Here is a 57,671-nt window from a genome sequence, read left to right as displayed (position 1 = left end):
CATTAGAACATGTCTAAAACTGCTGAATTGATCATTGACGGAAAGTCATATGTGCTGCCCCTTGTAGAGGGAACGGAGAACGAGGTTGGTATTGATATTAGCGACCTGCTAGAGAAAACGGGGACTATCACCCTGGACCTGGGCTACAAAAATACGGGTGCCACCAAGAGCGCCATCACCTTTCTGGACGGCGACAAGGGTATACTGCGCTACCGCGGGTACTCCATTGAAGAGCTGGCCGAGAAGTCCAACTTCCTGGAAGTCGCCCACCTGCTCATCTTTGGTGAGCTGCCCACGCAACAGCAGTACAACAAATTCAGCCACGACATTAAAACACACACCCTGGTGCACGAGGATATCAAGAAGATCCTCGACGGCTTCCCTTCCACCGCCCATCCCATGGGCGTGCTGGCCTCCCTGTTTTGCTCACAAACCGCATTCTATCCCGAGTCGCTGGACCCCAACCGTTCCGCTGAGGGCGTTTACCTGAGCATCGTACGGTCTCTGGCCAAAATGCCGACCTTTGCCGCCTGGGCCTATAAAAACGCCGTCGGTCACCCGGTGAATTACCCCGACAACAAGCTGGACTATTGCGCACGCTTCCTCAAGATGGTGTTCGCCCTTCCCGCCGAGGACTATGAAGTAGACCCCGTAGTAGCAGACGCCCTGGATAAGTTGCTGATCCTCCACGCAGACCATGAGCAGAATTGCTCCACTTCTACCGTGCGTATCGTCGGCTCATCCAAAGCCAGCATTTATTCGTCTATCTCCGCCGGCATCAACGCCCTGTGGGGGCCCCTCCACGGCGGCGCCAACCAGGAAGTGATCGTGATGCTCGAAAACATCAAGAAAGACGGCGGCGACACCGAAAAATGGATCAACAAAGCCAAAGACAAAAACAGCGGCTTCCGCCTGATGGGCTTCGGACACCGCGTCTATAAGAATTTCGATCCGCGCGCCAAGATCATCAAGAAGGCCGCCGACGACGTGTTGAAAAAACTGGGCGTGAACGACCCCGTGTTAGAGATTGCCCAGAAGCTTGAAGAAGCCGCTCTGAAAGATCCTTACTTCGTAGAAAGAAAACTCTATCCCAACGTCGACTTCTACTCGGGCATCATCTATCGTGCCCTGGGCATCCCCGTGGATATGTTCACCGTCATGTTTGCCATGGGACGCCTCCCCGGATGGATCGCCCAATGGAAAGAAATGCGCGAGAACAAAGAGCCTATCGGCAGACCCCGTCAGATCTATACCGGTGCAACGCTGCGCCCGTATACCGAGATCACAAAACGATAGACATCCCATACCAACCGCTACGGCCAGCGAATACCTTGGCCGTAGCGGTTTTTATTTTTAGCTCAATTCACTTTAAAGAAAAATCATCCATGGACCAACAACAATTCGACGCTGCTGTAGAGCGCTCTAAAACGTTCACCAAAAGACCCACCAACGAAGAGTTGCTCAGGCTCTATGGACTGTTCAAACAAGCCACGGAAGGCGATGCCACCGGCGACCGTCCCGGCGGGTTTGACTTCAAGGCCATCGCCAAGTTTGATGCTTGGGAAGAGTTGAAGGGCAAGACCAAAGAACAAGCCATGACCGAATACGTGACCCTGGTGAACGACCTGCACAAACTCTACGCGTGACCGCTTGAATCTCTTTTACCAACCGCGCCTCCCCGAAGGAATCCACTACCTCGACCCCGACGAGTCGAGACACTGCACAAAAGTGCTGCGAAAAAAACAAGGTGATACGCTACACCTGACCGACGGCAAAGGCTTCTTCTACACCGCCATCATTACCCAACCCGATCCACAGCGATGCACCTTCGAAGTCACCGGGACACAAGCCGCACCTACGAGGAACTTCTTCATTCACATCGCCATCTCCCCTACTAAAAATGCAGACCGGCTGGAGTGGTTCGTAGAAAAATCCGTCGAGATCGGCATCGACGCCATCACGATCATCGAATGCGACCACACCGAACGCATGCACATAAAACTTGAACGGCTCGAAAAACTTTGCGTGAGCGCCATGAAGCAGTCCGTGAAAGCCACACTCCCCCAGCTCTCTGGCGTCGTGGCCTTACCCGAGTTCATCGCTCATGGCAAAGCAACCGAGAAGTTCATTGCCTATGTAGACCCCGACAACCCGATGCACCTGCATCAAATGGCCACCCCGCATCAAGACTACGTGGTACTGATTGGCCCGGAGGGCGATTTTTCGAAGGAGGAGTTGGCCCTTTGCCTGCAGCACGGCTTCCGCAAAGCGAGCCTCGGCCCCAGCCGGCTGCGGACGGAAACCGCGGGCCTGGTAGCCTGCCACACCCTGCATTTGCTTAACACCGTGTGATCGTCGTACCTTGTTGAATTGAAAATACGCCGCCATGATCTTAAACTACATTTGGGTTTCATTTTTTCTCTTAGCGTTTGTCGTGGCGGTTTTCAAACTGATCGTCTTCCAGGACGTCGAGGTCTTTCCCGCGCTTCTGCAATCCACCTTCACGATGGCGAAAACCGGATTTGAGATTTCTATTTCGCTTACTGGTGTGATGTCCCTTTGGTTAGGGTTGATGAAGATCGGAGAACGCGGGGGCATAGTGCCCATCCTATCCCGAGTGGTAGGCCCTTTCTTTTCACGGCTTTTTCCTGAAATACCCAAAAATCATCCGGCCACAGGTTCCATCATCATGAACTTCAGCGCCAACATCCTGGGGCTCGACAACGCTGCCACGCCCCTGGGACTAAAGGCCATGAAGGAATTGCAAGAGATCAACCCAAGCTCAGACACCGCGTCTAATGCGCAGATCATGTTCCTGGTGCTCAACACCTCGGGACTCACCGTAATACCCCTGGCCATCATTGCCGATCGCACCACGCTGGGCTCCGTCAATCCTACAAGCATCTTCATCCCCACCCTGATTGCCACGTTCTGTTCCACGCTGGTGGGGCTGGTCTATCTTTGCGCCCGTCAAAAAATAAATCTCCTGGATAAGGTGCTGCTGGGCTACATCGTCGGCCTTAGCAGTGTCGTATTACTTTCCGTGTGGTACTTCACAACGCTCTCGCAGGACGAGTTGCAAAGCCAATCCACGCTCATCACCAGTGTGATCATCATCACGGTAATCATCTCCTTTCTGGCACTTGGCATCCGGAGGAAAATACCGCTTTTCGAAACCTTTGTAGAAGGTGCGAAGGAAGGCTTTGAAACCTCCGTGAAGATCATTCCCTTTCTCATTGCTATGCTCGTCGCCATCGGCATCTTCCGGACATCGGGTGCGCTGGAGTACATTATTAAAGGCATTGCCTGGGCGGTCGGTTCTGTTGGATTGAATACCGACTTTGTGGAAGCATTGCCCGTGGCATTCCTTAAGCCCATGAGTGGCCAAAGTGCACGAGGCATGATGATCGAAATATCCAAAACCTTCGGACCCGACTCCTTTGTCGGCAACCTGAGCAGCATTTTCCGGGGATGTGCCGAAACCACATTCTATATCCTGGCTGTCTATTTTGGCTCCGTAAATGTGCGAAAAACACGGTATGCCTTGACCGCCGGTCTAATCGCTGACCTGGGAGGGATAGTAGCTGCTATTTTTGTGGGTTACTTGTTCTTTCATTGAGATATAAAATGATACTTTTATTTGTTTAACTGCACCCGGAGGTTTAACATTGTTATATGGAAAGAAAAGCGGATATCCAAAAGACCATCTACGATAACGCGAAGAGTCACTTTCTTGGAAACTTCCCCGATTCACTACCCATCGAGCAAGCCTATGTTCACATCGGCATGTATTTAGGATGGATCATTGACACGGGACTTTATTCAGAGTATTTTGAAGATGAAGCCTCCAACCAGATCTTCCGTTTCAAACGCCGGGAAATTTCATGCACCATCCTCAGCGAGATCTGGGACGGCTATCTGGGCTTTGAACTTTTCAATCGCCAGGGCAACATGTTCACCTACTACTACTATGGTGGCGGTCTGTATCGCAGCGACTATGATGAGATTCTGGTGAAAACCCTGCCTTCCATCTACCACGTGACCGACAGCTGGGAGAACTATGAAAAGATGAAGACCCGCATCGACATGCGCTTCACCGACTGGAGAAAACTAGTAGGCTAGTCGCACCTTACTTCACCAATTTCCCATTCTTATCGATTGTGTTTTGCTGCGTATCACCTTTGATGGTGACTTCGCCCCCGTCGGATTTAAATTGGATCTCCCTGGGAACATAACCCAGTTGATAGTTCGTACTCCACGCCAACCCATCCGATCGATAGATTTTGGCCAACGTTGCCGCATGTTTACCGTCCTTGGCCGGGCGCTCGGCATAGACCAATACAAAATATATTTGCCCACCCGCATCCGAGTACGTCAACACTTTCGATGAGCTCAATCGCGCAAGTTTAAAACTTGGCTTGTCCACGGGGAACGTCACTTTCACGTCCGGTACACGCGACGGGCGGATCGTATAAAAATATCCTGTAGGATTAAGCGAGTCGGCATACTGCAATCCCGAAGTGAATTTCTCTTCTTGAATGATCAGCGGCTTGAACCGTGCATTCATCACCGCAGACACTACGGGGATAGAATCGGCGCCGATAACGATCCATTGAAGGGCATTTTTGGTTTGAGAAAATTGTGTTTGCTTTTTCAATTTCTCACGCTCCGAATATTCTTTTAAAGCCTTCACAAAGCTCTTCAACACCACGGTGCTATTATACGTGTTCTTTATAAATTGGTCATAGTCTTCGGCTTTCTTATCTACATCCTCCGCCGAAAGCTTGGCCGCCATGCTGTCCAGGCGGCTAACATATTTCAATTCCTTTGTCAGCAACGCGAGGCGAAACTGGAGATCACTGGAGTCGCGAACCGCTTTGTTCTCCAACAATGCCGAACGGTATTCGAGATCGGCGATCTTCAACGAGAACACCTCCATGGGCAAAGGCTCCGAATCATATTTTTTAAGTTGCTCCATCAAAAGCTTGTCAATCAAAGACGTGAGGTCGCTTCGCACAGAAATGGAATCCTTATTGAGTTTCTCACGAAGTTTGTTGATCTCGATGTCATAGGCAACCAAGTGTTCACGCATGGGAATGATTTCTTTCTCGATAGACACCTTCGCCTTATCGGCAAACTTTCGATAGTCCCACAACGGTAAATCGTCCTGGTAAAAATTAGCGGGAGATGCGCCGTCTTTTTTCATGTCTACGATCTCTCGCTCGGATAGCGTCTGGTTGTATCCGGTGCGGCCAATGGTGACCGCACTCGACTTATAGTTATTAAAGGCCTTCAGACACGAATCGTAGCGCCCCCCCAGGGCGACAAGACTCGCCACGGTGTTCTCGTTTGCCCGCAAGTAAAATGATTTTTCTTCGGGCGCACTGGCTTGTATGTTCTTGTACAACGCGTTGGATTTCTTATAAAGACTGTCCGCCAGGTTGAAATAGTACTTCACCATCTTCACGCGATCTATGCGTTCGCGCAGTCCCTCCATTTTCTTTTCCAGGTCGAACTGGATGTCGGAAAGCTTCACTCCAAACTCACCGGTTCGCAGGTCGCGCCGGTTGTAGGCCTGGTAGTATTCGTCGTTTCGCTTTACTTCTTTCTCGGTGATGGTTTTGTAGGCTTTATCGTAGTACAAGATGGCCGAATCCATGTCTGAAATCGCCCGCCGCGTTTGCTTCAGCACGTCATCTTTGCCTGATTTCTCCTGGAAAATAATCCCCATATACAGCAAGGCATTGGGATTGTCGCTGTTCTCTTTCAGATAATTTTTCAGGAATGGCTCCGCTGCCTCATACTGTTTGGTACTCAAAAGACCCCAGATATCCTTGTATTTCACTTTTTGTCCATAGGCCGACGAAGCAAAAAGAAACAGGATGAGGAACTTGACCAAAGCGGTTTTTGTCATGATCTTAAACGAGATTATCTTTCGAAATTAATTAAAATATGGAGATTTGGTAACCCTTTTCCGGATGCACAAAATGAAAAACCCCTTTAACATTGCCATAATCCATGTCCTTTGGAGGCATTTGCGCCCTTGGGCCATATTTGCGATCGTATTTGTCGTATTGCGCGTAACTGGGGCACTTTCCGGTGTGTCTTATTTTACAAGCTCTGCACTCATGAAAACGGGTATCCTGGACGCCGCCACAGCCCCACCGGCGGTCATGAAAACCTTCGACTATAACTTCAACATAAAGGATCTGCAAGGCCAGGTAATCGACTTCAACCGGTTCAAAGGCAAAACGATCTTCCTGAACGTTTGGGCCACCTGGTGCGGCCCCTGCCGTGTGGAGATGCCGGCGATCGACGAACTATACAAAAAGGTAAAGGACAACGACAAGATCGTCTTTGTCATGCTGTCGATCGACAAAAGCGAGAACTTTACAAAGGTGGTTGACTTTACCCGGGAAAAAGGCTTTGCATTCCCAGTGTATGTACCGTCGGGCTATCTGCCCAAACAGCTACAGGTTTCTATGATCCCAACGACGCTGGTAATCAACAGCGACGGAAAAATTGTAAGCAAAGAAACGGGCACGACGAACTACGACACTCCAAAATTCAAGGAGTTCCTGGAGAGTTTATAACGATCTCAATCTTTCTCGGCCCACTCGGCCACTTGATTTTCATAACGTATCCTGGAAAGACCCTGGCGGGTCAATTTGATCGTGAAGGCATGGCGCTTACGCGTTGCCACCGCCACTTCAAGGAGATGGCGGGCTTCGAGATCCATTTTTACCTGGAGGATCTTCCAGGCCAGGTCTCCGTTCCATTTTCCCTCCAGCGTGGCATGGGCCTTCTCAAGCAAATCGTTCAATGTCATGCTATCCGATTTTTCAACGCTCGATAGGATGAAGGAACAGAATAGATCATACTCCCGCTTCAACAAGATCACACCCGGACGCCCATCGGGCCGGTGCGTGCGCACCACTTCCTCTGAGCGCTTCGTATTCTGTTCCATAAAGTAAGGGCTCCAATTAATTTATGTACTCTAACGGCACAAGTTACCAGAGGATTGCCTTTTTTAGGACGAGATTCTAAAAATAACGATACCGGAACCCTTCCGGCAGGACAAAAAGCAGTATTCTGTCGACATAAATCGATTCCTGCTAAGCTCAACGCAGAACATTGGTCATGGCTTGGCTTCCCGCGTTAACACCCGTACCTGCTGACAATCAAGAACGGTAACGTCCGATCGCGTTGAAAGCATCACGGCGTCAGGCAAGGTTCTTTCAAGCCTGCGCTTTGTCCTGTGAACACCTCGCTTCTACAACGGCCTCTGGCAATCCTATTCATCACATCTTCCCTCAAACCGATAGCAACAAAAAAACCTGACTGCGGGTCCGGTTACTTTTTAGAAGTGAAAAGAATGCGTTCGCCTTGCCAACGAAAAAACGACGAACCAACGAAATATCGTCGGCTACTTGAAAAAAATATTCGTTTGGAGTGAAAATTCAAAGGTTTTCTTTGGCGCTCGGTTTGAGAAGGGTTGATAAAAATTATTCAATGATTACGCGTGCTATTCTATCCTTGTTGAAGCATAACAACAGGGTAAACCTGCCAACGTTGGGAGCGATCATCAAACAACAGGATTTTTCCCAATCCCTGTTCTTCAATCAATTCATAAAATATGATGACGGGATGCTTTCTGCTTATCTCACAAAAATTGAAATGCTCACAGAGGAAGAATCCCAAGTGGCCATTCATGATTTTGTCGAATCCATACGACAGGGCGTTTACGAGAACGGGAGGTATGGAATAAAAGAATTAGGCACGTTCTGCTTCGTGGACAACAGACTGGAACTCCTCAACGAAAAGGACTATGCTCGTGCGTTGGCAAAATCCAACGTCCAGGCCGTCGGAGAAACGCAGGAACAAGTTTATCATGGACATGAGAATTGGGAAACGCCTTCATTACGTGACCAGGAAAAAAAAGATGAAAATCCGGCCATGAACGCCAGAGAGGCGGGCCATGGGTATGATGAAGCGCAATCCCCGTCGTTCGCGCGGCACGCTTGGTCCAATCATGACGGATCTGATTCATTGGAAGAAGTGCCTCAGGCGGCATCCGCATTGACTGAGCCCGCAAAAAAATTACGGCACTCTTCCCGCGCGTTGAAATTTATTCGGGTAACCATCCCTCCCATTGCCTTGGGATTAGTTCTCATTCGACTGAGCTTACCCCTTCCCGGGAGTCATCAAAATGCGGTCTTCCCGACTGACAGCGCTGGGCGAAGACCCTCCGATTCCATCTTCAGTCAAAGACCACGTCCCGTAGTGGGTGCGCAAATCACGCCCGCGCCATTCGCTGGTTCAATTGAAACTGGGAAAGGCCGCAAAGACGCTGAAAGCAGCCTGGTCTATCACGTCATCATCGGCGCTTTTCGATTCGAAAGCAATGCAGACAAGCTCGTCGCCGAGCAGCAGATTCGGGGACATGCCGCGTCGAAACTTGGAAAACGAAACGGCTACTACCTGGTGAGTTATGAAAGCACAACCGATGTATGGACGGCAAAAAAACTCTGCCAAGATCTCAAAGCCTTGTACCCGGAGGTTTGGCTGGATAAGCAAGAATAAGCTTTGTACAACTTATAGAACAAGACTAACCACCAACCCATGAAAAATCTACTGATCGTAAAAGAAATCCTGAACAGCAATGGTATTCCTATCACACCGTTGCGTCTCCTTTGCTTACGGAGCATCATTCAATTCAAGGCGCCTTTCACCGTCCAGCAACTCATCTCAGACCTGCGATGGGAAACAAAGATCAACACCTCTGTCGCGCGACGCACGCTAAGTTTATATAGCAAGGTGGGACTGGTCAGCAAGACAGAATCTGAGATCAAGTCCGAAACAGTTCTGAGCGGAAGAAAGAAAAAGCAACGCGATGTGAACTACCAATGGATTGGCCAGATCAATTCTTTGATCGACCGCGACGAAACCCTGCGGGCAGAATCGGTGAATCCGGACTCCAGTCAACCCTGCCTATGAGAGCAAAAATTGATCTCGCCCCCACTGACAAAATACGGCCGTCTGTTTTTCTATTTCACCTCCGCATTTAGAAACCACGGCATTTCAATTCATCCTATAACAAGTTTTAACAATTATTTCTATTATGGCAAAGTTAAAGTATTCCTTCCAAGACAAGTCCCTCGTTAGCATCAAAGGTGAACGCTGGAAAGACATTCCCGGGTTCGAAGGCTTCTATAAAGCTTCCAACATGGGCAGAATCAAATCACTCGACAGGGTAATTCCGCATCCCCGGTTGAACCAACAATTTGTAGCCGGAAGAATCCTCAGTCAGTCGATCGCCAAGAACCGAAACATCAAGACAGGCGAACCCATGATCGATCTCCGCGTGTCTTTATCCAAGGAAGGGTCTCAATTTTATTTCAACACCCGACGGGTGATTTACAGCACCTTTGTACGTGAAATAAATTACGAGGACGATGGTATGTATGTCATCAACAAAGATGGCGACGGCTATAACAACTGTGTCAAAAACCTGAAGCTGGTTACTAAAAGTGAAAAGAGTCAGCGCGTATTTATCCGCGAACGTGCCGACTCCTATCTAAAAACGGCAGATCGTTCGAAATGGAAAAATTACGGTGGTTATACGCGCCGCCTGCCGGTGAAGCAGTACTCGATAAAAGGCAAGCTGATGGGGCATTACGAAAGTATCCGTGAGGCTTCTCAGAAGACCGGCTGCGGCCAGAAGGAGATCATCCTGGTGGCACGCGGCATTCATCACCAGACCAAAGGTTATATTTGGCGGTACGCCTGATCTTTCCAGGGACTCCGGCTGGATAACGGCCAGTCGGAGTTCTATTTTTAAGTATAAATAAAACAGCGGATGACACAAAAGTGCGGTTTCAATCTTATTTTTAGGTAACCTGTACATCCGCTATGATCCATCCCTTCTACATTCAGCTCGCGCTTCTGCTGAGTGGCATTGCCCTTATCGTATATCTCACCACCAGACTCAAGGTCCACCCATTTTTCGCGCTTTCACTGGTCTCTGTTCTTTTGGGGGTTGGGGCACAACTTCCGGCAACGGAAGTGCTCCTTATCATGAAAGATGGTTTTGGACAGGTCATGAAATCGCTGGGTTTTATTATTGTGCTGGGGACGGCGCTGGGAATCATGTTGGAGCGCACGGGAAGGACTACCGCCATCGCAGGCTTCATTTTACAGACCGTCGGTGCGCGTCATGCCGCATTCGCGATGAGCATCACGGGGTTCGTCGTGGGCATGCCCATCTTTTGCGACTCCGGTTTCATCGTATTGAGCGGTCTCAGCAACTCTTTGGCGCGCAAAGCAGGGCTCGCTGCAGCATCCGTCTCGGCCTGCCTGGCCACGGGACTGTACGCTGTGCATTGTCTTATCCCGCCTCATCCAGGCGCAGCGGCGGCAGCAGGAATCATCGGCGTCGATTTTGGGAGAGTATTACTTTTTGGGATTCCGGTGGCTTTGCCAGCGATGCTTGTCGGATATGGCTGGGCCGTGTACGCAGGAAAGTCTGCAGCGTTTTCCGAAGAAACTGAAAGCGTTGAAGCCGAAACCGCGCCAAAGCATTACGGCGTGCTTTCGTCTCTCCTACCGCTATTGGTTCCCATACTCCTGATCGGATTGAAATCTTTCCTGGTCACGCCGACACAAACTTCGTCGTTTGCTCAGGTGCTAGCGTTTGTTGGCGATCCTTCCATCGCCCTGGTGATTGGCCTTGTTCTTTGTTTTATTGGAAAGGGAAATCGCGATCGCGAAACGGTTTCCGTCATGCTTCGTGAAGCGGTGGAAAAATCCGGAGGCATTTTGGTGATCATCGGTGCCGGTGGGGCATTTGGCCATGTGCTGGCGGCCACGAAGATCGGCGATCATTTCAGCGAAGTGCTTCCCCTACAGCATCTCGGCATTTTGTTTCCGTTTTTGCTTACATTTTTATTGAAGACTGCACAGGGCTCATCCACTGTAGCTATTCTTACCGCAGCTTCGCTTACTTTCCCACTATTGCCGGCATTGGGAATGGATACCGAAAACGGCAAGTTACTGTGCGTACTGGCAATGGGTGGTGGGTCGATGATGATCTCGCATGCCAACGATGCCTACTTCTGGGTTATCTCGCGATTCGGAGGCGTGGCGATGGCGCCCATGCTAAAAGTCTGCACGGTGGCCACCATCGGCATGGGACTTACAACTTTGCTGACGGTGTATCTCCTGTCTTTTATTCTTTAAGGTGAATATTGCACCTAAAGGCAACCTACCGGGCGGTCACGAGGTTTTGTGGTGAGCCTTCGAGGAAATGTTTTATGTTTTCAATCGTGGCATTTAGTATTCTGCTCCGGGCTTCGACGCTCAGCCATGCCGTATGCGGCGTGATGATGCACTGCTTCACACCCGTCAGGGGATGACCGGCCGGTGGCGGCTCCTGGCTCAACACGTCGAGCGCGGCTCCTTTTAATGTCCCTCGTTTCAACGCCGTGGCCAAATCCATTTCATTGATGAGTTGCCCGCGCGAGGTATTGATCAAAAAGGCTGTCGGTTTCATAAGTGAAAGCAAGGCCTTGTTCACAAAGCCGACGTTGTCTAGCGTTAGCGGGCAATGCAGGGATATAAAATCGCTCTCGCGAAAAAGCGTTTCCAATGATACTTGCTTCGCCGGAAATGATTTTTTTGATGGACTGTAGAAAATAACATTCATACCGAGTGCCTCCGCTATCGCTGCCGTGCGTTGACCGATTCTCCCAAAGCCCACAATCCCGAACACCTTGCCGCTGAGTTCAATCAAAGGGCTGGTAGAGTAACACCAATCGCTGGCCGTGGACCAATCGCCCTGGGACACGCTCCGACTGTTTTCACCAACGTGGTTGGTGAGTTCCAGCATTAACGCTATGGCGTGTTGCGCTACAGAGTCGGTGCCATAGGCCGGCACGTTGCAGACGGCAACCCCTTTTGTATAGGCCGCCGCGACATCAATTATGTTGTAACCGGTAGCCGTTACGGCGACCAACTTCAGTTTGGTTGCATGCTCAAGTGTGTGGGCATTTATCGGGGTTTTATTCGTTACGATAATTTCGGCATGACGGCATCGGTCCGCTATGTCTTCTGGTGCGGTTCGGTCGTGATAGCGCACGTTTCCCAATGCCTGGATCCCGCTCCAGTCGAGGTCGCCAGGATTAAGGGTATAACCGTCTGTAATTACGATTTCCATCACAGGTGTTGAACGTTCATTTTGCAGCTCCTTGCTTTAACCAACCGTTGGCCGACAGCCAGGCTTTGCAGCGATCGAGCCACACATCGTCTGTGGTCTTATTAAACAGTCCAAAGCCGTGGCCGCCTTTCTGGTAGATGTGCAATTCGGCAGGCACTTTGTGGTGAATCAGTTGCTCATAAAAAACAATGCTATTCTCAGGCTTCACTACTTCGTCGTCGCTGGCATGCACAAGGAATGTGGGTGGCGTGTCGGCGGTCACTTGAAGTTCGTTAGAGTACCAATCGATTTTTTCTTTAGACGGCGCCTTACCGATAAGTTGCTCGCGGGATCCCTTGTGACAGATGCTGTCCTGGAAACTGATCACGGGATAGACAAGGATCATAAAATCCGGTCGCAAGCTGGTTTTGGTTGGATTGTCAATGACAGGGCTGGCATAATGCGTGCCTGCGGTTGACGCCAGGTGCCCGCCTGCAGAAAAGCCCATGATGCCGATTCGTTTGGGGTCGATCTTCCAATCCCGCGCATGTTGTCGAACGGTGAGAATGGCTTGCTGGGCATCCTGCAGCGGGCCGATCTCACGATTCACCATCGTTTCATCGTTTGGAATTCTGTACTTGACAACAAAGGCTGCAATCCCCATGTCATTTAATTTCCGGGCCACGTCTATCCCTTCGTGCGCTATGGCGTTGACCCAATATCCACCGCCCGGATAAATAATAACGGCTGCGCCCGTCGCGGATTTTACGTTGGGCAGATAAATACTCAGTGTAGGTTTGGTGATCTGATCGACCACGGTTATACCTCCATTGATTGAGGTTTTTTCTTTGTCTGGGCTGGGTTTGCTATTCGGAATCTGGCCTTCGTATAACGGCATGGTTTTCTGGCCAAATGTATAAAGGGTCATCGATGTGAAAAGAATTAACAAGTAAGGCTTCATGATTCAGAAGGATTTAGGGAGTAATATAGAAAAAACAAAAAATAGTTTCGTCTTTCCCTATGCCGGGCGAAATATTGTTATTTCCATACGCCCTCGCCATCTCACACTCCCACGAAAATGAAAAAAAATTAGAAGTCTATCAGTTTAATAGACTATTTTTGCCACGAACGCTATTTTTAGTATGATCCGGAAATCTATTGAAGCCCTCCAACGTGAAGCCGCGGAAACGGGTACGCAAACCCTGAAAAGAAGTCTGGGGGCCATCAACCTCATCGCCATCGGGATTGGGGTGATCATTGGTGCGGGTCTTTTCTCCCTCACGGGCATTGCGGCCGCCAATCACGCCGGTCCGGCCGTTACGCTGTCGTTCATTATTGCCGCCATCGGTTGTGCTTTCAGTGCTTTATGTTATGCGGAGTTTGCGTCCATGGTCCCCGTGGCGGGGAGCGCCTACACCTATGCGTACGCAACCCTGGGAGAGTTCTTTGCATGGATCATCGGATGGGATCTTGTGCTGGAATATTCGGTGGCGCGGCGACCGTGGCGATCAGCTGGTCGCAATACCTGGTCAGGTTTCTGAGCAAATACAATATCTATTTACCCGCGCAATTGCTGCATTCTCCGTTCGAGACGGTGACCCTTCCAAATGGGAGTGTCGTGACCGGATGGATCAATGTTCCTGCCGTGCTCATTGTGGTCTTCATCACGGCGCTCATTATCCGGGGCACGAAAGGGTCCGCTTTGTATAACATCATCGTCGTTTCCCTGAAGATCGGTGTGGTGATCGTGTTCATCGCGCTGGGTTGGAATTATATCAATCCCGACAATTTTGTTCCCTACATTCCGGAAAATACCGGCACGTTCGGCGAGTTTGGCGTGAGTGGTATCTTCCGTGGGGCTGGCGTGGTGTTCTTTGTTTTTATCGGTTTCGACATCGTGGCCACCATGGCACAAGAGGCAAAAAATCCGCAGCGCAACATGCCCATCGGCATCATTGGGTCCCTGATCATCTGCACCTTACTCTTTGGTATATTCAGTTTTGTGATGACAGGGCTAGCCCACTACACGGAGTTTAAAGACAGCGCGGCACCCGTTGCGATCGCCATCGAAAAAACACCGTACGGCTGGATGGCGCAAGCCATCATCATGGCGATCATCATCGGATATACTTCCGTGATCCTGGTCGATCTACTGGGGCAGTCGCGCGTGTTCTTTTCCATGAGCCGCGATGGTTTGTTGCCAAAACTTTTTTCGCAGGTTCATCCTAAATTCCAGACGCCCTATAAAGGCAACATGCTTCTTGGACTCTTCATCAGTCTGTTTGCGGGCTTCGTTCCCATTCGCGTCGTCGGTGAGATGACCAGCATTGGTACGTTGCTGGCGTTCATCATGGTGTGCCTGGGTGTTATTATTTTGCGCTACCGGCAACCGGAACTACCCCGGGCATTTCGTACGCCTTGGGTTCCGGTCGTGCCCATCTTGGGCATCGTTACCTGCGTAGCGATGATGATATCCCTTCCCCGCGACACCTGGATCAGGTTGGTCGTTTGGTTGTTGATTGGGCTGGCCATTTACTTTTTATACGGGAAAAAGAATAGTAAAATCAGGAACGCCCAACCCTAGCGGCTACTTCCTGCCATGATTATAAAACACAAACAACCCATCCTTACCGGCCACTACGATATCTTTCCATGTATTGCCATCTACATCGGCCACAGCAAAATAGATTCCGGTTCCTTTTCCTTCTCCCAACGGGCCGTGGGAAATGACCTGCTTCGCGAAACCTTCTCCATTCCAAACAAAATAATATAACCCGATGTTGTCGAAGGTGCCGGGATCTTTTTCATTGTGGGCGCGATAGCGTTTGCCGGTAATGAGTTCGTTGCGACCGTCGTTGTCAAGGTCCGTCCAAAGCATGGCGTGAAATTGTGAGTGCAAAAGATCAATGGGGTGCTGGATCCATCGGCGGGTTCGCTTCTCCATTTTTTGTTCGTACCAAACCAACCCGTAATCGTGGGCATGGCCAACAATGAAATCGTTCAGTCCGTCTTGATTTACATCGGCCACGATCATGGGTACACTTCCCTGGCCGATGTCAAACTCGGCATGAAAAATCCAACTTCCGCCTGATATTACCGGCGCTTCCACCCAGCCGGTGCTGATCACAAAATCGCCGCGTCCGTCGCCATTCACGTCGCCAAAACCGAGACCATGACCGTGTTGATCGATCACTTTGTGCGCGGTGAAGGTGGGTTTCCCGTTATCTTTCTGATAATAGTACAAAGCTTTCCCCGGCGTGTTGGGTACGATCTCCGGCTTCCCATCGCCGTCTACATCCCAGGCTCGGGTAGTCTCCACATTGCCCGTAGCAGCGATGATGTGTTCAGGCCATGGTCCTTCGTTGCCCGGATTTTCACGCCAACGAATGTTATTGCCCCACCACCCACCGGTGATGAAATCCATTTTGCCGTCTTCGTTCACGTCGTATGGAATGGTGGAAAAATCGTCATAGTATTCTCCCTCCCTGCGAACGTCGCCAATAAAATATTTGAATTTGAAATCAGGTCCCTTGTACCAATAGCTGCCCGAAACAATGTCAGGGTGTGCATCACCATTTACATCGAAGACCTCGGCAGACTCAAAGTTCTCGGAAGCGATCTGAACCTTGGTGAATTTCAGTGCTGCAGTGGCCTGTGCGGAGGGACCGGGCTGCGCATTGGCTTGGAGAATACAAAGGGTCAGGATGAGGGTTGTCGTGCCGGCTTTCATGGTCTTGGCGATGAAGTAAACTTAACTCAGAAAAAGTTCGCCGCAAAGACACCGCCTTAGCCTTTCGTCCTTCGCATCGAGCTTCAGGACGAAAGGCCAGGCGTAAGATCATTCCATCATCTCCGACAGCTCAAGCCACCGAAGGGTTTTGGATTCCAGGTTGTCGATGGTTTTTTGCAGCTCTTCGCCCCACATGATCAACTGCTGATGATCGTTGCTGCCGGCATTGAGATGACCGTCCAGTTCAGCTTTTCTTTTTTCCAATGCATCGATTTCCTGCTGAAGGGCATCGAACTCCTGCTTTTCTTTATAGCTAAGTTTCTTTTTTGTCGGGGAAGAAACAGGCTCTGCCGCGGCTGCGGATTTTGCGGGCTTAACTTCAGGGGCGGCTTGCTGATCGTCGAGCCAATCGCGATAGTCGGAATAATTGCCGTTGAAGAGACGAATGTTTCCGTCACCCTCAAAAACAAAAAGTTGGTCCACCAGGTGATCCATAAAATAGCGGTCGTGGCTCACCAACAAGAGACATCCTGAAAATTTCTCCAGGAAATCTTCCAACACATTCAGCGTGTCGATGTCGAAATCGTTCGTAGGTTCATCGAGAATGAGGAAGTTCGGACTGGTCACCAACAATTTCAACAATTGCAGCCGCTTCTTCTCCCCCCCGCTCAGTTTGCTGATGTAGTTGTATTGCTTTTCGGGGGGAAACAAAAATATGTCGAGGAATTTGGAGGCCGACACTTGCGAGCCATCGGCCATGGTAATGAACTCGGCAATCTCCTTCACCTCCTCGATCAAACGATTGGCTGGATTGAGGGCAATGGACTCCTGTGTGAAATATCCGAATTTCGTGGTAAGCCCGGGCATAACCTCGCCTTTATCTGGCTTCGACTTACCCACCAGCATATCCAGAAACGTTGACTTGCCTATTCCGTTTTTGCCCACTACACCAATGCGGTCGTTTTTCTTGAACACATACGAGAAGTCATTCACGATCGGTAAGGTGGCATACTTCTTGGAAATATGCTCCACCTCCAGGATCTTCCCGCCCTGGCGAGCTTCCTTCATGTCAAGCTCAAGCCTGTCTTTCTTCAGATCCTGCGATGCTTTTTTCTCGAGTTCATAATATGCATCAACGCGATACTTTGCCTTCGTGCCCCGGGCACGCGGTTGACGACGCATCCATTCCAATTCTTTCTTTAACAGGTTTCGTGCCTTGGTCACTTCCACTTTCAGGATCTCTTCGCGTTCTGCTTTTTTCTCCAGGAAGTAGGCGTAGTTGCCTTTGTAGCGGAAGAGTTGCCCGCGATCGAGTTCAATGATCTCAGTGGCCACGTTGTCGAGGAAGTAGCGGTCGTGGGTAACCATGATGAGCGTGATATTCTGGCCCGACAAATAGTTCTCCAACCATTCAATGGCCGTCAGGTCAAGGTGGTTGGTCGGCTCATCCATGATGATGAGGTCGGGCTCCAGCAACAGGAGCTGGGCAAGAAATATTCTTTTCTTTTGTCCACCGGAGAGTTCGCCGAATTTTTTATCGATGTCGGGCACGCCCAACTTCTCGATGATCTCGTGAACCTTGTTTTCATAATCCCAGGCGTTCAATTCCTCCATTCGCTCCAGCACGGCCTGCATGCGATCGCCGGATGTATCCGGGTGGTGCAGGCAGTCTTCGTATTCCTTTACAACCTTGGCGACCTCGTTGTCGTCGCTGAAGAGAACGTCTTTTACGGTAAGATTTCCGTCCACCGAGGGCTGCTGGGTGAGAAAACCCAGACGAATGCCGTCCCGGATACCCACTTTTCCAGCATCGGTCTGAACCTCGCCGGTCAGAATTTTCAACAAAGTGGATTTCCCAACGCCGTTATTCCCCACCAGGGCCAGCTTTTCGCCCTGGGAGATGCCCAAAGACACTTCTTTAAATAACCAACGGTCATTATACGTTTTGGCAATCAGCTCGGCAGACAGGTAGTTCAAGACATTACAATTTAGGGCCACAAAGCTAACAGTTAAACCCGAAGATTCTAACCGCCCCGCCATCAAAGACCAGCCAAAACTTTGCGTCCTCCTTGGATCTCAACGCCTTGCGGCCGAAATCAGCCCTCCTTCCGCAATACCTGCAAGGGCGGCGTACTGATCACTTCCCGCGAATTGAACCACCCGATCAGCACCGTGAGCACCACCACTCCAAACGCAATGATCGCCAGCTCCGCCGCATCAAAGGCAAAGGTGATCTCGAAAAAGAATTTGGTCAGCAGCCACCCGCCACCCAGTGACAAGATCATCCCCGTCAGGGCCGAAAACAACCCGAGCCAGGCGTATTCGATCAACGTGATCTTCGTGATCTGCCAGGTACGTGCACCAATGGTACGCAGCAGTACATTTTCTCGAATGCGTAAAAACTTGCTATTGATCACGGCCCCGGCCAGCACAATAAGGCCCGTGATGATGCTGAACAACGCCAGAAAACGAACGACCAATCCAAGCTTGTCGAACAATCCATTCACCGTGCTCAGAATAAGCCGCAGATCGATCAATGAAACATTTGGATACTGTGTCACCAACTGCTGCTGGAACGCATTCGCTTGCTGTTGTTCATTGATGCGCGTCGCCGTCACAAAGATCTGCGGGGCATCTTCCAATACACCTTTCGGGAAAACGAAAATGAAGTTGGGGGGATCCTTCGGCCAATCCACTTTTCGTATACCGGCAATGCGCACTTTCATGAGTACGCCCTGCACATCGAACACCAGCGAGTCGTTCAACTTCACATCCAGTGACTCTTCCATGCCTTCCGAAATCGTTACCCATATCGAATCCCTACCGTTCTTTTTATGCTGCAGCTCTCCTTTCACCAATTCCTCCGAATGGGTCAGACTGTCGCGATACGTCACGCGGTATTCGCGTGTCAGCGCCCAGTTGGGAATTTTATCAGTGGTGTCGGTTTGCAATATATCCGTCGGCTTGCCCTTGAGTTCGTTGAGACGGCAAGTAATGATGGGGACCACTTGATTTACTTTTAATTTATTGTCCTCCATCAACTTTATCACGCCTTCTTTTTGCGAGGGCTGTATGTCAAAAAGAATGGTGTTCGATTGATTTTCTTGTCCCGTAAACTCCACCTGGCCGAGCATGCTTTCCTCGACGATGTTAAGGATCGAAATAATAAAAGCGCCCAGCCCGATCGTGACCATGAGGACGCGGGTTTGGTTGTTGGGACGGAACAGGCTCGACAATGAGTGTCGTACAATGAATCCGGCGCGGGAAGGGAAGAATTTACGCACCGCATATAACAACCCTGCTGCCACCAGGGCAAGACAGGCCAATGCCAACACAAGTCCCAGAAAGAAGAACAATCCGGTGAGCAAGTTTTTGGTTTGATAGGCCGCAAAGCCCATGGGAAAGAGGGCAATGAGAATGAGGGTGACGATGCGTGTCTTCGAAAATCTTCCTGCGGTCTCGGGTCCGGAGCGCAACACGGTGAGCGGCGGAACAAAACGCACCGATATCAACGGCAGTATGGAAAACAACACCGACACCAGCGTCCCAATGACCAACCCCATCAACAGGGAGGGCCACGACAACGAGAAGCCTACCTCAAATGGGATAAATCCTTTTAGAAAATACGGCAACACCTGCTGAATGCCGACCCCTATAGCCGCACCAACGATGCTGGCCAAAATGCCCAACACAAAGATCTGTATGAAATAAATATTGAATGCCTGCCATCCCGACGATCCCACACAACGCAACACGGCCACTTCTTCCCGTTTTTCACGCGCATAGATATGCACGGAACTGGCCACCCCGATGCAGCCCAGAACCAACGCGACAAATGCCAGCAGTGAAAAAAACCGGTAGATGGAAAGAAAGCCTTGCCCCAACCCCTCCTTTCTTCGCTGCACCGTCTCATACGAATAGCCGGCCCGTTTTATGACCGGGTCGAGTTGCTTGATCATAGCCTCGGTCTGCGCATCGCTGCTGGTTTTGAAGAAGCGTTTGTAATTCACGCGGCTGCCGTATTGCACCAGCTTCGTCGAGTCCAGCGCTTTCATCGAAATGTACACCGACGGTGTGAACGATGCCATGATACCGCCTCCACCGGGAATTTCCGTGACGACGCCTGCTACTTCCAAGGTGCTTTGACCAATGCGGATAGAATCTCCCGAGCTGACCTCGTATTGACTGGCCAGCGTCTCGTCCATCATCGCGAAATGGCCCTCCTTCACTTTCTCATAAATATTGGCAGGCTTTGTTTTTATCTGACCATAAAAAGGAAAGGGTCCCGATAAAGCCACAAGCCGGATCAACCGGGACTGCCCGTTGTTCAAAAATAACACCATCGACGCCATATCGGCCTCGTTGGCTTGTTCCAGTTTCGTGGAGTCGAATGCGGCGATGATCTTGCCGTCAAATTTTTTGTCACCGTTCACGACCAGGTCGGCGCCGATGAGTTCTTTGGCATTGCGATCGATGTCGTTTTGTAAGGTGTGGTTAAACGAATCCAAAGCCACCACGGCTGCGATACCCGTCACGAGCGAAGAGGCAAAGAGCAGGAGTCGCGAAAAATTGTGGCGGGCGTCGCGCCAGGCCATTCGCCAAACCCAGCGGTCTTTAAAGATGGAACGCGTTTCGCGTTTCAGTTTGATGATGTATTCGATCATAGCGGCGGGATCAGGCGGTCTGCATCTGGTGGATCTCCTCCACCAATTTTCCTCCCCGCATGCGCAAGATGCGTTGCGTGCGCTGGGCAAGTTCGAGGTTGTGAGTCACCAGCACTAAAGTTGTGGCGTTCTCTTTGTTCATGCCAAACAATAGCTCCGTCACGGAATGGGCATTCTCTTCATCCAGGTTTCCGGTGGGCTCGTCGGCAAACAAAATCTTGGGGTCGGTAATAAAGGCGCGGGCAATGGCCACGCGTTGTTGTTCGCCACCCGAAAGCTGCGAAGGGTAATGATGCGATCGATCGGCCAACCCAACTCTGCCCAGCAACTCCCGGGCCTTGGAGGCCACATCGCGCACGCCGCGAAGCTCCAGCGGCACCATCACGTTCTCCAGCGCCGTCAAGGTGGACAACAGTTGAAAATTCTGGAAGACAAAGCCCACATACTGGTTCCTCAAATAGGCCCGGTCGTCCTCGCTCATGGCGTTGAGCTTGAAGCCCATCACCGAAATGGTACCCGACGAGGGTGTGTCCAACCCTGCGCACAATCCCAGCAAGGTGGTCTTGCCACTCCCGGAAGGACCGATAATGGCCAAGGAATTTCCCTCGTTCACCGAAAACGACACATCGTCCAACACCGTCAGTTGCTTGTCGGCCGACCGGTAGGTTTTTGTTAAATGCTCTGCCTGAAGAATGGTTGACATGATTTTTGTTGTATCAATAATGAAACTAAAGCGTTATTACCGTAAAATTGTTTCAGTTTAAACGTAAACACAACGGAGTTCAAAGATATGGTCGTAAAAAAGATGTTGATTATTTTAGTGATGGCCTTCTTTACGGCCCCTCCCCCCGCGAAAGTAATTCTTTTTTATGGCGACAGCCTTACCGCTGGTAACGGATTGTCGGTCGAGGAAGCCTTCCCGGCCCTCATCCAAAAGAAACTAACCGCCGATGGCAAAGCGGTCAAAGTGATCAACGCCGGCCTCAGCGGCGAAACCTCCGCCGGAGGGCTGGCACGCCTGGATTGGGTGCTGCGTCAGCCCATCGACATCGTGGTGCTGGAACTGGGCGCAAACGATGGATTGCGTGGCCTCCCGCTGGACCAAACGGAAAAGAATCTGCAGGCTATCATCGACAAAATGAAAGCGAAAAACCCCGCGGTCAAGATCATCGTGGCCGGCATGATGGTGCCCCCCAACATGGGTCCGGACTACACCACCAAATTTCAGAAGATCTTCCCCGACCTGGCCAGGAAAAACAAGGCTGCGCTCATCCCCTTCATACTGCAGGATGTGGCCGGCAACGAAAAGCTCAACAATTCCGACGGCATCCATCCCAATGTGGAAGGCCACAAGATCGTCGCCAAAAACGTACTCAAAATATTGGAGCCACTGCTGTAGCCCTAACACATCGATAATGATCATCGTGCGGCCCCCTCGGAGGCCTCGGGCCGGGCTATCCGTTCCAAGTCCGGCCAACCCCTTTGCCACTCCATTCTCGAAACCCGATTACCAATTTGTTGGTGTCCCACCAACAAATCACACTCCCTTTCCCCACCGCACTCCGGGCTTTCCACTCCTATCCCTGGCCGGACACCTCACCCCAAACCAACGCTCCATCACCGGCAAGTCCGAATTCTAAATTTATTCCATGATCCAATCACAAAGGCACTCCTCAAAAAAACTATCAAAACACTATAGAAAAGGATCGTAAAGGATGCAAACTTTGCAAATAACTCCTATACTTACCCCAAGGTAGCCTTACCGCTACCGTTGAAAACACGAACTGAAATGAAGGTCGCCATTTTTATACCGTGCTACGTAGACCAGTTCTATCCGCAGGTAGGCATCGCCACGCTGCAGTTACTCGAAAAACTCGGCGTTGAGGTATACTACCCTGAAAAACAAACCTGCTGCGGCCAACCCATGGCCAACTCGGGCTTCGAAGATCTCGCGACAAACTGTAACAACCTGTTTGTTGAAAATTTCTCCGGCTACGACTACATCGTCTCCCCCTCGGGCAGTTGCACCCTCCACATTAAGGATCATCTCCATGTTGAGAAACGTGAAGCCGAAGCCGCACACATCCGCAGCCACGTCCTGGAGCTCACCGAATTTCTGACCGACGTGCTGAAGATCGACAAATTGCCGGCCCGCTTCCCTCACAAAGTAGGCCTTCATCAAAGCTGTCATGGACAGCGAGGCTTGCACACTTCGCAGATGTCGGAGCTCATCGCCCCGGGATTCTCTAAGCCCCAACACCTTCTCAGTCTTGTACAAGGATTGGAACTTATCCCCCTCGACCGCGCCGACGAATGTTGTGGTTTTGGAGGAACGTTCTGTGTGGGCGAAGAGGCCGTGTCGGTAAAAATGGGAAAAGACCGTGTGGCCGACCACTTGCATCATGGCGCAGCCTACATCACCGGCGGCGACATGTCGTGCCTCATGCACCTGGAAGGCATCCTGCGCCGTCAGCACAGCGCCACCAAAGTGATACACATCGCCGAAATACTAAATGCCGGATAAGTGATGGAAGCAACCGCGGAACCCAAAACAAAAGACCACGCCACCCTGGCCGACACGTTCAACAAAGATGAAGCCCGTGTGGACTGGCACGACAAAACCCTTTGGTTTGTCCGCCAAAAGCGCGACAAGGCCGCATGGCAAATACCCGACTGGGAACACCTGCGCGAGACCGCATCCCAGATCAAACACAACGTGTTGAGCAACCTGCATCACTACCTCACACAGTTTGAGAAGCAGGCGCAACAAAACGGAGTCACTGTTCACTGGGCGGCCGATGCCGAAGACCATAACCGGATCGTGCACGGCATCATCCAGAAAACCGGCATCACGCGCGTCGTGAAAAGCAAGTCCATGCTCACGGAAGAATGTCACCTCAACGACTACCTGGTTGCGCAAGGCATCGATGTGGTAGACACCGACCTCGGCGAGCGCATCGTGCAACTGGCGGGCGAGCCACCCAGCCACATCGTGTTGCCGTGTATCCACTGGAAGAAAGAAGAGATCGGTCAACTGTTTCATAAACACCTCGGAACACCCGAAGGCAACAGCGACCCGCAGTTCCTGGCGGCCGCCGCGCGCGTGCATCTTCGCGAGCGGTTCATGACCAGCCCCGTGGCGATCACCGGCGTGAACTTTGCCGTGGCCGAAACCGGCGAGATCGTAGTCTGCACAAACGAAGGCAACGCCGACCTGGGCGTGCAACTGGCCGACGTACACATTGCCTGCATGGGCATCGAAAAAATTATCCCTCAACGAAAACACCTTGGCGTGTTCCTGCGGCTGCTGGCCCGCAGTGCCACCGGCCAACCCATCACCACCTACTCCAGTCACTTTCGCAAACCCCGGCCCGGCCAACAGATGCATATTGTGTTGGTCGACAATGGTCGCAGTGAACGGCTGGGCAGCGAGGATTTCAGGAACGCCCTGAAATGTATCCGTTGCGGCGCCTGTATGAACACGTGTCCCGTGTATCGTCGCAGCGGCGGCCACAGCTATCACTACGCCATCGCTGGCCCCATAGGCTCTATCCTCGCGCCGGGCTTGGACATGAAAAAAAATGCAGACCTCCCCTTTGCCTCCACGCTGTGCGGATCGTGCTCCAACGTTTGCCCCGTAAAAATCGACATCCACGATCAACTGTATAAATGGCGCCAGGTGCTGGCAAAGAACGGCTACGTCAGCGAAACAAAGAAGACCGGGATGAAGGGCATGGCCTTTGTACTTTCCCGCCCTGGACTTTACCGGTTCTCCGGCGCCGTTGGGCGTTGGTTCTCCCGGTATCTCCCCTTCACCATGAATAATTCGCTAAACCCCTGGTACAAACAACGCGAAATGCCGCAGGCGCCCAAGGAATCCTTTGGCGAATGGTACCGCAAAAACAAAAAAAGGTCATGAGCAGTCGTGAGCAAATACTGGCCAACATCAAAAAAAATCAGCCACCGGTAACGCCGTTGCCTGAAATAACCCAATTAACAACGTCAGGCCTACGCGAAGAAAAGGTCAGCAAGTTCACCAGCGTATTGCAAGCCATCGGTGGCCAGGTCGTGCCGGCAGACAGCTGGGATGCCATTGCTGCGTACGTTTCGACGCAATTTCCTTCGCCGGCACGAACGATCAATCTCGTTCAGGAATTGGCCGGCCATCTTCCCCTGGCGGTCCTGGAAAAGGACCCACATCAATTGGAAAGTGTTACCCTTGCGCTTCTGAAAGGCCATTTCGCCGTAGCCGAAAACGGTGCGGTATGGATCACTGAAGCCCGCCTTGGCGATCGCGCTCTACCGTTTATCTGTGAACATCTTGCGCTGGTCGTTCACGCCGATGCGATCGTATCCACCCTACACGATGCCTACGAACGTATCGCTAACGAAGCCCCCTACGAATTTGGAACCTTCATCGCGGGACCTTCCAAAACGGCCGACATCGAGCAGTCGCTGGTGCTCGGGGCGCATGGGGCCAAGACGCTTACTTTGTTTCTGTTATCGGGGAACTAGCGACGTGTGGAGTAAGTATCGGGGTGTCTGAATTTTTCCATCTTTTCGCGTCGCAGCATGAAACTCAGCGCAAAGTAAAAAACATTGGCATCGATGTTTTGATACGGATGGACGACCACACCGTTAGCGTCGGTCTCGGCAAAGTTGCCGTTGTAGAATTTTGAAACGTAGTACTTGAATTTGATGTTCGCGTCATGCGGCAACTGAATGCCCACAAAGAAACCGTGCTGAAAAAGATTCATGCGATCGCTGAACCAGCGATTGAATTTATCTTTCTTATCGCCATCTTCAAAAGTCTTTTCCTTGTAGTTAACCGCGAGCTCGGCTTCATAGCCTGCATACACAAAGGTACCGTTCATGTCGCCAAACTTAAAAGCCAACGGAATGCCCACGTTGTAGCTACGTGCTTTTTTTCGAATATTTGTTCCGGGCAGGTCATAAATAAAGCCAACGTTGCGAAGGGTGAAGCCCGAGAAAATACCGAAGTGTTCATTTTCATCGACGTGGACCCACATCTGCGCATTGAACACGGGAGAAAAACGAAGCGGCGTCCCCTGTTCGGAATGATCTATGGAAAGGTGAGCCAATGAAAAAATCAGCTCGCCTCCTGTAGTGACATAAGGTTTGATTTTCTTATCCGCTTTTTCCTGGGCTACGGCAAGGGTGGATAGCGTTGTGGTGTATAAAAAAATGAGGACGTATTTTCTCATAGCACATGCGTTTAAAGCCAAACATGACACACTTACATTGCTCCAGACAAGTTAGCATCCTTTGCGCTCTATAGCAACATGTAAAGGGTTGATGGGAAGAAGGCGTTTACGGCTACCGGCCGCGTTACTGACGGTGAATCTGCAGGCATTTAACAAGGCTTTCGTAGTTCTCCTCAATTTTGGGTGTGGTCAGGAGCAGCTTGTGCCGGTAGTAGTCCACCAGGGCGGAAAACCGTTGGTTCCGGTTCAGCATCGCCGCCACCGTGCCTACCACCGGGCGTTCGATGATCTCGTTGAGAAAAAGATTTGCCGGACGCTCATCGCGATTTATTTCTTCATCCAGGCGAGCGGCCGAATAGAATGTATTAAAAAAAGGCAATACCCTGGATTCAACAATGTCTTCAAAAATAAAAAGCGACGCCTCTACGTCGCCGATGGTCTTCACCATCAGGTGATCTTCATCAAGACCCAGGTTTCGCAAGTTGGCGCCAATGGTGGGATTGCAGCCGTAAAGCTTCTCCGGACACCCCAGGAATGGATTGGCATACATGTTCACAGAATTGACACGAACATAAAAGAACGGCGTTATCCTCAACAGGCGGTCCTCCACGGCCGTCGACAGATACACCTGATTGTATCCGAATAGCGTTCCCCGGTGAAAGAGGATCGCATTCTCCTTTTTTTTATACCTGAATCCCGCTGGCTTCAGTACCAGGTTGGCTTTCTCCAGGAAATAGCTACACTTCCCTCCTAAGTCAAAATGATGCTTTCTCTTCATGTATCCGCGCGTTATTATTGTCCTGCCAAATACGGAGCTTAAACTGAAACTGTATTTCAGTAGCTTTTTTTTGTTCATAAATAAGATCGCCGATGTACTATTACGCGAGATCGCATTCTGGATTATCTTCATGACCAAACCGGGCCCGAAAAAGTGGGAAGATGAGCAAGTCATGGTAAAGGACGTCACACTAAAAACCGTCACACCGAGTGACTCGCCAGTTGGGGATGCATCTCCGGTAACCTGATGATGGCTTCGGTACCCTTGCCGTTTTCGCTCTTCAATTCAATGGTGCCGTGAAGTTTTTCGGTTATCTTCTTGGCCAGGTACAGACCCAGGCCACCGCCCTTTGAGTTATAGGTGCCTTTGTAAAACGCATCAAACACCTTCGACAACACGTCTTCATTTATACCGATGCCGTTATCGAACAAGCAAAAAAACAATTCTTCATTGGCCTTATAAACGACAATACGGATCTCTTTTTCGATCTGACTGTCGTTCATGTAGAGGATGCTGTTTTCGATGAGGGTTTCCAGCAGTGATTTTATCAGCTTGCGATCCGTCTGCATGATTTGGGCCGTGTCGTCATCCATCAACACTTCGATCCCCCGGCTTTGAATATCCTCCTTGAACTCGAACAGGATCTCGCGAACGACCTCATAAATATCCACTGCCTCCAATGTCACCTGGTCTCGCAAAACTTCGCTCAGGCGCTGCACCTTGTTGAGTGTCCGGTCCAGCTTCAACGTTACCTCCTCAATGAGCGAAAGGTATTTCGTGGTCATTTCAGGTGACTGATCCAATTTGATCATGTTGAGCAGACCGAGCTGGGTCGAGATGGGCCCTTTCAGATCGTGATAGGATTTATAAAAAAATGTCTCCAGGTCTTGCAGCGCCCTGGTCCATTGATGCTCCAGCTCTTTTCGCCTTCGCTTGAGGGTATAAAACGAGAGGCATTTCTCCAGCAGCGTAAACAGTTCTTCTCTTACCCAGGGCTTTCGGATGAAATAGAAAACACTCCCCTTGTTGATGGCCAGTATGATGCTCTCTGAATCCGTATAGCCCGTCATGAGTAGTCGTATGCAATCCGGGTACTCGCGTCTTACCCTTTCCAAAAGCTCAACACCTGACATTTCGGGCATGCGTTGGTCTGTGATGAGCACATGCACGATTTGGTCACGGAGAATCTCAAGTCCTTCTTTGGCCGACAATGCTGTGAGAATGTTATAATGTTTTTTAAACGTGGTTTTAAATACGATCAAATTCTCGCTCTCGTCGTCAACATAAAGTATCGTAAAAGGATGTTGAGCTTGCATGACTATGGGGTAAGCGTAACCATACGTGGAGTCGTTATATACCTGGGAGAAAACTTTGGGAATGGGCTGGAGACGTACAACAGAACTAGGCCAAGTACATGTTGAAGATAGCCAGGAAAAAGCAAAAGAAGAAGCATTAATCTTGACCTTGACAAGGACTCACCCACTCTATCGACGGAACGAATGCCCCCTCTGCGCCGTCGCACATGACCTGTATATCGCATTTCAATGTGGTTTTTCCAAGCCTTTCTAACAAGGATCAGGCCTAAACTTAAAAACCTGAAAATCAAACAATTACCAAGTTATGACGACTTTTTACCGACGAAATATCGTTGCTCGTCTTGGATTTTCGTCGTACTATTTCGTCGCCCATGTTCTTTCCAGTAAACACTTTCCAAGTGCACGCAGCGGATGGTTAACACGCTTGTGTGCAGAGCACGGCTAACGAAATTTCGTTGGGCGAACGAAATTTCAACTCATTTCGATACGATCACCTCTAAAATTTGAATGCAAACGGCTTTTTTAACTGGCACAGAATTTATAGAAGGGGTTATTCTAATATCACAAACTATGGCCATACATCAGATGACAGGAAGTGACATTGAAATTCAGTTCGCTGAAAAAGTACTGCTCGCGAAGGAACCCGTTCTGGTGGAGTTTTACAGGAACTACAGCGGTCTATCTTTCCTGGCCGAATCGCTGTTACAGGAATTCACGGACGATTTCAAAGACAAAGTCCTGTTCTACAAAGTTAACCTGGACGAGTACCCGTTCTTCGAGCTTACGTATTGCATTTCGGAAATTCCTACGATCCTGTTGTTTAAAGACGGCACGGTTTCCGGTAGCGTGAGCGGGCCTTTTTCCAAAAACCTGCTGGTCGCTGCGATCTTCGATAAAGTGTAGGGTCGAAAATATCATCGCAGGTGCGTTTGCGCGAATTCCTGATCACGCTTCGCCGGTTGTGCAAATGAAGAATTGAATTTCTCTAAATTATGTGCTACATTTTAGTGTATTATACAAAGGTTCTATAATGAATACGATCTTGTATGTTGATGACGAAATTGAAAATCTTACTATTTTCAAATCGCTTTTCAAAAAAGAATACAACGTTCTCGTAGCTTCGTCAGCTGCCGAGGCCAAACAGGTCATTAAAGATCACGACGTAGACCTCATTCTCACCGATCAAAAGATGCCCGATCAGACCGGGCTCGACTTGCTAAAGGAATTGGTACCCCAATATCCGGACATGGTGCGGATCATCATCACCGGATACTCGCAAATTGAAACTGTTATCAACGCCATCAACGACGGCAAGATTTTCTACTTCATCTCCAAACCCTGGGACCTGAAGCACCTGCGAAGCATTATCGAGAAAGGCCTCGAATCCAGAAATCTCAAATCGGAGAACGCTAAATTATTGGAAGAGCTGAAGGTCACAAACAAACAACTCAGCGAAAAAAATTCCATTCTTCAGGATGCCAACGAGGAGATAAAAAAGCTGAAAGGTCGCCTGGAGCAAGAGAACCAATACTTGCGGCGCGAGATCTCAGCCCACAACAATCCCAGCGAGATCATCTACGAAAGCAAGATCTTCGAAGAGGTACTGCAAAAAGTTCGTCAGGTGGCGTCCACCAATGCCACCGTGTTGATCACGGGGCAAACGGGTACGGGCAAAGAGTTGTTGGCGCGGGCCATTCACACGATGAGCAATCGCAGCAATCGGAGCATGGTGAAAGTAAATTGCGCCGCGTTGCCCGCCAACCTGATTGAAAGCGAATTGTTTGGACACGTAAAGGGCGCATTTACGGGAGCGCTGGTGAACAAGATCGGCCTTTTCGAGCTGGCCGATAAGGGCACCATTTTTCTGGACGAAATCGGCGAGCTTCCGCTGGATTTGCAAGCCAAACTGCTGCGCGTATTGCAAGATGGTGATTTCCATAAATTAGGCGAAGCCAAGGCCACCCGGGTCGACGTGCGGGTGATCGCCGCCACCAACCGCGATATCGAAGAAGCCGTGAACGTTGGGAATTTCCGGTCAGATCTTTTCTTCCGCCTCAACGTTTTTCCCATTCACAATCCCAGCCTGCAAGAGCGCCGTCAGGACATCCCCGCGCTTGTGCATCACTTTGTGAACAAGCACAGCAAAAAGATCGGCAAGGAGATAAAACAAATTTCTTCGGCCACCATCGAACAACTCATGCTTTACGACTGGCCGGGGAACATTCGCGAACTCGAAAATGTGATCGAACGCCTCATCATCACCAGCCCCGGCAATGAACTGTCTATCGGCGACTGGAAGCCCATCTCCGCCATCAAAAAAGACGATGGCATTTCGATGCTGGAGGCAGAAAAGCTTCACATCATCCGCGTGCTCGAAAAAACCAATTGGCGGATCCGGGGAACCGGCGGCGCGGCTGATATTTTAAATCTGAAGCCCACCACACTGGCCTCGCGCATGAAGAAACTGGGCATCTACGCCCCTCAAAAACCCATGGCCTAAAAAAATAGCCACTGCAAAATAATTGCAGTGGGAACAGTGACCTTTGTGACAGGGTTATGAATTATTGATAAAGAAAAGCGCTACTCAAAAGGTAGCGTTTTTCTTTTGTCTCCCGGAGAAGACGCAGGGACCTCACTGATCCCTATCCAAAAACTTCACCTGCCCTGTATTGATATCGTATAGCGCACCGACAATGCTGATCTTACCTTGTTCTTCAAGCGTTTTCAGAATGGGGCTATTGTCGTGGATGTCGGTCAGGGAAATCTGAACATTGGCAAGGCAGACGGCGTGGATAAAATCTTTGCTTTTGGGGGCAGGGTTGATTTCAGCAGCCGCTGCCTGGTCTACCGCACGCCGGATCTTCACGACCAGCGACGTGATGTTGCCCGTGCGCACGTTGTCGATGCCGGCTTTGATGGCACCACAATTTTCGTGACCCAGCACCACCACCACTTTGGCACCCGCCACCGCGCAGCCGTATTCCAGGCTACCCAGTATGTCTTCATTGATAACATTACCCGCCACACGCGCCACAAAGATGTCGCCTATGCCTTTGTCAAAAATGTCTTCAACCGGGATTCGCGAATCGAGACAGGAGACGATGACGGCTTTGGGAAATTGTGAGCGTGCCGCTTCCCGGATTTGTTTGCTGTGGTCACGCGCGGTGAGGTCGTTTGCACAGAAACGCACATTGCCTTCACGGAGACTTTGAATGACTTGCGCTGGTGTCAGGCGCGATTGCTCGTCGGCGGTGAGCACGGTTTCCACGATCAGGTTGTCTTTGCCTCCTTCGCAAGGGGATTTGGAACATGACAGGATCGCTGTGAGCATTCCCACGACGATGTATGCGAGAACTTTTTTATCTATTGTCATTTCTGGTGCTTTACAAACTAGCATGCCTCCTGATTCATCTGACCAGCAATACCTGGCCGTATTTTTTTCCATTGAAGGAGAGTTCACTTCCATCGACCAGGTTTCCCTTTAAGGTCCACGCATAGCTGCCGGCGGGTAACGTCACGCCGTTGAAGGTGCCATCCCATCCTTGCTCCGTGACCGATTTCACGTCGCTGGTGTAGTACACTCTTCGGCCCGATAAATCGAAAATGGCAAATTGCAGCGAGGCTATGCCCTCGCCCCGTATTTTGAAGACATCATTGGAATTGTCGCCGTTGGGTGAGAATACGGTCGGAACAAACAAGGTTTGAAACGGTGGGGGCGGTTGTGGCGTGACCTCATCGTCGATAACGATCTGGAAGGTATAGGTCGATTGGTCAACACCGCCGTTGGCAACACCGCCATCGTCGGCAAGCTTCACGGTGACATCAACCCTACCGGCCGCAGACCCCGGTGAGTACTCCAGTGTGGCCTTACTCCCTCCCAAGTAGGTTATCTGCGGGTCACTCAGGCGCTGGTGATCGCTTGCCGATGCGGTGAGCGTAAGGGTCTGGCCGTCTTCCAGTGGACCTGGAGTTATACCATCAAGAAAAACGGTTTGCTTCGTCGCATGGATCTTCGTGTACTGCGTCGGCACGAAGTCCATCGCGGGTGGATCGTTTACCGGCTGCACGGTGATGACAAAAGTTGTTGGGACACTGTGATCTTGTCCACCGTTAGAAGTGCCTCCATTGTCGGTAGCCTGCACGAACACCGGTGTGCTGCCAGAGGCGTTGGGCGCGGGTGTGAACGCGAGATTTCCCTGCGGATCGATGGATGGACCTTGGACGAAAAGGGTCTGATCGTAGTCGTAAACGTGAAAGGCAATTTGCTGATGCAATTCATTTGTGCCGGCCGACACGTGTGTTGCCCACGAGGTGAATTGCTGCGGCCCCGAGTCTTCCCATACGGTTTTATCGTCGCCTTTAACAAACGTCGGGGGTTGGTTGGAGGGGATAGAAATGAAGAACGTTTGCGAAGCGCTATGGTCGATTCCTCCGTTGTCTGTTCCGCCATCGTCGACCGCCGTAGCGGCCACAGCGATCTGGCCGGAAGTGGTGGGCAGGGGCTCAAAAGTCAGGGTGCCGTGCGCGTCGATAGCGGGAGGAGTCGAAAAGAGGGACGGATCGAATCCGTTGAGTTCAAAATGTACCGTTTGTACGGATTCCTCCATTGGTCCCGGGCTAATGTGCGTCGCCCAGGAGGGCCAGTTCTGTGGCCCGGCATCCATGGCGGAAACGAGTAGATCTGGTCCTTTCGTGAACGAAGGGGGATCGTTGACCGGCAGAAGATGAATATAGATCTTCTTTGTGACACTCCTGGCGCCACCGTCATCTATCGCATAAACGTCTATCGAGGTACTGCCATTGCTGTTGGGCACTACCGTGAAACTTAACGTTCCCGTATTGGTGAGGGCGACGCTTGAAAAAAAGTTGGGGTCTATACTGGCACTTACGATACGCAGGAAAACCGTTTGGCCGCTTTCCGCTTCAATTGAACTACCCGGATCTATACGTGAAACCACCTTTGGAATTCCTTGCGTCCCAAAATCCTCCATTACGGTAACGGGTGCGGGAACTTCGAACTTAGGTGGCAGGTTGGTCTGACCTAAACTCCAATTTGCTTCCATCAGCATGCTGATCGCGAGCAAACCATACAGAACAAATGATCTTGATCTCATATGCATAGCTTTCCGTTTCGTATTTCATTGTTCATTAAAATAGGAAAAGGTGATAACCTCGGTCAACGTCTTCAACGTTGGTTATCACCTTACTTCCACGTCTATAAGTTTGGCTTTATCGAAAGCAAAGATGAGGGCACAGACTGCAATGAGATTGCAGTTTGCTTTTTTCTAAATATTTTTTTGATCGGGAAGGCAGAAAATGTTACGCGATCTTACTTGGCGACGTGGCAAGCATTGGGGTTGCAACGGTATGGATAGGTCAGGAGCAGAATTCAGGAGCCAGAAGCCAGGAGCCAGAATCCAGGAGGGCTTTCAGGTGGGGCCTTCTTTTGGGGAGTATGTGTAAAATTCACACGATCTGCGTCATCGCGTGATTGTTGCTTTTGTGGTACCTTCGTGATGGTTCAATAAATCACTTTTGCTTATGGAAAATGTAGCCAATGCTCGCCTTTCGGATGGAGTCGTTAAGGCCATTTTACTTGCCGGTTTGCTGGCGGGGACAATGGATATTCTTTCGGCGTTTATTCACGTCTATATCGTCTCGGGTCGAAGCCCGGTGCTCGTGCTTCACTTTATTGCTTCTGCGGTGTTTGGGCAGGAGGCATACGCCGGCGGTGCGGGGATGGCACTGCTGGGACTTCTCTTTCACTACATTATCGCCTTTGGATGGACGGTGTTGTATTTTCTCTCGTTTCCGTATCTGCCTTTTCTGGCGAAGAACAAATATGTGTCGGGCATTTTGTACGGGGCATTTGTGTGGGTCTGCATGAACAAGATCGTGGTTCCGCTCACGCTCGTCAAGATGGGTCCCTTTGATGTGGCCAAGGCCGCTTTGCAAATGGGAATCCTGATGGTGTGCATCGGGTTGCCCATTGCGATACTGGCCGACCGGTTTTATAAGCGCGGAAAATAAAAAAAACGGAAATCGTCCGTCCTGCTTGTCAGTGCTGCTCCGTGGTGATCTCCGCAGGAGACGGCGTTGGTGGAAGTCCGCTTCTCTCTGGGACTTCCTTGTTATGTTTTTTATAAAGCTGGCGCGAATCCTCCACGAAGATGCGGTAAGCATCGCGCGCGGTTTGGGTTTTCACAAACTCCAGCGCGGCCTTGTCCCCGGGTTGTACGGGGATGATATAATAATTTTTATGAGCCTCGGCTGAGCGATACACCCATTGGAGGCCGTAGGCGGCACTGTCGATGGTGGTGATGGCACTGTCGGGCTTGTAGGTGATCTTGGAGAGCTCCAGATAGGCCATGGCGCCACCGTCCGTGTAGCGCTTCCGTTGACCGGAGACAAAATTGCCCAATGAATACGCTACGAATTGATTCTTTTCCTTTCGCCATTCCATTGGCTGAAGCACATGGGGATGTGCGCCGATGACCAGTCGGGCGCCATGGGCAAAGCAAAATTCGGTAAGGTCTTTCTGTATTTTCGATGGCAGATTTTGATATTCAATTCCCCAGTGGGTGAAGACGATGATGGCGTCGGGGTGCAGCGACTGGGCTTTTAGAAGGTCCTGGCGAATGACGGCTGTATCGAGCAGGTTGACAATCTTGCCCTTCGGGACGGTGATGCCGTTGGTGCCATAGGTGTAGTTGAGCAGCGCCAGGGTGAAGCCATTCTTTTCCAGGATGAGGGGCGAGTCGTTGAGACGCGAAACGGTGTCATAGAATGTGCCGGTGTGGGGAATGTTGAAACTGTCGAGCATCGCCACGGTGCGCTCGATCCCCTTTTTACCTCTGTCCACGCAATGGTTATTGGCCGTTACCAGGGCGTCAAAGCCGACGTCTTTGAGGGTGACCGCGAGTTGGTCGGGGGAGCTGAATTGCGGATAGCCGCTGTATGGTGCGCCCCCCAGGGTCACCTCCAGGTTGGCGATGGCCAGGTCGGCCGATTCGATGTAGGGCTTTATGTATTGGAAGCAGGCCGTATAATCGTATGTCTTTTTCGTGGCATCATAGGCCGCGGCAATCTGAGAGTCATGCCCCATAACATCGCCGGCAAAAAGGAGCGAGAGCCTTGTCGTGTCTTGCGACCAGGCGTGGCCGCCGGCAAACAAAAATGCCAGCAGGAGGCAAGCCGTTTGGGCTGACGATCGAAGCGATTTTGAGGAATTCAGTTTTTTATGAGGCATAGGTTCAGTTCAGGGTGCGGTCTTCAGGATGGATTTACCTTCATTATTTTATCTTCCAAAATAATAAACACGTTGTCGTCCTTCTTCGGATGGATGCGTGCCAGGCCCGTAAACATCCCGAAGGCGGGCAACAGACCGGCGCAAGATCCGAAATAAAAACATGGCAGTGTCAGCGATTGTCTGCCCTTGCCTCTCAGGCTGACCCCGGGATGGATATGGCCGGCAAGATTGTAGGCCCCCTCCTCTACCTCCTCCATCGGATGGTGTGTAAAGATGAAGGGGTCGATGCGGAGCTCGTCGTGGAGCAGGATGCCTTTGCGGCTGTATTGGATCTCGCTCATGATGTCGTGGTTGCCCATGACCAATTCGAAAGAGATGTGGCTGAAATGTTTCACCACCTCCCCAAATACTTCCCATTCGGGGTTATAATGGCTATGAAAAAGATCGCCCAGGCAAATGACCCGCTTGGGGTGAGTGGCCTGGATGAGGTCCATTAGCAGTTCGATGTTGCGGTCGTTGGCCTTTACCGGCAGGGGTATGCCCGACCGGCGAAAGTGATTGATTTTACCCACGTGCAGATCGGCAATAAAAAGTATCTCCTTTCCGGGCCAAAAAACTGCCTTTTGGGGGTATAGTCTGAGGCGCTCTCCTAAAATCTCCATTTCCATGACCGGGTCAATCTAGCAAATCAAAAATTAATCCCCATAAGCTTTCCCAATCTTCTGAAAACCAGCCAAATGCGAGTATTTTAAAGGTTTTCAGAAAAAAAAGTTAACATTCGGGTAACATTGTGGACAGGAATTCACCCTAGATTGCACACGGAATAAAAGGTTTATGTTCGAATTAGACTTCGCGTACTCAGCCCTGCTTATCATTTGCCTTATTGCTGCCTGCTCCTTCGAATTTGTCAATGGTTTTCATGATACGGCCAATGCCGTTGCTACGGTAATCTATACCAATTCACTAAAGCCCTGGGTGGCCGTGATCTGGTCGGGTTTCTGCAATTTTATTGGTGTCTTCTGGGGCGGTATTGCCGTGGCCGTGGGCATCATAAACCTGTTGCCCGTGGAGACGCTGGTCGATCAAAATATCGCCCATAGCTTGTCGATGGTCATGGCCTTGTTGATCACAGCCATTTTCTGGAACTTACTGACCTGGTACTTTGGCATTCCGTGCTCCAGTTCGCATACGCTGATCGGTTCCATTCTCGGGGTCGGGTTGGCCTATTCTCTTTTGCCCGAAGCTTCCGGCGATGCCGTGAATTGGGGAAAGGCGCAAGAGATCGGGATTTCCTTATTGATCTCCCCTTTGTTCGGTTTTTCGATGACCATCATTTTGATGTACCTGATCCGAACGTTTACAAAAAAGACTTCCTATGGCGACAGCCTCTTTAAGGAGCCCAAGAAAAATCAGCCACCGCCGCTTTGGATCCGGAGCATATTGGTGCTTACCTGTTCGCTCGTCAGCTTTTTTCATGGCTCCAACGACGGTCAGAAAGGCGTGGGTCTGATCATGCTCATTCTCATTGGCGTAGTGCCCGCATATTTTGCCCTGGATGAATCCTTTTCTCCTAGCAAGTTACCCGGGTCGCTTACCAAGATCGAACAGGTCATTTCCAGTATCGACTCTTCCCACTTGTCTCTCTCCGATCGTCATAATTTACTCGAGGCTAAACAGATCAATGCCCGGCTGCAGCAGCGCTTTGCCACGCTCAGTGACATTCGTGATATACCGAAAACTGAGCGTTTCCAGGTAAGAAAAGACATCATGATCATGGATCGCGAGCTCACGTCCCTCTCGAAAAAAGAAGATGTAAAGCTCAGCGAGGCCGAAAAGAAATCATTGAAAGACGAACTTAAGAGTGTCCGCAAGGCCACCGACTACTCCCCTACCTGGGTACTGCTCATGATCTCGCTGTCGCTGGGGCTTGGCACGATGATCGGTTGGAAACGCATTGTGAAAACCGTGGGCGAAAAGATCGGCAAAGAACATCTCACCTATGCCCAGGGCGCCAGTGCCGAACTTGTTGCGGCCAGCACCATTGGCTTGTCATCTTATTTCGGATTGCCGGTAAGCACCACGCACGTGTTGTCGTCGGGTATCGCCGGTAGCATGGTGGCCAACCGCGGTGTGAAGAACCTGCAGCCCGATACGGTGCGCAATATTCTCATCGCGTGGTTCCTCACGTTGCCTGTGGTGATGATCATGGCGGGCACCCTGTTCCTCGTGTTCCGCTCCATTTTTTAGATCGTCGTATTCTATTCGTTCGCCGCATTCGTCCGCTAGTCTGCGTCGAACTGAAGGGCCATACGCTTGATGCGGTCTTCCAGTTTTTCGGAGGTTAGTTTCTCGCGCATGCGGTCGACCATGATGGGGAAGGCGAAGGGTGTGGGCATGACGGGGCGTGTAATGATAATTTTTTGATGCGCGATGCGCTCCAACGCCCTGCGCAACCTGGCTTCCTCCAGTTGAAAATCCATGACTTCTTCAAATGCCTGTTGCAGCAACAGGTTGTGGGCCTCGTAGTCGTGGAAGACGTTGAAGAACAGTTGTGACGAAGATTGCAGGTGCCGGTCCTTCACCGGTTTGCCGGGATAGCCTTTGAACACCAGCCCCGATATGGCGGCGATGTCGCGGAACTTACGCCGGGCCATTTCGGTGGAGTTGATGCTGGCCTGTATGTCCTTCAGCAAATCGTCCGTTCCCAGCACGTTGGTCTCCACAGCTTCTTCGATGGGAATGGGTTGGTCAGAGAGCAATTCAAAGCCATAGTCGTTCATGGCGATCGAGAAGGTGATCGGTTGGATCTGCGCGATGCGGTAGGCCATGAGTGCGGCGATGCCTTCGTGTACAAAGCGTCCCTCGAACGGGTACATGAGGACGTGATAGCCTTCGGAGCTTTTGAAATATTCGATGAGAAATTCGTCTTTGGCCGGCAGGTGAGAGCGCTCTTTTTGCAATTGAAAAAGTGGTCTTAAAAAAATCAACTCCTCGTCCTTCTCCACACCCCGTACTACTTCGTCTAACTTCACGCGGATCATCTCGCTCATTTGCGAGGAGAGTGGCATGCGTCCCCCTTGCCAGGAAGGCACGGCACCCGATTTCTTGTTCGACTTGCGCACCTGCGCTTCCATCTCTTTGATGCGCACCAGCTCCAGGTTCCGGCCGGCAAACCAAAAGACATCGCCGGGATTGAGACGCGAGATAAAATATTCTTCGATGGTGCCCAGGTATTTTCCCGAGACAAAACGCACGAACAGTGAACTGTCGCCCACGATGGTGCCCACCGAGAGGCGGTGGCGCATGGCGATCATGCGGTTATCTACTTTGTACAATCCCTGCAGGATGATCACTTTGCGGTATTCGTCATAGGCCTGAAGCGAGTCACCACCGGTGGTGATAAAATTCAGCAGCCAGTGCCATTCGTCTTCGGAAACGGATTGATAGCAGAAGGTGTTTTTGATCTCCGCATAGATCTGATCGGGATAAAATCCATCGGAGACCGCCAAGGTCACGAGGTATTGGATGAGCACGTCGAACGAGCGGATGTAGGGCAGCCGGTCTTCGACGATCTTTCGCGTGATGGCTTCGCGAATGGCGGCGGCTTCCATGAGTTCGAGCGAATGGGTGGGTACAAAGTAAATGCGGCTGGTGGCGCCAGGTTGGTGGCCACTGCGGCCGGCGCGTTGGAGAAACCGGGCCACGCCTTTTGGCCCCCCCACTTGGATGACCGTTTCCACGGGCCGGAAGTCAACCCCCAGATCGAGGCTGGAGGTGCACACCACGGCTTTAAGTTTCCCTTCGTGCAGTTGTTCCTCCACCCAATTTCGAATCTCCTGGCTGATGGAGCCGTGATGCATGGCGATGAGCCCCGATAGTTCCGGCGCTTTGTCCAGCATGCGGTGGTACCAGATCTCGGCAAAGGAGCGCGTGTTGGTGAAGATGAGTGTGGTCGTACTCGACTTCACAATGTCGATGACCTTCTGCAGGAGTTGGATGCCCAAGTGACCCGCCCACGGCAATTTCTCCAGTGTTTCAGGCAAGAGGGAAACTACTTCCACCTTCTTTTCCAGTGCGGAGCGGACGATGGTGTAATTTTTTTCATGGTAGTAATTTCCCAGCAACGCTTCCAGGGCCTGGTCCATGTTGCCGATGGTGGCGGAGATGCCCCATACTTTGAGGTGTGGCGAGATGGTCTTCAATCGCGAAAGCGCAAGCTCCACCTGCACACCGCGTTTGGATCCCATCAGTTCGTGCCACTCGTCGGCGATGATGGCGCGGAGGTTTTTGAAAAATTCGGGATAGCCTTTTTGGGCCAGCAGCAGGTGCAGGCTTTCGGGTGTGGTGATGAGCAATTCGGGAGGTTTCTCTTTTTGTTTTGCCCGTTCTTTCACCGACGTGTCGCCCGAGCGCACGCCCACTTTCCAGGGCAACCCCAGGCCTTCGATGACGCGTTTGCCGGAAAGCTCGATCTCTTTGGAAAGTGCCCGGATGGGCGTGATCCAGATCACCTGCAGTCCGTTGTTCTTTTGGGAGGCAAAGTTGGGATGGTCGCGGATAAACTCCAGCAGACAGGGCACCATGAGCGAATAGGTTTTTCCGCTGCCGGTGGGCGCGTTCACCAGGCCGTGCTGGCCGTTGAGGTAGGCCTTCCACGCTTCTTGCTGGAAAGGAAACACTTTCCATCCTCTGGACGTGAACCAATCTTTTCCTATTTTTATAATATCAGGAGCCATGAAGAATAAAAGTATGATTTCCCCGCTTGTCAAAAAACAATTTCCGCACGGGCCGGTTAAAGGGGAGTAAAGGTTGGACGATGGGTAAATATTCTATAAAAGAACTCGAACAGCTTTCAGGAATCAAGGCACACACCATCCGCATCTGGGAGAAGCGCCACAAGATCATTGCCCCCAACCGAACGGCCACCAACATCCGCTTCTATTCGGACGAAGATCTGAAAAAGATCATCAATGTTTCGCTGCTCAACAACAACGGCATCAAGATCTCCAAAATTGCCGACATGTCGCTTGACGACATGAACCGCAAGGTGCTGCAGCTAAGCGAACTGAACAACGACGTGATGGTGCACATCGACCAGTTGGTGGTGGCCATGATCGATATGGAGGAGGAATTGTTTGAGAAGATCCTGAACAACCTGATCCTGCGCTATGGCTTTGAAAAATCGGTGACAGAAATAATCTATCCGTTCCTGGAGAAGATCGGCATTTTGTGGCAGACGCATAACATTACGCCGGCCCACGAGCACTTCATTTCCAACCTCATCCGGCAAAAGATCATTGTGGCCATTGACGGGCTGCCGTTGCCTCCAAAATCCGCCCGGAAGATCCTGCTTTTTTTGCCCGAGGGTGAGATGCACGAACTTGGCCTGCTTTTCTACCATTTCCTTACCCGGAAAAGCGGGTATCGCACCTACTATCTTGGGCAAAATGTTCCACATGAGGACCTCATTTCTGTGTATTCCGCGCACCAGCCCAACATTCTGCTCAGCAGCATCACTTCGGTCCTGAACATGCCGCTGGAGGACTACTTACTGCGCCTGACAAAGGATTTTCCGATGTCCCCCATTCTTGTCTCCGGCCTCCAAATACAGCGTTTTAAAGGCCAAAAGGTCGCCAATGTGCAGACTTTTTCCACGGCCACCGAGCTTCGGCTGTTTCTGTAATACTTCCCCCCACCGGTTAATCCCGGTTGATCACCCCTCTTTTCCAGCTTTTGTAAAAGGCGAAAATTCCATTTGATCTGGAAATTTTGTTTAATATCGCTATATTAACATTAAACAGAATTATTGGTCAATTCTTTGCACTGGGTCCGTTTGTTTAAACTTAGTTCACCTTTACTTAAACACTATTCAAATGAAAACCCTTGAATTCACCCACGAGATAGCGGGATTGCGCAGCACCCTTCAAACCTTCACACGCCGCTTCACACACGATCGGGACGAGTCTTTAGATCTCGTTCAGGACACGATCCTGAAGGCGCTTACCTACCGCGACAAGTTTCGCGACAACACGAATTTGAAGGGATGGCTTTTCACCATTATGCGCAATACGTTCATCAACAACTATCGCAAAAATCAACGCACGAAAACTTCACACGACACCACCAAGGATCTTTACTTTCTGAATGTGGAGGAAGAGCATACTTTTAACCGGCCGCAGGAGAGCATGGAATTCAGGGAGATCTGGAACAATGTGAATAATTTGAAAGAGGAGTTGCTCACGCCCTTCAAGATGCACACCACCGGATATAAATATCACGAGATTGCGGCCCATCTAAACATTCCCATCGGCACGGTGAAAAACAGGATCTTTCACGCTCGAAAAGAAATTCAAAAGCGCCTGCATGGTTATTAATTGATTTGCCCTGCGGCGAAGCTTGCATTAATTTTCCGAGAGGGACTTCATATGAAGAAGCGCCGCATAGGCATTATCGGTTCGGGCTTTTCTGGAATTTCGGCTGCTTGTTTTTTGGCAGAAGCACGGTTTGATGTTACCGTGCTGGAGAAAAATGATTCTCCCGGGGGAAGAGCTATGCGGTTGGGGGCTGCTTTTCAAAAAATAAACTTTCTGCGCGACCTGCAAGCCGATCATGCAGAGATGGGACGCGTGTATTTTCCGGGGCTGGACCTCAAACGCTTCGACGAACCCTGCAAAAAACGAATTGAAGACAGTATCCGAAAGGATTTTGATGAAGCGGTTAAAGGCATAAAAAAATTGCCCCGGTCGGCCCGTTTCGGTGTCTATGTGGCGTATGTATATTACCTTGCGTTGTTTAGAAAAATAAAGAACACGCCGTCACACATGGTTATGCGCAGCCGCATTCGTATACCGAAACCCCAGAAAGCCACCCTCCTTGCCTATTCGTTTGTGAAACATCAATTGAATTGGCTCTGATGGAACAGGTGATCCTCGTCGATGAGCGTGACAACGCTGTGGGCACCCTCGAAAAAATGGAAGCGCACCGCAAGGGACTTTTACATCGTGCTTTTTCCATTATCCTGTTCAACACGAAGGGCGAGCTCTTGCTGCAGAAGCGCTCCTCCACCAAATACCACAGCGCACGTCTCTGGACCAACACCTGCTGCAGCCATCCCCTCCCGGACGAAACCATGGCCGATGCCACACGCCGGCGTTTGAAAGAAGAAATGGGCATCGATCTGCAACCGGAGTTTGCCTATAAATTCATTTATCGCGCAGCGCTCGACAACAACCTCGTGGAGCATGAATATGATCATGTTTACGTGGGCACCTTTGACGGCGAACCGGTGGTGAACAAAGATGAGGTGGAGGATTGGAAGTTTATGAGCCTTGGCCAATTGCGCGAGGCCGTGAAGCAGCATCCCGAGGCATACACGGCCTGGTTCAAGCTCATCCTCACGCATCCGGAGCTGAACAAAATCGCAGCCTGATCTTTCTTTACCGACGTCAATTTCTTATTTTAGGAGAGGACCAACCCTCACCCTCGTATGCGACATGTTTTATTCCTCCTGCTCCTGGCGACGCCAGGCACGATCGCTTTTGGCCAAAACAAAGCGCTCGACAAAAAATTGAAGGGATTCGACGCATATGTTGCCTCTGTTATGCACGACTGGAGCGTGCCGGGCGTCTCGGTGGCCATTGTCTACAAAAATAAAATCGTGTTGTCGAAGGGCTACGGCTATCGCGACAAGGAAAAAAAGCTGCCGGTTACTCCCCAAACCCTTTTCGCCATCGGTTCGTGTACGAAGGCGTTTACGGCCGCGGGGCTGTGTCTGCTGGAGGACGAAGGCAAGCTGGAATTGGACAAACCGGTGCGCGACTATCTACCCGATTTCAAATTACAGGATGACTATGTTTCGGCCAACCTTACTTCGCGCGATCTGCTTTGTCACCGTTCGGGTTTGCCGCGACATGACTTGCTTTGGTATGGTGCTCCCTTTTCGCGACGGGAATTGTATGAACGACTGCAGTATCTCGAGCCCAGCAAACCTTTTCGCACTGCCTATCAATATCAAAACCTCATGTTTATGGTGGCGGGCATGGTCGCCGGGCAGGTGACGCATCAATCGTGGGAAGACTTTACACGCGATCGCTTTCTGATTCCCCTGGAGATGACCTCGACCAACTTCTCCGTAAATGATTTGCAACAAGCCCGTGATTTTGCAACGGGCTACAGCCTCCAAAACGATACCGTCAAAGTTATCCCCTATATGAACATCGATGCCCTGGGACCGGCTGGCGCTATCAATTCCAGTGCAGATGATATGAGTCACTGGCTGGTTGCCCTCATCAACGGCGGCCGTTACAAGGGCAAAAAAGTTTTATCCGAAAACAGCATACGTCAGCTTCAGACGCCTACCATGACCACTCCGGTGGAAGTACCGGTGCGTTATGACGAATCGTTTTACAACAGTTATGGATTGGGCTGGGTGATCACTTCTTACCGCGGCCACGTGCGCGTGGACCACGGCGGGAACATCGATGGTTTTTCGGCATCCACGTGCTTCCTGCCAAAGGACTCGATCGGTGTGGTCGTGCTCAGCAACATGAATGGCACGCCGTTGCCGGCGATTGTCCGCAGCCAGGTGCTGGATCGGATGTTGGGTCTCCCATTGACCGACTGGAACGGACGTCTTCTTGCCGACGAAAACAAGAACAAGGACCTGCAAGCCCGGGTCAAGAAAGAAGAGGACGATCTGCACCGTGTGAAGGACACCAAACCGTCGCACCCCCTGGCAGCGTTCGCCGGCAAATTCGAGCACCCGGCCTACGGCGTGGTGGAGATCACCGCCGAGGGCAATAGTTTGAAAGCCGACTTGCATGGGTTGAAAACTGACCTTGCTCATTATCATTACGACGTGTTTCAGGCTACCGGCAAAAAGTATTTCCAATCCGAAAAATTCCAGTTCATCACCGGCCTGGATGGATCGATCGATGCGATCCACATCCGCCTGGAGCCCAGCGTGAAGGACATTGAATTCAAACGAAAGCTACAATTGCTGGATGTTGCTGCTCCCACACTGGCCAATTATACGGGTGACTATGATTTCGGCGGGCAGGTAGCCCGTGTTTACATCAAGGAACTCACCAAACTCTATCTCTTTGTGCCCGGCCAACCTGAATACGAACTGGCCGCCACCAAACCCAACGAATTCAAGATCAAAATACTGGAAGGTTTCCAGGTCCGGTTTGAGGTAGATGCTACGGGGAAAGCCAATGAACTGGTTTCCATTCAACCCAACGGCACGTTCAGAGCCAAGCGCAAATGAAAATCAAACAACTTGATCAATCGAACGTTTAGAGAAAAAATGATTTCGTGAAGACTGCCTTATTCGAAGTTCCCGCCACCCTGGTCACATCGTCCACAACATTATTTTGGTTCCGCAGGGACCTTCGGCTGCAAGACAATGCCGGGTTGTATCATGCGTTGAGAGAAAACCAGGATGTGCTTCCTGTTTTTATATTCGATACATCGATCCTGGACAAACTGGATGACCGCGATGACGCACGGGTCACCTTTATTCACCAGTCCCTGGAGCTTTTAAAAACGCAATTGGAAGAATTGGGGAGTTCGCTGCTGGTGTTGTGTGGCGACCCCGTTAGGTTGTATGCAACATTGAAACCAAAAGCCGTTTATACGAATCACGACTACGAGCCGTATGCCCGGGAACGCGACGTTCAGATAAGTGATATCCTCCAGCGGAAAGATGTCGCGTTCAAAACCTTCAAAGACCAGGTGATCTTCGAAAAGAGCGAAGTTGTCAAGGACGACGGATCGCCTTACACCGTCTTCACGCCCTACAGCCGGAAGTGGAAGGCTGCTCTAACCCCCTTTCACCTGAAGTCCTATCCTACTGAAAAATATTTCAAACATTTTCTAAGAACAAAGCGCCTTCCTTTTCCAGCACTTGACGATTTGGGATTCACACCCTCGCCGATTGATTTTCCCGAGCGCGTGGTGAAGCGTGCCGTTGTCGAAAAGTATGACCAGCAGCGCGACTTTCCTGCGGTGAAAGGCACAACGCGGTTGAGTGTCCACCTGCGTTTTGGAACAGTGAGCATCCGCAAGCTGGCCCAATTGGGCGCGCAGAAAAACGCCACCTGGTTGAATGAGCTGATCTGGCGCGACTTTTACCAAATGATCCTCTGGCATTTCCCGCAGGTGCAAAGCCAATCGTTTAAGCCCGCCTATGACCGGATTGCCTGGCGCAACGATCCACAGGAATTTGAAGCCTGGTGCGAAGGTAGAACGGGTTATCCTATCGTGGACGCAGGCATGCGGGAATTGAACGCGACGGGGTTCATGCACAACCGCGTGCGCATGATCGTCGCCAGCTTTCTCACCAAACACCTCCTCATCGACTGGCGCTGGGGGGAGGCCTACTTTGCAAAAAAATTACTGGACTATGATCTCGCCGCAAACAACGGCGGCTGGCAATGGGCTGCCGGGTCGGGCTGTGATGCCGCCCCCTATTTCCGTGTCTTCAACCCGCGGTTGCAAACCGAAAAATTTGACAAAGAACTGGTCTATGTAAAAAAATGGGTGCCCGAATTCGAGTCCGAAAAATATCCTAAGCCGATCGTCGACCAAGCTTTCGCGCGCGAACGTGTTCTCCGTGTATTCAAGAATGCCTTGGGATAGCTCAATAAAAAAACACCTCATCAAAGAAAACCCAGCCCTTGTCTCCTTTGCCATCGTGCCACGCCGGAAGTTTTGCCACCGGGTGCGCTACGATCTTATAAAACGCATAGGAATGAGGTGACAAAGGGATGGTGAGGGCCGCCACTTTGTTGGCGTCGTAGCCCTTGGGCTGCTCGATCTTGATGCGTTGGATCAGTTTGGCATCCTTCTCATCTTTCCCCGCCCACACCTCGACATCGGTGGGCGGAAAACTATAGGCGCCCAGGTTCCTGGCATAACTGAACACCATGCTTTTTGGGAATTCCTTATCAAACCAAAACCCTGCGGCAAATGGTTTGTCCCGATAGGCCACCCATGAGGGCTCCTTCAACACATCGCTCACGCCCTTCCGATGATCCATGAGACTGGTCACCCCTTCGCCGGGATATTGCGGATCGGGCTCATTGAAGAATTTCATTTTCACAGGGTGAATGCCTTCCACAAACACAGTGGATTCATACACGTCGCTGCAATGCCATGTAGCCTTGCAGGCCCGTGCTTTTATGACAAAGGTTTCCGTGGCCAGGAATGGCTCTTTGAATTCTGTGCTGTTCACGCTGTCGGGGTTGGTGCCATCGCGGGTATAGCGGATGGTAACGCCCGGCATCGTGTGTTTCAATTTCACCTTATCGCTTCGTTTCACCACACCTTCGTTTTCAAGCGAGGGTTTGCTGAGGCGCAGGATGGTATTGTCGTGAAAGGAGTCCTTTATAAACGTGATCTTCGGATGTTCTTTTTGAAAGGCTTCGATTTCGGCGTCGGTCACGGGGGTATTCCAAAGATACACGGTGTGCAAGGCGGGTGCGTCCAGGACCGGGTCGAGGTCTTTGGCTTTTATGGCCGTGCCGGAAAGGGAAAGAAGTTTCAGATTTTTTAGCGCTTTCAATTCACCGAGTGTGCTTCCGGTGATGGCCGTGAAGTTCAGGTTCAATTGTTCCAGGTTTTTGAAAGTCGCCAAGAGGGGGATCTCTTTATCGGTTACCGGCATGCGCGAAAGATTGACGACGACGAGTTGATTGGCTGCCGCTTTCAATTCCTCCACGGCCTTTACTTCAAATGCTTTCTTTACAAAAAAATCGGCCTGCAACGCGGGACTGTTTTGATACAGGGGGAACACCGACCGAAACGGTGTATTCAGTTTGGCAACTTTGTCGTCGGACAACCCCGGAAAAGTATACAGCACTTGATTTTCCTGGTCGGGCGTAGTCGATGATGCAAAGGCGGTGGTGATGAAAGTGAGCGAGTCGCTGGCTTTGTATTCGGCCAGTTTTTTATCGAAGTCGGCCCCGGCCTTGATCCATGCTTTGAGGGTGGTGATCTCGAGGGATGAGAGTTGAGGTTTGCCGTCGGGGGGCATGTGTTTGTCGTCGCTCAAAGGAAGATAGAATGCTTTGATCATGCGGCTCGCTTCGGGATGGCCTTCGGTGAAGGCCGTGCCCTCTTTTCCGCCGGCCTTGAACTTCTCTACCGTGGTCATGATGAGGCCACCTTTGGCTTTGGATTCGTTGTGGCAGGAGAAGCACTTCTTTTCGAGGATCGGTTCCACCGCGAAATGATAGACGGATGCTGTCTCTACGGTCAACACCGGCTTTTCACCGCGGGTCATGGGGGCCAGCACAAAGTTCTCGCCATGGGTGAGCACGGCCCCGGTGTGACCGGCCACGACCAGCGTGACAAAGCAAACCAGACCTGCTCCAAAGAATATGGCTTGACGTTTTTTCTGTTGATATAACAACACCACGAAGTAGCACAAGAAACTCAACAACACGCCACTCACTTTGTGACGGGTAAGCGCATCGGCGCCATAATCGCCCTGGAGGCTCAGAAAAAATCCGAATAACGCCGTCACGGAAGCCGACAGCGAGGTGAGGATGAGGCCGAAGCTGATGATCACCGGGGCCACGGCCTGATCTAACCATTTTTCCATCAGGAGCAGCGCCACCAAAAAGATCATCATGCCAATCGGAATGTGCAACACCAACGGGTGCATGCGTCCCGCCACCTGCAGCCAGGCCGGGAGTTGTATTTGGTCTTCGAAGAACAACAAAAAAATCAGAAGGACCTGGATACAGAAAATGATATTCAGGATGATGCGCTGTAGTCTCTCCATGAGCGGTTCAAGCCAGTATTCCCGAAACCACCTTGCCGGCTACGTCGGTGAGGCGATATCGTCTACCCAAGTGTTTATAGGTGAGTTGTTCATGGTTCAGGCCCATCAGGTGAAGGACGGTCGCATGAAAATCGTTTACGTGCACGGGGTCGCGCACGATGTTATAGCCAAATTCATCGGTCTCTCCATAGACCAGACCGGGTTTCACCCCGCCGCCGGCCATCCAGATGGTGTAGGCTCTCGGGTGGTGGTCGCGTCCATAGTTTTCCTTGCTCAGTTTGCCCTGGCAATAGTTTGTGCGACCAAATTCGCCTCCCCAGATCACCAAGGTCTCATCCAGCAAGCCCCGTTGCTTCAGGTCCATCACGAGTGCGGCAGTGGAGCGGTCTACATCTTCGGCCTGCAGGGGCATTTCGCCGACCATGTTGCCGTGCTGGTCCCAGCCCTGGTGGTACAGCTGCACAAAGCGAACACCTGACTCGGAGAGCTTCCGCGCCAGCAAGCAGTTGGATGCGTAGGTGCCCGGCACGAGACAGTCGGCGCCGTACATTTTTATGATATGATCCGGCTCCTGAGTCAAATCAGAAAGTTCGGGCACGGCCGTTTGCATGCGGTAGGCCATTTCATATTGCTGGATGCGCGTTTGTGTTTCCGGATCGCCAAACTCCTGGTAGTTCATGGCGTTGAGTTCGGCGAGGTTGTCCAGCATTTTGCGGGTGCCGTTGCGGTCTCTTCCCTGGGGATCTTTCAGGTAGAGCACTCTTTCTTCGCTGCTACTGAATTGAACCCCTTGGTGAATGCTATCCAAAAATCCATTGGTCCACAGCTTCGAGTAAACGCCCTGACCGTTGCCGCGGCCGCGGGAGAGCAGCACGCAAAAAGCGGGAAGGTTTTTGTTCTCACTACCCAATCCATAGCTCAGCCAGGCGCCCATGCTGGGGCGGTTGCCTTGCTGTGCGCCCGACTGCATGAAGGTCAGCGCCGGATCGTGGTTGATGGCTTCCGTATGCATCGTCTTGATGAAGCACACGTCGTCTACGATCTTGGCCATGTTGGGGAAGATCTCGCTTACCCATGCGCCGGACTGACCGTATTGCTTGAACGAAAAATGCGAGCCCACCAGGGGAAAGCTGGCTTGTCCCGAGGTCATGCCCGTGAGGCGCTGCCCCATGCGAATGGACGCAGGCAGATCCTGGCCTGCCATTTTATTCAGCAGCGGCTTGTAGTCGAAGCTCTCCAACTGTGAAGGGGCGCCGTTTTGAAAAAGATAAATAATGCGTTTGGCTTTGGGGGCAAAATGCGGGAGGCCTGCCAACATCGCGCCTTCGTCGGCGCCGGATTTGAACAGGTCGGGGATCAGCAACGAGCCCAGTGCCACAGAGCCCAATCCAAGACTCATCTTCCCCAGGAAATGTCTGCGGGTGACGTGGAAGCGTTGCTTTATGAATTCATTTTCCATACCTCAAACTTTTGTGATGGATTCCTCCAGGTTAAAAATCGTGTGCACTACCTGCATCAGGGCTGCCACCGATGCCACGTCTTTGATCTCGGTCTGCGGATATTCTCCTACGGCAATGAATTCCCGTGCTTTCTCCGGCGACTGATCAAAGCCTTTCTTCTCTTCTTCGTAATAAGTCAACAGCACTTTCAACTCTTCCGGTTTTGGCGCGCGCGCCACGATGGAGCGGAAGGCCTCAATGGTCTTTTCTTCGATCGTGGAATTTTTCTGTGCCAGCCGCTCGGCAAAAACCCGCGACGATTCCAGGACCACCGGGTCGTTCAACAGCACGAGGGCCTGCAACGGTGTGTTGGTGCGCATGCGCTTCACTTCGCACTGGTCGCGGTTGCTGCCATCCATCACCAGCATGCTCGGCGGTGGCACGGTGCGCTTGATAAAACAGTACAATCCCCGCCGGTATAACTTGTCGCCGTGATCCTGCACGTATCGCGCTAATACGCCCCTACCCGATGTAGACGATTCCCAGATGCCTTTCGGCTGGTAGGGTTTCACACTTGGACCACCGATCTCTTTCACCAACAGGCCGCTGCTGGCCAACGCCAGGTCTCGAATGACCTCTGCCGACATTTTTACCCGCGAGCTTCGCGCCAGCAGAATATTCTCGGGATCGACCGCCAATTTCTTCTCGCTCACCACCGACGACTGTTTGTAGGTCGCCGAGGTAACAAATTGTTTGATGAGCCGCTTGATGTCCCATCCATGATCCATAAAGTCAAGCGCCAGCCAGTCGAGCAATTCGGGATGGGAGGGCATTTCGCCTTGCATACCAAAGTCGCCGGAAGTTTTGACAAGGCCGCGTCCGAAGAATTCCTGCCACATGCGGTTCACAAAAACACGCGCCGTGAGCGGATTATTTTTGTCGGTGAGCCAATGGGCCAGACCCAAGCGATTATTGCCATAGCGCACGGAGTCGAACGGCAGGATGGCTTTGGGCAGGCCAACGTATACCCTATCGCCCGGCGCATCATAAACACCGCGCTTCAGGAGATAGGTGGGCCGTTTGTCGGATTTGTCGGCCATGATCATGACGGGGACGGTCGCCGTATCTTTTTTGTTGATGAAGGTCAGGATCTTCTCCACGTCGGCTGTGGTGATCTTCATGTTGGGGGGATCGGCCAGGGAGGCCAGTGTGATGTCGCCTACCAACCCTTTTTCGGGCACTTGATTAAAGAACGAGAACGTGCTGTAATAATCCTTTTGAAGGATGGGATCGTATTTGTGATCGTGACACTTGGCGCACTCGAACGTGAGGGCCAGGAACGCTTTGCCGAACGTGTTGGTGCGGTCGGTCACATATTCGATGCGATACTCCTCATCGATGACACCACCCTCCTGGGTGATCTTGTGATTGCGATTGAAACCTGTCGCCAGTAGTTGCTCCTTGGTGGGATTGGGCAGCAGATCGCCCGCCAGTTGCCAGGTGATGAATTGGTCGTAAGGATAATTGGCGTTGAAGGCATGAATGACCCAATCGCGCCAGGGCCACATGGTGCGGAGACCATCGTCCTGGTAGCCATGGGAGTCGGCATAGCGAGCGACATCCATCCAGTAGGCGGCCATTTTTTCTCCATATTGGGGTTGAGCCAAAAGTTCATCGACCACTTTGGCGTATGCCTCCGGCGAGTTGTCCTCTAAAAATTTGTCCTGCATGGCCAGGGTCGGCGGCAGCCCCGTGATGTCGAAGCTAACGCGTTTTAGCAAGCGGGCGGGATCGGCCGTTTCGTTGGGCTCGATGCCATTGCTTTCCAGGCGCGCGAGGATGAAATTGTCGATCTCATTTTTTGGCCATTCCGCATCATCCACTTCGGGCACTGCCGTTTTGTGGGGTGGAATGAAGGCCCAGTGTGGTTTGTATTTTGCACCCTGGGCGATCCATTTTTTGATGAGCGCAATTTCCTGTTCGTTGATCTTCAGATTGGATTTTACCGGTGGCATCAACTCTGCGGTGTCGGTCGAGATAAGCCGCAGGTACACTTCGGAATGCTCGGGATCGCCGGGTACGATGGCGTGACCTTCCGGGTCATCTTTCAACGCGGCCAGCGCACCCTCTTGCGTATCGAGGCGGAGATGCGCTTTGCGCTGGTTGGCATCAGGTCCATGGCATTTAAAGCACCGGTCGGAAAGGATCGGGCGGATGTGGAGATTGTAATCAACAGAATCTTTTGAACGCGATGCCGACAACTTTTCCCGGCAGGAAGAAGTCAGCATGACAATAGCGATGAGGGTCATTGTCGCAGTTGAAAACGAAAAGTTTTTCATAGCCTTACAATGCAGTTCCAAGTTCATTTTTTCGGAGGAATTTCAAAACCATTTTGGGCAGAATAGTAGGGAAATGTATGAAAATTTATTCACTAAAACGTGTGCAGTTTACGCCATCCGTGTGGGAACGGACTCCGTGATTTTTTCTCAAAACTCCGTCAGATTCGCGAAGTTTCCAGGCCCGCGGAAACTACCGACGAAGCAGGCTACGGTATTCCCTAGGCCCCCCCGTCGTTTGCCCGATACCTTGACGTTTGTGGACCGCCCCGTTAAATGCTATTTTTGACTATCGCCGCCATGGATCTCCTCACCCTGATATTGTGCTCGCTCATCGCTACCGGCACCTTTTTGCTGTGGGAATTCGTGGCCTGGTTCAGCCACAAATATGTGATGCATGGATTTTTGTGGCGCTGGCACAAGTCCCACCACACGGTGCACGGACATGTCCTGGAACGCAACGACCTGTTTGCGCTGGTGTTCAGCTTGCCCTGTATTGGCCTATTCTACTATGCCTCGCAAGTCGTGTACAATCCCTATCTACTGGCTGTGGCCACGGGTATTTTCTGTTATGGACTGTTCTACCTGGTCTTCCACGATATCCTGGTGCACCAACGCATCCGGTGGCGGCCGGAAAAAAGAAGCAAATATCTTCAGCGAATCATCCACGCACACTATATTCACCACAGCAAGCACTCCCGGGAAGGCTGCGAAGCGTTTGGATTTTTAATTGCACCCAAAAAATACGAACCTGAAAATTTCACCTATAAACAAGAACGCCAAGAAACCCAATAGCCTTTGAATTCAAAATACTTATACCTTTCTATCGATATCGTTTCCCTCTTGTTGCCGTTTCTGGTCAGCTTTCAGTCCAAAGCACCCTTCTATAAGAAATGGAAATACCTGGGCATCGCGTTGCTCATTTCGGTGCCTTTTTTTTGCGCGTGGGATAGCCTGTTCACCCACCTGGGTGTGTGGGGGTTCAACGCTCAATATCTTTGCGGCGTCTTCATTGGCAACCTGCCGCTGGAAGAGATCCTGTTTTTTATTTGCATCCCCTACGCGTGTGTCTTCACTTACTTCGCCCTGAATCATCTGATCGAAAAAGATTATCTCTTCCCCCACCAGGAGCTGATCTCGAGCGCGTTGATCATCCTGTTGCTCATCTTTGGCATTTTTCACATGGACAAGTTGTATACAGGCGTGACCTTTATTGTCGTGTCGTTGTTCCTGGCCTACCTGATGTTGAAGATCCGGCCGCGGTATATGGGACGATTCTATTTCGCGTTCATCGTGATCTTGCTGCCGTTCTTTCTCTTCAACGGAGTGCTTACCGGCTGGCTGCTTCACACCCCGGTGGTGTGGTACAACGACAAGCAACTGCTGGGCATTCGCCTGGGCACCATTCCTTTTGAAGATTTCCTCTACGGCATGCTGCTGGTGCTCATGAACATCGCGATCATGGAGTGGTTTGAGGACCGGGACTACTATCGCGCGAAGTTTGGGGCAAAAAAATAAGCCCTTTCATCAAGGGCTTAGCGTGTTTCTTCGTGGTGGTCTTTGAAAGATCAACTCGCCAACTCAGCGTGCTTTTCCAGCTTCACTTGTTTTGAGCTTTTCTTCTTTCCCTTTCCGGACACGGCGTCTTCCATGAACTTCTCAGCTTTCTTCTTTTTCTTCTCCTCACGCTTCATGGCATCCGCGAAAATGATGGCCAGTTTTTTGGCGCTGCGGTGAAGAAGTTTTTTGGCCTTCTTGCTGGATTGCGGAAGTTCCAGGGTATTGAGGGATTGTTGAAGAGAGTCGTTGATGAGGCTTCTCAGAGCCTTTTTGGACGATTTTTGGGTCTTCGCTTTTTCCATAAAACTAGTGGTTGATTCACTAAGGTATCAAATGTTAGTCGAATGTGAATACATTAACAAAAACTTAACATTAGAACAAAAAAGCCTCGAAATTTACATAAAAAAGGCGCTTTTCTGATAAAAGCGCCCCTTTTACTGCTATTGTTCCCTATTCATACCGGAGTGACTCCACGGGGTTTGAACGGGCCGCTTTTATGGATTGGTAGCTCACCGTCAGCCAGGCCACCAGGATGGCCCCCAGTCCGCTCAGGATCACGACCATGGGGTCTACGGGGATGCGGTAGGTGAAGCTTTGCAGCCACTGGTTGCTCACATACCACCCACCAATGGCGGCCGGCACGAAGGCGATGAGCACCAGCTTTGTGAACTCTTTCGACAGCAAAATGGTCAGGCTGAAAACTGTTGCCCCCATGGCCTTGCGGATGCCGATCTCCTTGGTGCGTTGTTCCGATGTGAACGCTGCCAGCGCAAACAATCCGAGGGAAGCAATGAAGATGGCCAATCCCGAGAAAATGCTGAAGAGGTTGCCCATGCGCTGCTCGGCGCGGAAAAGCTCGTCGAAGTTCTCGTCCAGGAAGGTGTATTCGAACGGCTCGTTGTTGGAGTGTTCCTTCCAAAGTTTTTCAACCGTGGCCACCAGGGCTGTGGGGTTGCCTTCGTAGCGGATCATGAGGTTGTTGGCATCTTTAGCGAGGCGTATGGAAATGGGGCGCACGTCGGATTTGAACGATTCGAAGTTGAAGTTCTTCACCACTCCGATCACGCGCAGGTGGGTGGTTGTGGTGCCGTCGCCGTCGCCATTGAATAATATCTCTTCGCCGATAGGCTGGGTAAATCCGAATTCGCGCGCGGCGGCTTCGTTGAGGATGATGGCCGACGAATCGCTCGGGAACTCGCGGGAGAAATAACGTCCTTCTTTCATCTCAAACCGGATCACATCCTGCTGATCCTGGTCGGCGGCGTAAACGCCCATGATATGGTCTTGCTCCGAGCCGGCCGATTTGAAGATGGTGGTGTTGTTGACGCCCGGGAAGGTGTTGGTGGTATAGCTGAGCTTCACCACGCCCGTTTGCTGGGCCAAAGCATTTTTAAAGGCTTCCTTGTTGGTGCCCAGGCGACTTGTGCTGCGCAGGACCAGGATGTTATTCTTGTCGATGCCCAGGTTCTTCTCCTGCATGTATTGGATCTGTTGGTAGACCACCAGCGTGAAAATGATCAGGAAGATGGAGAGCGCAAACTGGCAAACCACCAGGAAGCTTCTCACGCCCTTGGTTTTCATGCCGGCGCGCACTTTTCCTTTGAGTACCTCCACCGCGCTGAACGACGTGAGGTAGAAGGCCGGATAGCTGCCGGCCACCAGTCCCACAAACACGATGAGGGCTGCGATGCCGACGAGCACCTGCGGACGCGCCAGGGCGCTCATGTACATGAGCTTGCCCGACAACAGGTTGAATGCGGGAAGCAGAAAATAGCACGCTGCCAGGGCCAGCCCAACGGCCACGAGGCTATACAACATGGACTCGGCCAGGAATTGACCGATCATCTGGCCGCGGAGCGATCCCAACGTTTTGCGCAAGCCCACTTCCTTTGCCCGTCCCGCGGAACGCGCGGTGGAGAGGTTCATGAAGTTGATACAAGCGATGAAGATGATGAACACACCAATACCGCCAAAGAAATAGATATACATCACGTTGCCGCCGGGTTCCATCGAATCCTGGGCGGTGTTCCGCAAGTGAATGTCGGTGATCTTGGTGCTGAAATAACCGAAAGCTCCCCCGCTGGCCTTCATCTGTGCCAGGGTGGTGCCCATGAATTTTTCCAATTCAGGACCGATGTATTTCTCCACCAGGTTTTCGTACTTCTTGTTGACGGCCTCCACGCTGGCGTTGGGTTGGAGCATGCAGTAGGTGTACATGAAGTTGTTTAGCCAGATGCCCGTCTTCAAATCTTTGTTCGACTCGCTCGACAACAAGATGTTGAACCCGAAGTGGGAGTTTGACGGCGGGTTTTCGGCAATACCCGTCACTTTAAATGCGGTCTTGTCGTCGCCAATGGCCAGGATCTTTCCTATGGCCGGTTCGTTCCCGAAATATTTCTTGACCATCTCTTCCGTGAGTACCAAGGTGTTGGGCTCTTTCAGTGCATTCTTGATGTCGCCTTCCTTTAAATGGAAACTGAAGAATTCAAAGAAGTTGGAGTCGGCGAAGAAAACCTTGTCTTCTGTAAACACCTTGTCTTCGTATTTCACCGGAGGGCGGCCAAAGCGTGGCGTTACACGGGTAGCGGCCTGCACTTCCGGAATTTCAGCCACCATAGCCGCGGCGATCGGTGGACAAGTGTTGGACGTGCGGATATCTTGCCCTCCAAGTTTGCCGTGAAGCCCCACTTGATAGATGCGGTCGGCGTTGGCATGGAAGGTGTCGTAGCTTAGCTCGTCGGTGATGTATAGAATGATGAGCAAACTTGCCGCAATACCCGTGGTCATGCCCAGGATATTGATGGCCGAAAAGAATTTGTGCTTCAGGATATTCCTGACGGCGACTTTGAAATAATTTTTGAACATATGCGCAAGGAGAAGATTTCTAGGTTAGAGACGCAAGGGCCGTATATTCTAGTACCTGTAGACGATATTCATGATCAAGATGTTACAGAGCCCCAAGGGTTTCTGTAACATCTTTCCATGGGTTTGGCTGATGGGATCATTCCACCCGTAGAGTGTTCACCGGGTTCATGGTCGCGGCGCCTAGCACTTTATAGCCGATAGCCACTGCCGATATGAAGAACAAAATGAACACCGAAACGGCCACCGTGACATTCGACATGGGAAGATAGTAATCCCATATGCTATCCATGAGCCAATCCACAGCATAGTAGCTTAACCACGATCCGAGTGCCGAGGCGATGACGAGGATGATCACAAATTCCGCATTGATGATGCGCGTGATGTTGGAAACGGAAGCCCCCAACACTTTGCGGATGCCGATCTCTTTCATTTTCTTGATGATGTTCAGCGACACCAGGGTATACAAGCCCGTGCCCGAAAGCATCAGCGCCACGATGCCCAGGAAGGCAAACATCTTCACGATGTTGTCGTTCACTTCGCGGGCTTCCACGGTATTTTCGTCCAGGAAGCGGCCGTTGTAGATGCGGTTCGGGAACACTTGTTTCCACTGGGCCTCCATCGCTTTGTTGATAGACACCAGTTTATCCGTGGGGCCACTCACGATCACGTGGGTGTATTGCTCGGGGCCGATGTAGCGGAGCATCAGCGGATCCATTTTATCCCACAAGCCGTTGGTATAAACGTCTTTCACTACGCCGATCACATAGAGTTTGACGGTATCCATCCAGATGATCTCCTTGCCCAGTGGCTTGTCCCAGCCGAAGTCTTTCGCCAGTTTTTCGGTGACAATGACGGATTCCTTCTTGTCGCTTTCGGAGTCTTTGATGAAGTCGCGGCCTTCCACCAGGTGCATGCTCATGGTGTTCAAATAACCGTCGCCCACTTCAATGATGTCGGTCTCCATTTGTTTGGACTCGTGCTTGATCGGGTCGTTATATCCCGACGAGAAGATGCTGTGTTTGGAGCCGGCGATGGAAACGATGTCCTTGTTTTGTTGGATCGCATTGCGATAGGTATCGAACTCGCCCTGGTTGCTCACATAGGCGATGATGACACTCTTCTCGTTGAATCCCAGGTCGAAATTGTATTGGTATTTGGAGTTGGCGTAGAAGGCGATGGCGAAAATGATGGCGACGAGCGAAATCGCATACTGCAAAGCCAGCAGCGTGCGCGTGAAATAGTTTGTGCCTCCAAACTTCAGCTTACCTTTCAGGATGCTGACGGGTTCGAAGTTGCTGATATAAAATGCCGGGTAACTGCCCGCCACCAGGCCGGTGAAAAACAGGACGCTCCCCAGGAAAATGATAAAGGAAGGATTGTCGAGATAATGCGAGGTGAGCTTCATCTCCGTCCACAAGGCATTCCACGACAGCAATAACACCTCACCCAGGAACAAGCCAACGATCAACGCGACAAAACAAACAAACATGGTTTCGCCAATGAATTGGATGATGAGTTGACTGCGC

49 protein-coding genes and 1 pseudogene (1 of these 50 running past the window's edge) are annotated in these 57,671 nt (G+C 51.1%); 28 read left to right on the top strand and 22 right to left on the bottom strand.

Annotation, left to right across the window (positions count from 1 at the left end):
- Positions 1 to 9 precede the first annotated feature (9 nt).
- The 5 genes from BUB30_RS25545 (at position 10) to BUB30_RS25525 (ending at position 4,122) form a co-directional block, all read left to right on the top strand.
- Positions 10 to 1,296 (top strand): citrate synthase, encoded by a 1,287-nt coding sequence (locus BUB30_RS25545; RefSeq protein ID WP_073140124.1) that lies wholly within the window; start codon positions 10 to 12, stop codon positions 1,294 to 1,296.
- Between the two features lie 89 nt (positions 1,297 to 1,385).
- Positions 1,386 to 1,646, top strand: coding sequence for an acyl-CoA-binding protein (locus BUB30_RS25540; protein ID WP_073140121.1), 261 nt, complete (start codon positions 1,386 to 1,388; stop codon positions 1,644 to 1,646).
- Between the two features lie 4 nt (positions 1,647 to 1,650).
- Positions 1,651 to 2,352, top strand: coding sequence for a 16S rRNA (uracil(1498)-N(3))-methyltransferase (locus BUB30_RS25535; protein ID WP_073140119.1), 702 nt, complete (start codon positions 1,651 to 1,653; stop codon positions 2,350 to 2,352).
- Positions 2,353 to 2,386: 34 nt separating this feature from the next.
- Positions 2,387 to 3,619: a nucleoside recognition domain-containing protein gene (locus BUB30_RS25530; RefSeq protein ID WP_073140116.1), complete on the top strand. Its 1,233-nt coding sequence runs from the start codon at positions 2,387 to 2,389 to the stop codon at positions 3,617 to 3,619.
- A gap of 56 nt (positions 3,620 to 3,675) precedes the next feature.
- A complete protein-coding gene (locus BUB30_RS25525) occupies positions 3,676 to 4,122 on the top strand; it encodes a DUF7832 domain-containing protein (protein ID WP_073140112.1) in 447 nt (148 codons plus the stop codon).
- Between the two features lie 7 nt (positions 4,123 to 4,129).
- Here the strand turns inward: BUB30_RS25525 and BUB30_RS25520 are convergent, their stop codons facing one another.
- Positions 4,130 to 5,914 carry a hypothetical protein gene (locus BUB30_RS25520; RefSeq protein WP_073140109.1) on the bottom strand — a complete coding sequence of 595 codons (1,785 nt, stop codon included), beginning with the start codon at positions 5,912 to 5,914 and terminating at the stop codon, positions 4,130 to 4,132.
- Positions 5,915 to 6,128: 214 nt separating this feature from the next.
- Between BUB30_RS25520 and BUB30_RS25515 the strand changes: the two genes are divergently transcribed.
- Entirely contained in the window at positions 6,129 to 6,593 is a 465-nt protein-coding gene (locus BUB30_RS25515; protein WP_178377201.1) for a TlpA family protein disulfide reductase, read from the top strand.
- A 5-nt stretch (positions 6,594 to 6,598) separates the two neighbouring features.
- On the opposite strand, the gene BUB30_RS25510 is transcribed toward BUB30_RS25515, so the two are convergent.
- A complete protein-coding gene (locus BUB30_RS25510; RefSeq protein WP_073140106.1) occupies positions 6,599 to 6,967 on the bottom strand; it encodes a DUF6958 family protein in 369 nt (122 codons plus the stop codon).
- Between the two features lie 605 nt (positions 6,968 to 7,572).
- Between BUB30_RS25510 and BUB30_RS25505 the strand changes: the two genes are divergently transcribed.
- From BUB30_RS25505 to BUB30_RS25490, 4 genes are all read left to right on the top strand, one after another.
- Positions 7,573 to 8,583: an SPOR domain-containing protein gene (locus BUB30_RS25505; protein WP_178377200.1), complete on the top strand. Its 1,011-nt coding sequence runs from the start codon at positions 7,573 to 7,575 to the stop codon at positions 8,581 to 8,583.
- 39 nt (positions 8,584 to 8,622) lie between these two features.
- A complete protein-coding gene (locus tag BUB30_RS25500) occupies positions 8,623 to 8,997 on the top strand; it encodes a hypothetical protein (RefSeq protein WP_073140101.1) in 375 nt (124 codons plus the stop codon).
- Positions 8,998 to 9,121: 124 nt separating this feature from the next.
- Positions 9,122 to 9,790 carry an NUMOD4 domain-containing protein gene (locus BUB30_RS25495; RefSeq protein WP_073140099.1) on the top strand — a complete coding sequence of 223 codons (669 nt, stop codon included), beginning with the start codon at positions 9,122 to 9,124 and terminating at the stop codon, positions 9,788 to 9,790.
- Positions 9,791 to 9,912: 122 nt separating this feature from the next.
- Positions 9,913 to 11,238, top strand: a complete 1,326-nt coding sequence (locus BUB30_RS25490) for a GntP family permease (RefSeq protein ID WP_073140097.1) — start codon at positions 9,913 to 9,915, stop codon at positions 11,236 to 11,238.
- A gap of 25 nt (positions 11,239 to 11,263) precedes the next feature.
- Here the strand turns inward: BUB30_RS25490 and BUB30_RS25485 are convergent, their stop codons facing one another.
- Together BUB30_RS25485 and BUB30_RS25480 are read right to left on the bottom strand one after the other, a co-directional pair.
- The gene (locus BUB30_RS25485) at positions 11,264 to 12,214 is read right to left on the bottom strand and encodes a D-2-hydroxyacid dehydrogenase (RefSeq protein WP_073140094.1); all 951 of its coding nucleotides are present in this window, start codon (positions 12,212 to 12,214) and stop codon (positions 11,264 to 11,266) included.
- 16 nt (positions 12,215 to 12,230) lie between these two features.
- Positions 12,231 to 13,154, bottom strand: a complete 924-nt coding sequence (locus BUB30_RS25480; protein ID WP_073140091.1) for an alpha/beta hydrolase — start codon at positions 13,152 to 13,154, stop codon at positions 12,231 to 12,233.
- A 181-nt stretch (positions 13,155 to 13,335) separates the two neighbouring features.
- On the opposite strand from BUB30_RS25480, the pseudogene BUB30_RS25475 reads away from it, so the two are divergent.
- Both BUB30_RS25475 and BUB30_RS36005 read left to right on the top strand, forming a co-directional pair.
- Positions 13,336 to 14,609, top strand: a pseudogene (locus BUB30_RS25475) (amino acid permease); the annotation flags it as partial.
- Positions 14,610 to 14,657: 48 nt separating this feature from the next.
- Positions 14,658 to 14,777, top strand: a complete 120-nt coding sequence (locus BUB30_RS36005; protein WP_394334008.1) for an amino acid permease C-terminal domain-containing protein — start codon at positions 14,658 to 14,660, stop codon at positions 14,775 to 14,777.
- Positions 14,778 to 14,780: 3 nt separating this feature from the next.
- Here the strand turns inward: BUB30_RS36005 and BUB30_RS25470 are convergent, their stop codons facing one another.
- From BUB30_RS25470 to BUB30_RS25455, 4 genes are all read right to left on the bottom strand, one after another.
- Positions 14,781 to 15,923, bottom strand: a complete 1,143-nt coding sequence (locus BUB30_RS25470; protein WP_073140089.1) for an FG-GAP repeat domain-containing protein — start codon at positions 15,921 to 15,923, stop codon at positions 14,781 to 14,783.
- 108 nt (positions 15,924 to 16,031) lie between these two features.
- Positions 16,032 to 17,900, bottom strand: coding sequence for an ABC-F family ATP-binding cassette domain-containing protein (locus BUB30_RS25465; protein WP_073140086.1), 1,869 nt, complete (start codon positions 17,898 to 17,900; stop codon positions 16,032 to 16,034).
- Positions 17,901 to 18,019: 119 nt separating this feature from the next.
- Positions 18,020 to 20,587 carry an ABC transporter permease gene (locus BUB30_RS25460; protein ID WP_084138398.1) on the bottom strand — a complete coding sequence of 856 codons (2,568 nt, stop codon included), beginning with the start codon at positions 20,585 to 20,587 and terminating at the stop codon, positions 18,020 to 18,022.
- 10 nt (positions 20,588 to 20,597) lie between these two features.
- Positions 20,598 to 21,290, bottom strand: a complete 693-nt coding sequence (locus BUB30_RS25455; protein WP_073140084.1) for an ABC transporter ATP-binding protein — start codon at positions 21,288 to 21,290, stop codon at positions 20,598 to 20,600.
- Between the two features lie 102 nt (positions 21,291 to 21,392).
- On the opposite strand from BUB30_RS25455, the gene BUB30_RS25450 reads away from it, so the two are divergent.
- The 4 genes from BUB30_RS25450 to BUB30_RS25435 all read left to right on the top strand — a co-directional run bounded on the left by BUB30_RS25450 (position 21,393) and on the right by BUB30_RS25435 (position 25,102).
- Entirely contained in the window at positions 21,393 to 21,986 is a 594-nt protein-coding gene (locus tag BUB30_RS25450; protein ID WP_245804175.1) for an arylesterase, read from the top strand.
- A 390-nt stretch (positions 21,987 to 22,376) separates the two neighbouring features.
- Positions 22,377 to 23,111: a (Fe-S)-binding protein gene (locus tag BUB30_RS25445; protein WP_073140079.1), complete on the top strand. Its 735-nt coding sequence runs from the start codon at positions 22,377 to 22,379 to the stop codon at positions 23,109 to 23,111.
- A gap of 3 nt (positions 23,112 to 23,114) precedes the next feature.
- Positions 23,115 to 24,506 carry a lactate utilization protein B gene (locus tag BUB30_RS25440; protein ID WP_073140076.1) on the top strand — a complete coding sequence of 464 codons (1,392 nt, stop codon included), beginning with the start codon at positions 23,115 to 23,117 and terminating at the stop codon, positions 24,504 to 24,506.
- Positions 24,503 to 25,102 (top strand): LutC/YkgG family protein, encoded by a 600-nt coding sequence (locus BUB30_RS25435; RefSeq protein ID WP_073141171.1) that lies wholly within the window; start codon positions 24,503 to 24,505, stop codon positions 25,100 to 25,102. The genes BUB30_RS25440 and BUB30_RS25435 overlap by 4 nt, the downstream gene beginning before the upstream one ends.
- On the opposite strand, the gene BUB30_RS25430 is transcribed toward BUB30_RS25435, so the two are convergent.
- The 3 genes from BUB30_RS25430 to BUB30_RS25420 all read right to left on the bottom strand — a co-directional run bounded on the left by BUB30_RS25430 (position 25,099) and on the right by BUB30_RS25420 (position 27,906).
- On the bottom strand, positions 25,099 to 25,812 hold the full coding sequence (locus BUB30_RS25430) for a hypothetical protein (protein ID WP_073140074.1): 714 nt from the start codon (positions 25,810 to 25,812) through the stop codon (positions 25,099 to 25,101). The two genes, BUB30_RS25435 and BUB30_RS25430, sit on opposite strands and share 4 nt — an antisense overlap.
- 124 nt (positions 25,813 to 25,936) lie before the next feature.
- The gene (locus tag BUB30_RS25425; protein ID WP_073140071.1) at positions 25,937 to 26,590 is read right to left on the bottom strand and encodes a hypothetical protein; all 654 of its coding nucleotides are present in this window, start codon (positions 26,588 to 26,590) and stop codon (positions 25,937 to 25,939) included.
- A gap of 200 nt (positions 26,591 to 26,790) precedes the next feature.
- Positions 26,791 to 27,906 (bottom strand): hybrid sensor histidine kinase/response regulator, encoded by a 1,116-nt coding sequence (locus BUB30_RS25420; protein WP_073140068.1) that lies wholly within the window; start codon positions 27,904 to 27,906, stop codon positions 26,791 to 26,793.
- Between the two features lie 570 nt (positions 27,907 to 28,476).
- Between BUB30_RS25420 and BUB30_RS25415 the strand changes: the two genes are divergently transcribed.
- Both BUB30_RS25415 and BUB30_RS25410 read left to right on the top strand, forming a co-directional pair.
- Positions 28,477 to 28,809, top strand: a complete 333-nt coding sequence (locus tag BUB30_RS25415; RefSeq protein ID WP_073140065.1) for a thioredoxin family protein — start codon at positions 28,477 to 28,479, stop codon at positions 28,807 to 28,809.
- 127 nt (positions 28,810 to 28,936) lie between these two features.
- A complete protein-coding gene (locus tag BUB30_RS25410; protein WP_073140062.1) occupies positions 28,937 to 30,406 on the top strand; it encodes a sigma 54-interacting transcriptional regulator in 1,470 nt (489 codons plus the stop codon).
- 132 nt (positions 30,407 to 30,538) lie between these two features.
- Here BUB30_RS25410 and BUB30_RS25405 read toward each other — a convergent pair whose 3' ends face one another.
- Both BUB30_RS25405 and BUB30_RS25400 read right to left on the bottom strand, forming a co-directional pair.
- Positions 30,539 to 31,279, bottom strand: coding sequence for a carbonic anhydrase family protein (locus BUB30_RS25405; protein WP_143165083.1), 741 nt, complete (start codon positions 31,277 to 31,279; stop codon positions 30,539 to 30,541).
- Positions 31,280 to 31,313: 34 nt separating this feature from the next.
- Positions 31,314 to 33,020: a T9SS type B sorting domain-containing protein gene (locus BUB30_RS25400; protein ID WP_178377198.1), complete on the bottom strand. Its 1,707-nt coding sequence runs from the start codon at positions 33,018 to 33,020 to the stop codon at positions 31,314 to 31,316.
- Between the two features lie 427 nt (positions 33,021 to 33,447).
- On the opposite strand from BUB30_RS25400, the gene BUB30_RS25390 reads away from it, so the two are divergent.
- Positions 33,448 to 33,936 (top strand): hypothetical protein, encoded by a 489-nt coding sequence (locus tag BUB30_RS25390; RefSeq protein ID WP_073140054.1) that lies wholly within the window; start codon positions 33,448 to 33,450, stop codon positions 33,934 to 33,936.
- Positions 33,937 to 33,964: 28 nt separating this feature from the next.
- Here the strand turns inward: BUB30_RS25390 and BUB30_RS25385 are convergent, their stop codons facing one another.
- Entirely contained in the window at positions 33,965 to 35,155 is a 1,191-nt protein-coding gene (locus BUB30_RS25385; protein WP_073140052.1) for a CapA family protein, read from the bottom strand.
- 23 nt (positions 35,156 to 35,178) lie between these two features.
- Complete coding sequence (gene pdeM, locus BUB30_RS25380) at positions 35,179 to 35,817, bottom strand: ligase-associated DNA damage response endonuclease PdeM (protein WP_178377197.1); 639 nt, start codon at positions 35,815 to 35,817, stop codon at positions 35,179 to 35,181.
- 172 nt (positions 35,818 to 35,989) lie between these two features.
- Between pdeM and BUB30_RS25375 the strand changes: the two genes are divergently transcribed.
- Positions 35,990 to 37,402 carry an inorganic phosphate transporter gene (locus BUB30_RS25375; RefSeq protein WP_073140046.1) on the top strand — a complete coding sequence of 471 codons (1,413 nt, stop codon included), beginning with the start codon at positions 35,990 to 35,992 and terminating at the stop codon, positions 37,400 to 37,402.
- 35 nt (positions 37,403 to 37,437) lie between these two features.
- Here BUB30_RS25375 and BUB30_RS25370 read toward each other — a convergent pair whose 3' ends face one another.
- A complete protein-coding gene (locus tag BUB30_RS25370; RefSeq protein WP_073140042.1) occupies positions 37,438 to 39,891 on the bottom strand; it encodes a ligase-associated DNA damage response DEXH box helicase in 2,454 nt (817 codons plus the stop codon).
- A gap of 80 nt (positions 39,892 to 39,971) precedes the next feature.
- On the opposite strand from BUB30_RS25370, the gene BUB30_RS25365 reads away from it, so the two are divergent.
- From BUB30_RS25365 to BUB30_RS25340, 6 genes are all read left to right on the top strand, one after another.
- Complete coding sequence (locus tag BUB30_RS25365; RefSeq protein WP_073141167.1) at positions 39,972 to 40,838, top strand: MerR family transcriptional regulator; 867 nt, start codon at positions 39,972 to 39,974, stop codon at positions 40,836 to 40,838.
- A gap of 190 nt (positions 40,839 to 41,028) precedes the next feature.
- On the top strand, positions 41,029 to 41,529 hold the full coding sequence (locus BUB30_RS25360) for an RNA polymerase sigma factor (RefSeq protein WP_073140040.1): 501 nt from the start codon (positions 41,029 to 41,031) through the stop codon (positions 41,527 to 41,529).
- 51 nt (positions 41,530 to 41,580) lie between these two features.
- Positions 41,581 to 42,069, top strand: coding sequence for a phytoene/squalene synthase family protein (locus BUB30_RS25355; protein WP_073140037.1), 489 nt, complete (start codon positions 41,581 to 41,583; stop codon positions 42,067 to 42,069).
- A complete protein-coding gene (idi, locus tag BUB30_RS25350) occupies positions 42,069 to 42,584 on the top strand; it encodes an isopentenyl-diphosphate Delta-isomerase (RefSeq protein WP_221408802.1) in 516 nt (171 codons plus the stop codon). Before BUB30_RS25355 ends, idi begins: the two co-directional genes overlap by 1 nt.
- A gap of 57 nt (positions 42,585 to 42,641) precedes the next feature.
- The gene (locus BUB30_RS25345) at positions 42,642 to 44,423 is read left to right on the top strand and encodes a serine hydrolase (protein WP_073140034.1); all 1,782 of its coding nucleotides are present in this window, start codon (positions 42,642 to 42,644) and stop codon (positions 44,421 to 44,423) included.
- 47 nt (positions 44,424 to 44,470) lie between these two features.
- Entirely contained in the window at positions 44,471 to 45,796 is a 1,326-nt protein-coding gene (locus tag BUB30_RS25340) for a cryptochrome/photolyase family protein (RefSeq protein WP_245804174.1), read from the top strand.
- A gap of 1 nt (position 45,797) precedes the next feature.
- Here the strand turns inward: BUB30_RS25340 and BUB30_RS25335 are convergent, their stop codons facing one another.
- The 3 genes from BUB30_RS25335 to BUB30_RS25325 are packed head-to-tail and all read right to left on the bottom strand — an operon-like array spanning position 45,798 to position 51,693.
- Entirely contained in the window at positions 45,798 to 47,945 is a 2,148-nt protein-coding gene (locus BUB30_RS25335) for a c-type cytochrome domain-containing protein (protein WP_073140031.1), read from the bottom strand.
- Between the two features lie 7 nt (positions 47,946 to 47,952).
- Positions 47,953 to 49,404 carry a DUF1501 domain-containing protein gene (locus BUB30_RS25330; RefSeq protein ID WP_073140029.1) on the bottom strand — a complete coding sequence of 484 codons (1,452 nt, stop codon included), beginning with the start codon at positions 49,402 to 49,404 and terminating at the stop codon, positions 47,953 to 47,955.
- 3 nt (positions 49,405 to 49,407) lie between these two features.
- Positions 49,408 to 51,693 (bottom strand): PSD1 and planctomycete cytochrome C domain-containing protein, encoded by a 2,286-nt coding sequence (locus BUB30_RS25325; RefSeq protein ID WP_394334006.1) that lies wholly within the window; start codon positions 51,691 to 51,693, stop codon positions 49,408 to 49,410.
- Between the two features lie 303 nt (positions 51,694 to 51,996).
- Between BUB30_RS25325 and BUB30_RS25315 the strand changes: the two genes are divergently transcribed.
- Together BUB30_RS25315 and BUB30_RS25310 are read left to right on the top strand one after the other, a co-directional pair.
- On the top strand, positions 51,997 to 52,515 hold the full coding sequence (locus BUB30_RS25315) for a sterol desaturase family protein (protein WP_245804173.1): 519 nt from the start codon (positions 51,997 to 51,999) through the stop codon (positions 52,513 to 52,515).
- A gap of 3 nt (positions 52,516 to 52,518) precedes the next feature.
- Positions 52,519 to 53,238: a lycopene cyclase domain-containing protein gene (locus BUB30_RS25310; RefSeq protein WP_073140017.1), complete on the top strand. Its 720-nt coding sequence runs from the start codon at positions 52,519 to 52,521 to the stop codon at positions 53,236 to 53,238.
- A 50-nt stretch (positions 53,239 to 53,288) separates the two neighbouring features.
- Here BUB30_RS25310 and BUB30_RS25305 read toward each other — a convergent pair whose 3' ends face one another.
- From BUB30_RS25305 to BUB30_RS25295, 3 genes are all read right to left on the bottom strand, one after another.
- Complete coding sequence (locus BUB30_RS25305) at positions 53,289 to 53,582, bottom strand: hypothetical protein (RefSeq protein WP_073140015.1); 294 nt, start codon at positions 53,580 to 53,582, stop codon at positions 53,289 to 53,291.
- Between the two features lie 148 nt (positions 53,583 to 53,730).
- A complete protein-coding gene (locus BUB30_RS25300; RefSeq protein WP_073140012.1) occupies positions 53,731 to 56,145 on the bottom strand; it encodes an ABC transporter permease in 2,415 nt (804 codons plus the stop codon).
- Between the two features lie 136 nt (positions 56,146 to 56,281).
- Positions 56,282 to 57,671 carry the 3' portion of an ABC transporter permease gene (locus BUB30_RS25295; protein WP_073140009.1) on the bottom strand. 983 nt of this gene lie beyond the right edge of the window, so 1,390 of the gene's 2,373 nt are visible here — the last part of the coding sequence; its start codon lies beyond the right edge, outside the window — the gene reads right to left on this strand; it ends in the stop codon at positions 56,282 to 56,284.

It is taken from the genome of Chryseolinea serpens (assembly GCF_900129725.1).
In the GTDB taxonomy this organism is placed as follows: domain Bacteria; phylum Bacteroidota; class Bacteroidia; order Cytophagales; family Cyclobacteriaceae; genus Chryseolinea; species Chryseolinea serpens.
This window is presented reverse-complemented; position numbering and strand designations above follow the sequence as displayed.

Bases quoted from the DNA above. Each gene is read 5' to 3' on its own strand.
- BUB30_RS25455 (WP_073140084.1), bottom strand. From the start codon at position 21,290: ATGTCAACCATTCTTCAGGCAGAGCATTTAACAAAAACCTACCGGTCG.
- BUB30_RS25420 (WP_073140068.1), bottom strand. From the start codon at position 27,906: ATGCAAGCTCAACATCCTTTTACGATACTTTATGTTGACGACGAGAGC.
- BUB30_RS25375 (WP_073140046.1), top strand. From the start codon at position 35,990: ATGTTCGAATTAGACTTCGCGTACTCAGCCCTGCTTATCATTTGCCTT.
- pdeM (WP_178377197.1), bottom strand. From the start codon at position 35,817: ATGGAGATTTTAGGAGAGCGCCTCAGACTATACCCCCAAAAGGCAGTT.
- BUB30_RS25440 (WP_073140076.1), top strand. From the start codon at position 23,115: ATGGAAGCAACCGCGGAACCCAAAACAAAAGACCACGCCACCCTGGCC.
- idi (WP_221408802.1), top strand. From the start codon at position 42,069: ATGGAACAGGTGATCCTCGTCGATGAGCGTGACAACGCTGTGGGCACC.
- BUB30_RS25490 (WP_073140097.1), top strand. From the start codon at position 9,913: ATGATCCATCCCTTCTACATTCAGCTCGCGCTTCTGCTGAGTGGCATT.
- BUB30_RS25480 (WP_073140091.1), bottom strand. From the start codon at position 13,154: ATGAAGCCTTACTTGTTAATTCTTTTCACATCGATGACCCTTTATACA.
- BUB30_RS25430 (WP_073140074.1), bottom strand. From the start codon at position 25,812: ATGAGAAAATACGTCCTCATTTTTTTATACACCACAACGCTATCCACC.
- BUB30_RS25520 (WP_073140109.1), bottom strand. From the start codon at position 5,914: ATGACAAAAACCGCTTTGGTCAAGTTCCTCATCCTGTTTCTTTTTGCT.
- BUB30_RS25425 (WP_073140071.1), bottom strand. From the start codon at position 26,590: ATGAAGAGAAAGCATCATTTTGACTTAGGAGGGAAGTGTAGCTATTTC.
- BUB30_RS25470 (WP_073140089.1), bottom strand. From the start codon at position 15,923: ATGAAAGCCGGCACGACAACCCTCATCCTGACCCTTTGTATTCTCCAA.
- BUB30_RS25500 (WP_073140101.1), top strand. From the start codon at position 8,623: ATGAAAAATCTACTGATCGTAAAAGAAATCCTGAACAGCAATGGTATT.
- BUB30_RS36005 (WP_394334008.1), top strand. From the start codon at position 14,658: ATGATGATATCCCTTCCCCGCGACACCTGGATCAGGTTGGTCGTTTGG.
- BUB30_RS25435 (WP_073141171.1), top strand. From the start codon at position 24,503: ATGAGCAGTCGTGAGCAAATACTGGCCAACATCAAAAAAAATCAGCCA.
- BUB30_RS25315 (WP_245804173.1), top strand. From the start codon at position 51,997: ATGCTATTTTTGACTATCGCCGCCATGGATCTCCTCACCCTGATATTG.
- BUB30_RS25495 (WP_073140099.1), top strand. From the start codon at position 9,122: ATGGCAAAGTTAAAGTATTCCTTCCAAGACAAGTCCCTCGTTAGCATC.
- BUB30_RS25335 (WP_073140031.1), bottom strand. From the start codon at position 47,945: ATGGAGAGACTACAGCGCATCATCCTGAATATCATTTTCTGTATCCAG.
- BUB30_RS25460 (WP_084138398.1), bottom strand. From the start codon at position 20,587: ATGATCGAATACATCATCAAACTGAAACGCGAAACGCGTTCCATCTTT.
- BUB30_RS25445 (WP_073140079.1), top strand. From the start codon at position 22,377: ATGAAGGTCGCCATTTTTATACCGTGCTACGTAGACCAGTTCTATCCG.
- BUB30_RS25545 (WP_073140124.1), top strand. From the start codon at position 10: ATGTCTAAAACTGCTGAATTGATCATTGACGGAAAGTCATATGTGCTG.
- BUB30_RS25405 (WP_143165083.1), bottom strand. From the start codon at position 31,279: ATGACAATAGATAAAAAAGTTCTCGCATACATCGTCGTGGGAATGCTC.
- BUB30_RS25515 (WP_178377201.1), top strand. From the start codon at position 6,129: ATGAAAACGGGTATCCTGGACGCCGCCACAGCCCCACCGGCGGTCATG.
- BUB30_RS25325 (WP_394334006.1), bottom strand. From the start codon at position 51,693: ATGACCCTCATCGCTATTGTCATGCTGACTTCTTCCTGCCGGGAAAAG.
- BUB30_RS25530 (WP_073140116.1), top strand. From the start codon at position 2,387: ATGATCTTAAACTACATTTGGGTTTCATTTTTTCTCTTAGCGTTTGTC.
- BUB30_RS25360 (WP_073140040.1), top strand. From the start codon at position 41,029: ATGAAAACCCTTGAATTCACCCACGAGATAGCGGGATTGCGCAGCACC.
- BUB30_RS25300 (WP_073140012.1), bottom strand. From the start codon at position 56,145: ATGTTCAAAAATTATTTCAAAGTCGCCGTCAGGAATATCCTGAAGCAC.
- BUB30_RS25510 (WP_073140106.1), bottom strand. From the start codon at position 6,967: ATGGAACAGAATACGAAGCGCTCAGAGGAAGTGGTGCGCACGCACCGG.
- BUB30_RS25400 (WP_178377198.1), bottom strand. From the start codon at position 33,020: ATGAGATCAAGATCATTTGTTCTGTATGGTTTGCTCGCGATCAGCATG.
- BUB30_RS25390 (WP_073140054.1), top strand. From the start codon at position 33,448: ATGGAAAATGTAGCCAATGCTCGCCTTTCGGATGGAGTCGTTAAGGCC.
- BUB30_RS25370 (WP_073140042.1), bottom strand. From the start codon at position 39,891: ATGGCTCCTGATATTATAAAAATAGGAAAAGATTGGTTCACGTCCAGA.
- BUB30_RS25525 (WP_073140112.1), top strand. From the start codon at position 3,676: ATGGAAAGAAAAGCGGATATCCAAAAGACCATCTACGATAACGCGAAG.
- BUB30_RS25330 (WP_073140029.1), bottom strand. From the start codon at position 49,404: ATGGAAAATGAATTCATAAAGCAACGCTTCCACGTCACCCGCAGACAT.
- BUB30_RS25345 (WP_073140034.1), top strand. From the start codon at position 42,642: ATGCGACATGTTTTATTCCTCCTGCTCCTGGCGACGCCAGGCACGATC.
- BUB30_RS25365 (WP_073141167.1), top strand. From the start codon at position 39,972: ATGGGTAAATATTCTATAAAAGAACTCGAACAGCTTTCAGGAATCAAG.
- BUB30_RS25385 (WP_073140052.1), bottom strand. From the start codon at position 35,155: ATGCCTCATAAAAAACTGAATTCCTCAAAATCGCTTCGATCGTCAGCC.
- BUB30_RS25305 (WP_073140015.1), bottom strand. From the start codon at position 53,582: ATGGAAAAAGCGAAGACCCAAAAATCGTCCAAAAAGGCTCTGAGAAGC.
- BUB30_RS25450 (WP_245804175.1), top strand. From the start codon at position 21,393: ATGTTGATTATTTTAGTGATGGCCTTCTTTACGGCCCCTCCCCCCGCG.
- BUB30_RS25355 (WP_073140037.1), top strand. From the start codon at position 41,581: ATGAAGAAGCGCCGCATAGGCATTATCGGTTCGGGCTTTTCTGGAATT.
- BUB30_RS25410 (WP_073140062.1), top strand. From the start codon at position 28,937: ATGAATACGATCTTGTATGTTGATGACGAAATTGAAAATCTTACTATT.
- BUB30_RS25540 (WP_073140121.1), top strand. From the start codon at position 1,386: ATGGACCAACAACAATTCGACGCTGCTGTAGAGCGCTCTAAAACGTTC.
- BUB30_RS25485 (WP_073140094.1), bottom strand. From the start codon at position 12,214: ATGGAAATCGTAATTACAGACGGTTATACCCTTAATCCTGGCGACCTC.
- BUB30_RS25415 (WP_073140065.1), top strand. From the start codon at position 28,477: ATGGCCATACATCAGATGACAGGAAGTGACATTGAAATTCAGTTCGCT.